The 54,030-nt window shown below is 72.6% G+C and carries 60 protein-coding genes (2 of these 60 running past the window's edge); 32 read left to right on the plus strand and 28 right to left on the minus strand.

Annotated elements, in window-relative coordinates; genetic code table 11:
• Positions 1-1,479, minus strand: the 5' portion of a protein-coding gene (locus tag ABZS69_RS47030; RefSeq protein ID WP_355385143.1) for an FAD-dependent oxidoreductase. It extends 276 nt beyond the left edge of the window; only the first 1,479 of its 1,755 coding nucleotides appear in the window; the start codon lies at positions 1,477-1,479; the stop codon falls past the left edge of the window.
• A gap of 222 nt (positions 1,480-1,701) precedes the next feature.
• On the opposite strand from ABZS69_RS47030, the gene ABZS69_RS47035 reads away from it, so the two are divergent.
• The gene (locus tag ABZS69_RS47035; RefSeq protein ID WP_355385146.1) at positions 1,702-2,826 is read left to right on the plus strand and encodes a sigma-70 family RNA polymerase sigma factor; all 1,125 of its coding nucleotides are present in this window, start codon (positions 1,702-1,704) and stop codon (positions 2,824-2,826) included.
• Here the strand turns inward: ABZS69_RS47035 and ABZS69_RS47040 are convergent.
• The gene (locus ABZS69_RS47040) at positions 2,805-3,545 is read right to left on the minus strand and encodes an SDR family oxidoreductase (protein ID WP_355385149.1); all 741 of its coding nucleotides are present in this window, start codon (positions 3,543-3,545) and stop codon (positions 2,805-2,807) included. The genes ABZS69_RS47035 and ABZS69_RS47040 overlap by 22 nt on opposite strands.
• Positions 3,546-3,649: 104 nt before the next feature.
• Here ABZS69_RS47040 and ABZS69_RS47045 point away from each other — a divergent pair, with 104 nt between their 5' ends.
• From ABZS69_RS47045 to ABZS69_RS47060, 4 genes are all read left to right on the plus strand, one after another.
• Positions 3,650-4,021: a helix-turn-helix domain-containing protein gene (locus ABZS69_RS47045; protein WP_355385151.1), complete on the plus strand. Its 372-nt coding sequence runs from the start codon at positions 3,650-3,652 to the stop codon at positions 4,019-4,021.
• 69 nt (positions 4,022-4,090) lie between these two features.
• Positions 4,091-5,644, plus strand: coding sequence for a hypothetical protein (locus tag ABZS69_RS47050; RefSeq protein WP_355385154.1), 1,554 nt, complete (start codon positions 4,091-4,093; stop codon positions 5,642-5,644).
• Between the two features lie 18 nt (positions 5,645-5,662).
• Positions 5,663-6,994 carry a serine hydrolase domain-containing protein gene (locus ABZS69_RS47055; RefSeq protein WP_355385157.1) on the plus strand — a complete coding sequence of 444 codons (1,332 nt, stop codon included), beginning with the start codon at positions 5,663-5,665 and terminating at the stop codon, positions 6,992-6,994.
• Between the two features lie 53 nt (positions 6,995-7,047).
• Complete coding sequence (locus ABZS69_RS47060; protein ID WP_355385160.1) at positions 7,048-7,476, plus strand: SRPBCC family protein; 429 nt, start codon at positions 7,048-7,050, stop codon at positions 7,474-7,476.
• Between the two features lie 8 nt (positions 7,477-7,484).
• Here the strand turns inward: ABZS69_RS47060 and ABZS69_RS47065 are convergent, their stop codons facing one another.
• A complete protein-coding gene (locus ABZS69_RS47065) occupies positions 7,485-8,174 on the minus strand; it encodes a gamma-glutamyl-gamma-aminobutyrate hydrolase family protein (protein WP_355385163.1) in 690 nt (229 codons plus the stop codon).
• A gap of 71 nt (positions 8,175-8,245) precedes the next feature.
• Here ABZS69_RS47065 and ABZS69_RS47070 point away from each other — a divergent pair, with 71 nt between their 5' ends.
• Positions 8,246-9,151, plus strand: a complete 906-nt coding sequence (locus ABZS69_RS47070) for a LysR family transcriptional regulator (RefSeq protein WP_355385166.1) — start codon at positions 8,246-8,248, stop codon at positions 9,149-9,151.
• Positions 9,152-9,183: 32 nt separating this feature from the next.
• Here ABZS69_RS47070 and ABZS69_RS47075 read toward each other — a convergent pair whose 3' ends face one another.
• Positions 9,184-10,299 carry an SWIM zinc finger family protein gene (locus ABZS69_RS47075; protein WP_355385169.1) on the minus strand — a complete coding sequence of 372 codons (1,116 nt, stop codon included), beginning with the start codon at positions 10,297-10,299 and terminating at the stop codon, positions 9,184-9,186.
• Complete coding sequence (locus ABZS69_RS47080) at positions 10,296-13,025, minus strand: DEAD/DEAH box helicase (protein ID WP_355385172.1); 2,730 nt, start codon at positions 13,023-13,025, stop codon at positions 10,296-10,298. Before ABZS69_RS47080 ends, ABZS69_RS47075 begins: the two co-directional genes overlap by 4 nt.
• A gap of 101 nt (positions 13,026-13,126) precedes the next feature.
• Here ABZS69_RS47080 and ABZS69_RS47085 point away from each other — a divergent pair, with 101 nt between their 5' ends.
• From ABZS69_RS47085 to ABZS69_RS47105, 5 genes are all read left to right on the plus strand, one after another.
• Positions 13,127-13,744, plus strand: coding sequence for a DedA family protein (locus ABZS69_RS47085; protein WP_355385175.1), 618 nt, complete (start codon positions 13,127-13,129; stop codon positions 13,742-13,744).
• Positions 13,728-14,813 (plus strand): histidine kinase, encoded by a 1,086-nt coding sequence (locus tag ABZS69_RS47090; RefSeq protein WP_355385178.1) that lies wholly within the window; start codon positions 13,728-13,730, stop codon positions 14,811-14,813. Before ABZS69_RS47085 ends, ABZS69_RS47090 begins: the two co-directional genes overlap by 17 nt.
• Positions 14,804-15,448 (plus strand): response regulator transcription factor, encoded by a 645-nt coding sequence (locus ABZS69_RS47095; protein ID WP_355385181.1) that lies wholly within the window; start codon positions 14,804-14,806, stop codon positions 15,446-15,448. The genes ABZS69_RS47090 and ABZS69_RS47095 overlap by 10 nt, the downstream gene beginning before the upstream one ends.
• Before the next feature lie 32 nt (positions 15,449-15,480).
• Positions 15,481-15,876 carry a hypothetical protein gene (locus ABZS69_RS47100; protein ID WP_355385184.1) on the plus strand — a complete coding sequence of 132 codons (396 nt, stop codon included), beginning with the start codon at positions 15,481-15,483 and terminating at the stop codon, positions 15,874-15,876.
• A 167-nt stretch (positions 15,877-16,043) separates the two neighbouring features.
• Positions 16,044-16,355: a hypothetical protein gene (locus tag ABZS69_RS47105; RefSeq protein WP_355385187.1), complete on the plus strand. Its 312-nt coding sequence runs from the start codon at positions 16,044-16,046 to the stop codon at positions 16,353-16,355.
• 8 nt (positions 16,356-16,363) lie between these two features.
• Here ABZS69_RS47105 and ABZS69_RS47110 read toward each other — a convergent pair whose 3' ends face one another.
• Positions 16,364-16,924, minus strand: coding sequence for a TetR/AcrR family transcriptional regulator (locus tag ABZS69_RS47110; protein WP_355385190.1), 561 nt, complete (start codon positions 16,922-16,924; stop codon positions 16,364-16,366).
• Between ABZS69_RS47110 and ABZS69_RS47115 the strand changes: the two genes are divergently transcribed.
• The 6 genes from ABZS69_RS47115 to ABZS69_RS47140 all read left to right on the plus strand — a co-directional run bounded on the left by ABZS69_RS47115 (position 16,887) and on the right by ABZS69_RS47140 (position 22,177).
• Positions 16,887-17,264, plus strand: coding sequence for a hypothetical protein (locus ABZS69_RS47115; RefSeq protein WP_355385193.1), 378 nt, complete (start codon positions 16,887-16,889; stop codon positions 17,262-17,264). The two genes, ABZS69_RS47110 and ABZS69_RS47115, sit on opposite strands and share 38 nt — an antisense overlap.
• Positions 17,265-17,398: 134 nt before the next feature.
• On the plus strand, positions 17,399-18,604 hold the full coding sequence (locus ABZS69_RS47120) for a serine hydrolase domain-containing protein (RefSeq protein WP_355385196.1): 1,206 nt from the start codon (positions 17,399-17,401) through the stop codon (positions 18,602-18,604).
• Entirely contained in the window at positions 18,601-18,993 is a 393-nt protein-coding gene (locus tag ABZS69_RS47125) for a cupin (RefSeq protein WP_355385199.1), read from the plus strand. The genes ABZS69_RS47120 and ABZS69_RS47125 overlap by 4 nt, the downstream gene beginning before the upstream one ends.
• A gap of 79 nt (positions 18,994-19,072) precedes the next feature.
• The gene (locus ABZS69_RS47130; RefSeq protein WP_355385202.1) at positions 19,073-19,777 is read left to right on the plus strand and encodes a sigma factor-like helix-turn-helix DNA-binding protein; all 705 of its coding nucleotides are present in this window, start codon (positions 19,073-19,075) and stop codon (positions 19,775-19,777) included.
• A gap of 93 nt (positions 19,778-19,870) precedes the next feature.
• The gene (locus ABZS69_RS47135) at positions 19,871-21,142 is read left to right on the plus strand and encodes an FAD-dependent oxidoreductase (protein WP_355385205.1); all 1,272 of its coding nucleotides are present in this window, start codon (positions 19,871-19,873) and stop codon (positions 21,140-21,142) included.
• Positions 21,143-21,253: 111 nt separating this feature from the next.
• Positions 21,254-22,177 (plus strand): RNA polymerase sigma-70 factor, encoded by a 924-nt coding sequence (locus ABZS69_RS47140; protein ID WP_355385208.1) that lies wholly within the window; start codon positions 21,254-21,256, stop codon positions 22,175-22,177.
• A gap of 22 nt (positions 22,178-22,199) precedes the next feature.
• Here ABZS69_RS47140 and ABZS69_RS47145 read toward each other — a convergent pair whose 3' ends face one another.
• Positions 22,200-22,529 (minus strand): hypothetical protein, encoded by a 330-nt coding sequence (locus ABZS69_RS47145; protein WP_355385210.1) that lies wholly within the window; start codon positions 22,527-22,529, stop codon positions 22,200-22,202.
• 190 nt (positions 22,530-22,719) lie between these two features.
• Here ABZS69_RS47145 and ABZS69_RS47150 point away from each other — a divergent pair, with 190 nt between their 5' ends.
• Together ABZS69_RS47150 and mltG are read left to right on the plus strand one after the other, a co-directional pair.
• Positions 22,720-23,232: a SigE family RNA polymerase sigma factor gene (locus tag ABZS69_RS47150; protein ID WP_355385213.1), complete on the plus strand. Its 513-nt coding sequence runs from the start codon at positions 22,720-22,722 to the stop codon at positions 23,230-23,232.
• Positions 23,229-24,137: an endolytic transglycosylase MltG gene (mltG, locus tag ABZS69_RS47155; RefSeq protein WP_355385216.1), complete on the plus strand. Its 909-nt coding sequence runs from the start codon at positions 23,229-23,231 to the stop codon at positions 24,135-24,137. Before ABZS69_RS47150 ends, mltG begins: the two co-directional genes overlap by 4 nt.
• Positions 24,138-24,197: 60 nt before the next feature.
• Here mltG and ABZS69_RS47160 read toward each other — a convergent pair whose 3' ends face one another.
• Positions 24,198-24,662 (minus strand): ATP-binding protein, encoded by a 465-nt coding sequence (locus tag ABZS69_RS47160; protein WP_355385219.1) that lies wholly within the window; start codon positions 24,660-24,662, stop codon positions 24,198-24,200.
• Positions 24,663-24,831: 169 nt separating this feature from the next.
• On the opposite strand from ABZS69_RS47160, the gene ABZS69_RS47165 reads away from it, so the two are divergent.
• The 3 genes from ABZS69_RS47165 (at position 24,832) to ABZS69_RS47175 (ending at position 28,730) form a co-directional block, all read left to right on the plus strand.
• Positions 24,832-25,302, plus strand: coding sequence for an SRPBCC family protein (locus tag ABZS69_RS47165; protein ID WP_355385222.1), 471 nt, complete (start codon positions 24,832-24,834; stop codon positions 25,300-25,302).
• A gap of 82 nt (positions 25,303-25,384) precedes the next feature.
• A complete protein-coding gene (locus tag ABZS69_RS47170; protein WP_355385225.1) occupies positions 25,385-27,718 on the plus strand; it encodes a tetratricopeptide repeat protein in 2,334 nt (777 codons plus the stop codon).
• A gap of 67 nt (positions 27,719-27,785) precedes the next feature.
• Positions 27,786-28,730: a serine hydrolase domain-containing protein gene (locus ABZS69_RS47175; RefSeq protein ID WP_355385228.1), complete on the plus strand. Its 945-nt coding sequence runs from the start codon at positions 27,786-27,788 to the stop codon at positions 28,728-28,730.
• A 40-nt stretch (positions 28,731-28,770) separates the two neighbouring features.
• On the opposite strand, the gene ABZS69_RS47180 is transcribed toward ABZS69_RS47175, so the two are convergent.
• Positions 28,771-29,658, minus strand: coding sequence for an MFS transporter (locus ABZS69_RS47180; RefSeq protein WP_355385424.1), 888 nt, complete (start codon positions 29,656-29,658; stop codon positions 28,771-28,773).
• A 161-nt stretch (positions 29,659-29,819) separates the two neighbouring features.
• On the opposite strand from ABZS69_RS47180, the gene ABZS69_RS47185 reads away from it, so the two are divergent.
• Positions 29,820-30,266: a helix-turn-helix transcriptional regulator gene (locus ABZS69_RS47185; RefSeq protein WP_355385231.1), complete on the plus strand. Its 447-nt coding sequence runs from the start codon at positions 29,820-29,822 to the stop codon at positions 30,264-30,266.
• Between the two features lie 2 nt (positions 30,267-30,268).
• Here the strand turns inward: ABZS69_RS47185 and ABZS69_RS47190 are convergent, their stop codons facing one another.
• Positions 30,269-31,327: a hypothetical protein gene (locus ABZS69_RS47190; RefSeq protein ID WP_355385234.1), complete on the minus strand. Its 1,059-nt coding sequence runs from the start codon at positions 31,325-31,327 to the stop codon at positions 30,269-30,271.
• A gap of 90 nt (positions 31,328-31,417) precedes the next feature.
• Between ABZS69_RS47190 and ABZS69_RS47195 the strand changes: the two genes are divergently transcribed.
• From ABZS69_RS47195 to ABZS69_RS47205, 3 genes are all read left to right on the plus strand, one after another.
• Positions 31,418-32,029, plus strand: a complete 612-nt coding sequence (locus ABZS69_RS47195) for an alpha-ketoglutarate-dependent dioxygenase AlkB (protein ID WP_355385237.1) — start codon at positions 31,418-31,420, stop codon at positions 32,027-32,029.
• 166 nt (positions 32,030-32,195) lie between these two features.
• On the plus strand, positions 32,196-32,888 hold the full coding sequence (locus ABZS69_RS47200) for a type 1 glutamine amidotransferase domain-containing protein (protein ID WP_355385240.1): 693 nt from the start codon (positions 32,196-32,198) through the stop codon (positions 32,886-32,888).
• Between the two features lie 31 nt (positions 32,889-32,919).
• Entirely contained in the window at positions 32,920-33,225 is a 306-nt protein-coding gene (locus ABZS69_RS47205) for a hypothetical protein (protein WP_355385243.1), read from the plus strand.
• Positions 33,226-33,227: 2 nt separating this feature from the next.
• On the opposite strand, the gene ABZS69_RS47210 is transcribed toward ABZS69_RS47205, so the two are convergent.
• From ABZS69_RS47210 to ABZS69_RS47225, 4 genes are all read right to left on the minus strand, one after another.
• Positions 33,228-34,088 carry an ABC transporter permease gene (locus ABZS69_RS47210; protein ID WP_355385246.1) on the minus strand — a complete coding sequence of 287 codons (861 nt, stop codon included), beginning with the start codon at positions 34,086-34,088 and terminating at the stop codon, positions 33,228-33,230.
• Positions 34,048-34,887: an ATP-binding cassette domain-containing protein gene (locus ABZS69_RS47215; protein WP_355385249.1), complete on the minus strand. Its 840-nt coding sequence runs from the start codon at positions 34,885-34,887 to the stop codon at positions 34,048-34,050. Before ABZS69_RS47215 ends, ABZS69_RS47210 begins: the two co-directional genes overlap by 41 nt.
• Positions 34,884-35,339: a MarR family transcriptional regulator gene (locus ABZS69_RS47220; RefSeq protein WP_355385252.1), complete on the minus strand. Its 456-nt coding sequence runs from the start codon at positions 35,337-35,339 to the stop codon at positions 34,884-34,886. The genes ABZS69_RS47215 and ABZS69_RS47220 overlap by 4 nt, the downstream gene beginning before the upstream one ends.
• Positions 35,340-35,420: 81 nt before the next feature.
• The gene (locus ABZS69_RS47225; RefSeq protein ID WP_355385256.1) at positions 35,421-36,059 is read right to left on the minus strand and encodes an SDR family oxidoreductase; all 639 of its coding nucleotides are present in this window, start codon (positions 36,057-36,059) and stop codon (positions 35,421-35,423) included.
• 299 nt (positions 36,060-36,358) lie between these two features.
• Between ABZS69_RS47225 and ABZS69_RS47230 the strand changes: the two genes are divergently transcribed.
• Complete coding sequence (locus tag ABZS69_RS47230) at positions 36,359-37,579, plus strand: riboflavin synthase (protein ID WP_355385259.1); 1,221 nt, start codon at positions 36,359-36,361, stop codon at positions 37,577-37,579.
• 6 nt (positions 37,580-37,585) lie between these two features.
• Here ABZS69_RS47230 and ABZS69_RS47235 read toward each other — a convergent pair whose 3' ends face one another.
• From ABZS69_RS47235 to thrC, 9 genes are all read right to left on the minus strand, one after another.
• Entirely contained in the window at positions 37,586-37,984 is a 399-nt protein-coding gene (locus ABZS69_RS47235; RefSeq protein WP_355385262.1) for a VOC family protein, read from the minus strand.
• Complete coding sequence (locus tag ABZS69_RS47240; RefSeq protein WP_355385265.1) at positions 37,984-38,604, minus strand: SRPBCC family protein; 621 nt, start codon at positions 38,602-38,604, stop codon at positions 37,984-37,986. Before ABZS69_RS47240 ends, ABZS69_RS47235 begins: the two co-directional genes overlap by 1 nt.
• A complete protein-coding gene (locus ABZS69_RS47245; protein ID WP_355385268.1) occupies positions 38,604-38,948 on the minus strand; it encodes a metalloregulator ArsR/SmtB family transcription factor in 345 nt (114 codons plus the stop codon). Before ABZS69_RS47245 ends, ABZS69_RS47240 begins: the two co-directional genes overlap by 1 nt.
• A gap of 52 nt (positions 38,949-39,000) precedes the next feature.
• A complete protein-coding gene (locus tag ABZS69_RS47250) occupies positions 39,001-39,606 on the minus strand; it encodes an energy-coupling factor transporter transmembrane protein EcfT (protein ID WP_355385272.1) in 606 nt (201 codons plus the stop codon).
• Positions 39,603-40,277 (minus strand): ABC transporter ATP-binding protein, encoded by a 675-nt coding sequence (locus ABZS69_RS47255; protein ID WP_355385275.1) that lies wholly within the window; start codon positions 40,275-40,277, stop codon positions 39,603-39,605. Before ABZS69_RS47255 ends, ABZS69_RS47250 begins: the two co-directional genes overlap by 4 nt.
• Entirely contained in the window at positions 40,274-41,476 is a 1,203-nt protein-coding gene (locus tag ABZS69_RS47260) for a thiolase family protein (protein WP_355385278.1), read from the minus strand. Before ABZS69_RS47260 ends, ABZS69_RS47255 begins: the two co-directional genes overlap by 4 nt.
• 1 nt (position 41,477) lies before the next feature.
• Positions 41,478-42,851 carry a class I adenylate-forming enzyme family protein gene (locus ABZS69_RS47265; protein ID WP_355385281.1) on the minus strand — a complete coding sequence of 458 codons (1,374 nt, stop codon included), beginning with the start codon at positions 42,849-42,851 and terminating at the stop codon, positions 41,478-41,480.
• A gap of 7 nt (positions 42,852-42,858) precedes the next feature.
• On the minus strand, positions 42,859-43,467 hold the full coding sequence (locus ABZS69_RS47270; protein WP_355385284.1) for a biotin transporter BioY: 609 nt from the start codon (positions 43,465-43,467) through the stop codon (positions 42,859-42,861).
• A gap of 103 nt (positions 43,468-43,570) precedes the next feature.
• Positions 43,571-44,635 (minus strand): threonine synthase, encoded by a 1,065-nt coding sequence (gene thrC / locus ABZS69_RS47275; protein WP_355385287.1) that lies wholly within the window; start codon positions 44,633-44,635, stop codon positions 43,571-43,573.
• Positions 44,636-44,698: 63 nt separating this feature from the next.
• Here thrC and ABZS69_RS47280 point away from each other — a divergent pair, with 63 nt between their 5' ends.
• Positions 44,699-45,547 carry a MurR/RpiR family transcriptional regulator gene (locus ABZS69_RS47280; protein WP_355385290.1) on the plus strand — a complete coding sequence of 283 codons (849 nt, stop codon included), beginning with the start codon at positions 44,699-44,701 and terminating at the stop codon, positions 45,545-45,547.
• A 134-nt stretch (positions 45,548-45,681) separates the two neighbouring features.
• Here ABZS69_RS47280 and ABZS69_RS47285 read toward each other — a convergent pair whose 3' ends face one another.
• From ABZS69_RS47285 to ABZS69_RS47300, 4 genes are read right to left on the minus strand one after another with little or no spacing between them, the layout of a single operon-like run.
• A complete protein-coding gene (locus ABZS69_RS47285; protein WP_355385293.1) occupies positions 45,682-46,209 on the minus strand; it encodes a GNAT family N-acetyltransferase in 528 nt (175 codons plus the stop codon).
• A 44-nt stretch (positions 46,210-46,253) separates the two neighbouring features.
• Positions 46,254-46,811 carry a helix-turn-helix domain-containing protein gene (locus ABZS69_RS47290; RefSeq protein WP_355385427.1) on the minus strand — a complete coding sequence of 186 codons (558 nt, stop codon included), beginning with the start codon at positions 46,809-46,811 and terminating at the stop codon, positions 46,254-46,256.
• A gap of 36 nt (positions 46,812-46,847) precedes the next feature.
• Entirely contained in the window at positions 46,848-47,141 is a 294-nt protein-coding gene (locus tag ABZS69_RS47295) for a DUF6204 family protein (RefSeq protein WP_355385296.1), read from the minus strand.
• Positions 47,138-47,776 (minus strand): TetR/AcrR family transcriptional regulator, encoded by a 639-nt coding sequence (locus ABZS69_RS47300; protein ID WP_355385299.1) that lies wholly within the window; start codon positions 47,774-47,776, stop codon positions 47,138-47,140. The genes ABZS69_RS47295 and ABZS69_RS47300 overlap by 4 nt, the downstream gene beginning before the upstream one ends.
• A gap of 118 nt (positions 47,777-47,894) precedes the next feature.
• On the opposite strand from ABZS69_RS47300, the gene ABZS69_RS47305 reads away from it, so the two are divergent.
• Positions 47,895-48,878 (plus strand): DUF1838 family protein, encoded by a 984-nt coding sequence (locus tag ABZS69_RS47305; protein ID WP_355385302.1) that lies wholly within the window; start codon positions 47,895-47,897, stop codon positions 48,876-48,878.
• Positions 48,875-49,885, plus strand: coding sequence for a nitrilase-related carbon-nitrogen hydrolase (locus tag ABZS69_RS47310; RefSeq protein WP_355385305.1), 1,011 nt, complete (start codon positions 48,875-48,877; stop codon positions 49,883-49,885). The genes ABZS69_RS47305 and ABZS69_RS47310 overlap by 4 nt, the downstream gene beginning before the upstream one ends.
• Here ABZS69_RS47310 and ABZS69_RS47315 read toward each other — a convergent pair.
• Complete coding sequence (locus ABZS69_RS47315) at positions 49,882-50,874, minus strand: ABC transporter substrate-binding protein (protein WP_355385308.1); 993 nt, start codon at positions 50,872-50,874, stop codon at positions 49,882-49,884. The genes ABZS69_RS47310 and ABZS69_RS47315 overlap by 4 nt on opposite strands.
• Positions 50,875-51,281: 407 nt before the next feature.
• On the opposite strand from ABZS69_RS47315, the gene ABZS69_RS47320 reads away from it, so the two are divergent.
• Positions 51,282-53,918: a nitrate- and nitrite sensing domain-containing protein gene (locus ABZS69_RS47320; RefSeq protein ID WP_355385311.1), complete on the plus strand. Its 2,637-nt coding sequence runs from the start codon at positions 51,282-51,284 to the stop codon at positions 53,916-53,918.
• On the plus strand, positions 53,915-54,030 hold the beginning of the coding sequence (locus tag ABZS69_RS47325; RefSeq protein ID WP_355385314.1) for a roadblock/LC7 domain-containing protein. 283 nt of this gene lie beyond the right edge of the window; only the first 116 of its 399 coding nucleotides appear in the window; the start codon lies at positions 53,915-53,917; the stop codon falls past the right edge of the window. The genes ABZS69_RS47320 and ABZS69_RS47325 overlap by 4 nt, the downstream gene beginning before the upstream one ends.

Consider the following 54,030-nt stretch of genomic DNA (forward strand, 5'->3'; position numbering starts at 1 on the left):
CACGCCGACCTCGGCCATGCGGGCCTCCACGGCGTCGAGTTCGGCCAGGCCCTTGCGCAGGCCGCTCTCCTCGCGTACCACGCCGGCATGCTCGGTCATGAGGTCGCGCAGGGCCCGCTGCAGGGCACGCACGTTCTCGGGGCCATCGGCCGCCAGCAGCTCGTCCACCTCGGCCCGCGCCGCATCGAGCGCCTCGGCCGAGCGGCGCTGGGCCTCCAGGCCGGCCGAATGCTCGGCCGCCGCCTGGCCGACGATGCGGCCGAAGACGAGCAGCTCGATGAGCGAGTTGCCGCCCAGGCGGTTGGCGCCGTGCAGGCCGCTGGCCGCCTCGCCGATCGCGTACAGGCCCTCGACGCCCGTGCCGTGGTCCTCGGGCCGCACCCAGACGCCGCCCATCGAGTAGTGCGCGGTCGGCGCGATCTCGATCGGCTTCTGGGTGATGTCGAGCATCTGCAGCTCCAGCAGCGTCTGGTAGACGCGCGGCAACCGCTTCATGATCGTCTCGCGGGGCAGGTGCGACACATCCAGCCACACGCCGCCGTCCGGGGTCCCCCGGCCTTCCTTGATCTCGGTGTAGGCGGCCAGCGCGACGCGGTCGCGGGTGGACAGCTCCATCCGCTCCGGGTCGTAGCGGGACATGAAGCGTTCGCCGAGCTGGTTGCGCAGGATCCCGCCCTCGCCCCGGGCCGCCTCGGAGACCAGGGTGCCGGCCGCGTTCTCGGGAGAGATGAGGCCGGAGGGGTGGAACTGCACCAGTTCGGGGTCGCGGATGCGGCAACCGGCCAGGACGGCCAGGCGGAAGGAGTCGCCGGTGTTCTCGTCCCGGCGCGAGGAGGTACGCCGCCAGATCCGGGTGTGACCGCCGGCGGCCAGGATCACCGCGTCGGCATGGATGACATAGCGGGTGCCGTCGGACAGGTCGAACCCGTACGCGCCGAAGACCGCGTTGTCGCGGACGAGCAGGCGCGTGATGTAGACGGTGTCGAGGATGGGGACCTCGAGCTGCGCCGCGCGGTTGATCAGGGTGCGCTGGATCTCCAGCCCGGTGTAGTCGCCGGCGAAGGCGGTGCGCCGGTAGGTGTGGGCGCCGAAGAAGCGCTGGGAGATGCGGCCGTCCTGCTCGCGGGCGAACGGCATGCCCCAGCGTTCGAGGTCCTCGATGCCCCGCGCCGCCCCTTGGGTGACGATCCGCACCGTCTCGGGGTTGGCGAGCAGGTAGCTCTCTTTGAGGGTGTCGGCGGCGTGCTGCTGCCAGGTGTCCTCGGCGTCCATCGTGGCCAGCGCCGCGTTGATGCCGCCGGCCGCGAGCGAGGTGTGGGCGTCCGCCTTCGGCCGTTTGCCCACGGCCAGGACGCCGACCCCGCGCTCGGCGAGCTCGATGGCGGCCCGCAGCCCGGCTCCGCCGGTGCCGATGACCAGGACGGACGTGGCGATCCGATTCTCTGGCCGACTTTCTGGCCGTTTCTCTGGCGCGTGCATGGTGCTCCTTTGGCCGCATTGAGGAAAAGCCGTTACGGGAGCAAGACCGGATAGCGGCGCGATTTGTGACATCCATGGCAGGGCGGCCCTCTGTACGAGGCCGGGGAGCGCGGGCCCGCCCGCGCCGCCGCTCCTGGCGGGAAATCTTCCTGGCCTGTACCTCGCCGCCGGCCTGTCCCCGCTGCTCAACGGGTAGCTGGGAGACCTCCGGAGCGGGGGGCGATGGCATTGGCCGATCCTGGATCAGGCTGTCCGGGCGATCTCGACCAGGCGGTGGCGGTGTTCACCGGCGTGCGGCCGCGCCTGTTCGGGATCGCGTACCAGATGCTGGGCAGCACCGCCGAAGCCGAGGACCTGGTGCAGGACGTGTGGATGCGCTGGCAGGCCTACGACCGCGCCACGGTGGACAGCCCCGCCAGGTTTCTGGCGACGGTGACCACGCGGCTGGCGATCAACGTCACCAAGTGCGCACGCGTCCGCCGCGAGACCTGCGCGGGCCCGCGGCTGCCCGAACCCGCCGACACCGGCGCGGACCCCTACCTGGGCGCCGAGCGCGGCGAGGCCCTGGAACTGGCCGTGCTGCTGCTCCTGGAGCGGCTCTCACCCGCCGAACGGGCCGCGTACGTGCTGCGGGAGGCGTTCGACTACCCCTACCGGCAGATCGCCGGCATCGTCCGGCTCAGCGAGGCGGCGGTGCGCCAGTTGGTCTGCAGGGCCCGCAAACGCGTGCTCGTCGAACGCCGCACGCCCGTGACCAGAGCCGAACAGCGCCGGCTGCTGGCGGCCTTCGTCGTCGCCGCCCGCCTGGGCGACATGGCCGCGCTGGAGGAGCTGTTCGCCGCGGACGTGACCGGCCACCGCGAAGACGGCGTGCGCACCCCTGCGGCGGGCGCGTCGCGGGTGGCGACGTACGCCAAGGCGTTCGCCGGTCACCTCTGGGCCGGAGCCGAGGCGTGCTGGACCCGTACGAACGGCCGGACCGCCACGCTGCTCACGGCGCCGGATCCGTTACCGGGCCGCCGGTTCCACGACTCGCCGGAGCAGGCGACCTGCGGGCTCTGGCGACGCACTGCATCACGCCCTCCGGCCGCGGTCATGATCGGGACGGCGGCCGGCACGACACAGACCACCGTAGATGCCGCGCCCGCTGTCCATTTGAAGATCGGGAGCTGTGCGCATCACAGCAGGTCGCGAACGACCCGGGTGCCGGCGATCCGGTCGTGCAGCATGCGAGCCGCCAGGTCCGTTTTTCGCGACACCCTAGCGGCACGGCCGCACCCGCTCGTCGGACACTGCGCCGCCGCGGGGAGCGGCCCGAGCCGGGCCTATGTGGGCAGCACGCGATGACCGGCGTCCACCGGGAGGTGCGCCCCCGTCACCGCGCCGAACCCGCCGTCCACGAGCGAGCCGATCACGGCGGCCACGTCCTCGGGTTCGAGCATGCGGCCCAGGACGGAACGCCGCGCCAGCGCCCGCTCCACCTCGGGGGTGCGCATCGCCGCGGTCGCCTCGGTGCGCACGGCGCCGGGCGCCACGACGTTGACCGCGATCCCCGCGGGGCCCGCCTCCATGGCGACGTGCCGGGCGAAGGCGTCCAGGGCGGCCTTCGCGCTGGCGTGCGCGATCGCCCCGGGACGGGTCAGGCCGGCGCTGAGGCTGGAGACGTACACGATCCGGCCCCCGCGCCCCTGCTCGCCCATGAGGGCCAGGACCCGGCGTGTGACGTGGTAGACGGCGGCGAGCTCGCCGGTGACCTTGCCGGCGAAGTCCTCCCAGGACATCCCCGCCAGCGGGCCGAACGGCGGGCGGATGTTGGCGTTGCAGACCAGCACGTCCAGCCGGGGGCAGCCGTCGACCAGCGCCGCGGCCTCGGCCGGATCGCAGACGTCCGCCCGCACGGCCCGCCCCGTGCCCCCGGCGGCCTCGATCCGCTTGAGCACCGAGGTGGCCGCCGCCGCGTCGGAGCGGTAGTTGACGATCACCCGGTAGCCGCGCCCGCCCAGATCCAGCGCCGTCGCCGCGCCGATGCCGCGGCCCGCGCCGGTGATGAGTGCGATCCGTTCCATGCCGCCGACCATAAAGGCTGGGCTTTCCATTGGTAAGGGCATACCTGATGGTAAGCTCCGCACCGGCAGGTCGGCGCTCAGGTCGCGGAAGGGCGGCGGGACGGATGGGTGACGCGTTTCACAGGGACTGCCCGGCGCGCATGGTGCTCGACCACGTCGCCGGCCGGTGGGCGGTGCTCGTGCTCACGGCCCTTCGGGACGGGCCGCTGCGCTTCCACCAGCTCCGTACGAAGATCGAGGGCGTCAGCGAGAAGATGTTGTCCCAGACCCTGCGCACCCTCGTGCGCGACGGCTTCGTCCGCCGGACGGTCACACCGTCCACGCCGCCGCAGGTCAGCTACGCCCTGACCGGGCTCGGCGAAGGGGTCACCGAGTCGCTGCGATCACTGTTCGACTGGGTGCGCGACCACGCGGGCGACATCCTGGCCGCCCAGGACTCCTACGACCGGGAGCTCCCGACGGCCGGCGCAGGCTAACGTCGCGGCGCCTGGGCCCGATAACGCACCAGCGGCCCTTGCCGACCAGCCGCGCCCAGGAGAGCGCTCATGAGCGACGATGTACGCGTCACGATCGAGGCGGTCCCCCGCGCGGGCCTGACCGCACAGCAGCTGCGCCAAGCCGTCGCCGAGCACCCCGACGCGCTGGCCGCGCTCGAGGTCGCCGACCCCGGCAGGCTCGCCGTGGCCTTCGCGCCCGGCCTCGGCCACGACCCCGGCGAGAACGCCCCGTTCCAGGCCACCGTGTTCGACCCGGTGGGCAACCGCGCCGTCGAGCTGCGCGGCACCCTCGACCGGCCCGAACGCGCCGAGCTGCGCCCCAGCGCCCACCGGCCGCCGCCCAGCCGCGCGGAGCTGGCCGCCGCCGCCGAGATCCTGCGCGCCGACGCGCGCTTCCCGGCCGGCCAGGACGTGGTCGTCTACCGGCCCATGCCGCCGCTGGCCGACCTGGAGAACCCCGACGGCACCACCGTGCGCCGCCCTGCCCTCGGCCTCTACACCCCCGGCGAACCCACCGGGCTGCGCCACCGCATCGTCGCCGTCGACCTGGTCAACCGCGCCGTCGACTGGACCCCGTCCGGGATCAACGTCCGCATGCACCACGACTGCGAGCACACCGTCCCCGAGGGCGTCGACGCGCTGGCCGACCGCGGCGGCCCCGACCAGGTACGGGTACGCGTGCACCGCGGCGAGACCGAGCTGTGGAACCTGCTGGTGGTGCGCCCGCGCGCCTCGGCCCCGCAGAACCCCGGCGTGGGCGGCGGCGTCGAGCTGCGCGACGTGCGCTACCGCGGCCGGCTCGTGCTGCGCCAGGCCCACGTGCCCGTCCTGAACGTCGAATACGAGGAGGGCACGACCTTCCGCGACGACGCCAGTTTCGAGACCCGCTTCAGCGCGGCCGGCACCGACCCGGTCGGGTGGGGGTGGCGGCTGTGCGACAGCCCGCCCCGTACCATCCTGGAACGCCCCTCCACCGACGCCGGCGACTTCCAGGGCGTGGCCTTCCACCACGACGGCGAGGAGCTGCGGATCGTCAGCGAACTGGCCGCCGGCTGGTACCGCTACGCCAGCGACTGGCGCCTGGCCGACAACGGCGACATCAGCCCCCGCTTCGGGTTCGCCGCCACCGCCAACCCGATGACGTGCATGGTGCACCGCCACCACGCCTACTGGCGACTCGACTTCGACATCGAGGGCGCCGGCAACGACGTGGTCGAGCAGATCGACGACACCGGCTCGATCATCCCCGAACCCGTGCCGATCATCCGCGAGACCTCCCGCAAACGCCGCCACCCCGCCCTGTACTGGCAGGTGCGCGACAAGTCCTCGGGCCGCGGCTACCAGATCCACCCCGGCGACTTCGACGGCACCGCCGACGCCTACGGAGTGTCGGACCTGTGGTTCCTGCGCCACCACCCCCGCGAGCTCGACGACGGCAACCCCGGCCCGCGCGACCGCGCCGCGATCAACCGCTTCCTCAACGGCGAGAGCCTGGACGGCACCAACGTCGTGGTCTGGTACGCCGGCCACTACTACCACGACCAGGCCCATCCGCAGCCGCACCAGGGCGAGCTGATAGGCCCGCGGCTGGTGCTCGTCTAACGGCTAATGTTGTCGCTCATGAGCCAGGTGGGACACGCGACGGCGCGCGCTCTGCTGCGCAGACTGGCCGTCGAACAGGCCGAATGCAGGGTGCCGTCGCTGGCGGCGGCGATCGTGCGTGACGGGAGAGCGGCGTGGTTCGGCGGGCGCGGCCGGGTGGACGGCGCGCCGCCGACCCAGGCCACCCAGTACCGGATCGGCTCGATCACCAAGAGCATGATCGCCGTCGTGGTCATGCGGCTGCGCGACGAGGGCGCGCTGCGGCTGTCCGACCCGCTGCAGGAGCACCTGCCGGGCACGTCGCTGGGCCACCTGAGCATCGCCCAGCTGCTGTCGCACACCGCCGGCCTGACCGCCGAGCCGCCCACCGCCTGGTGGGAGCGCACCCCCGGCCTGCCCGTCGCCGACCTGCTGGAACGCCTCGGGCCCGAGGAGCTCAAGCACCGGCCGGGGCGCCGCTTCCACTACTCCAACGTCGGCTTCGCCCTGCTGGGCGAGCTGGTGGCCAGGCTGCGCGGCACCACCTGGCTCAAGGCGCTGCAGTCGGAGGTGCTCGACCCGCTCGGCATGAACGACACCACCGCCCGGCCGCGCGCCCCGCACGCCACCGGATACGCCGTCCACCCCTACGCCGACGTGGTGCTGGCCGAGCCGGAGCACGACGCCGAGGCGATGGGCCCGGCCGGGCAGCTGTGGTCCACGCCGCACGACCTGGCCCGGTGGGCGGCCTTCCTGGGCGGCGACACCGCCGGGGTGCTGTGCGGCGACACGCTGGCCGAGATGCGCGAGCCGGTCGGGGTGGACGACGGCGACGCCTGGACCGGCGGGTTCGGGCTGGGCCTGCAGCTGTCCCGCACCGGCGGGCGGCGCCTGGCGGGGCACTCGGGGTCGATGCCGGGGTTCGTGTCCACGGTGTGGGCCGACCCGGCCGACGGGGTGGGGGTGCTGTTCATGGCCAACACCACCTCGGGGATGACCGGCTCGCTGCTGACCGACCTGCTGGACATCCTGGAGGAGTACGAGCCGCGCCTGCCGGACGAATGGCAGCCGGTCGCCGCCGACCCCGCCCTGCTGGCGCTGACCGGGCTGTGGCATTGGGGGCCCAAGCCGTACACGCTGCGGCTGCTGCCCGAGCGCGCCCTGTGGCTGGAGCCGGTCGCGGGCGGCGGGCGGGCCTCACGGTTCGTGCCGCAGGCCGACGGGACGTGGCTCGGACTCGACGGCTACTACGCCGGGGAGACGCTGCGGGTGGCCGCCGACCACCTCGACCTCAACACCTTCATCTTCACCCGCACCCCCTACGACCCGCAGGCGCCGGTGCCGGGCGGGGCCGGCGACTGGCACGCTTGAAAGCCCGCCGCCCGCCACGCCCGCGGGCGCGCCGTCGAGCGGGCCCACGACCGATGACGTACGTGTACGCGGGCGCCGCCGTCCACCTCCAGGCACCGCCGGAGCAGGTGTTCGCGCTGATCACCGACTGGCGCCGGCACCGGGAGTGGATGTTCATGACCGACGCCCGCCAGGTCGGCGAACACACCGTCGAGGCCTACACCGGAGTGCGGCCGTTCGGATTCCTCGACACCATGACGATCACGACCTGGCAGCCCCCGTCCCTGGTGCGGGTCACCCACACGGGCCGGCTCGTCCGCGGCCACGGCGCCATCCGGATCCGGGCCCAGGACGGCGGCAGCCGCGTCATCTGGGCCGAGCGCCTGCGACTGCCGTTCGGGCCGCTGGGCCGGGCCCTGTGGCCGTTCGCCCGCCCGGTCGCCGTCGCGCTCCTGCGCCACTCGTTGCGCAACCTGTCCGGCCTGCTGAACCCCCGAACCTAGACGGCGGGTCAGCCCGTGCGCACCGCCTGGCGGGCGACCGCGGCGGCGAAGGCCGAGATCACCGGGTGCGGGCGCCGCCCGTCCCCGTACAGCTCCGGCTGGAACAACGTGGCCAGGAAGAACGGGTGACCGGGCAGCTCGGCCACCCGCACCGTCCCGTCGTCGGCGTGCCCGGAGAACACCAGCCCGTGCCCGGTCAGCGCCCGGGTGTAGGTCTCGTTCAGGCCGTAGGAGCAGATGTAGGACTCCATCGTGGCGGGCACGCCCATGATCTGCTCCATCAGCGTGCCGGGCGTGATCCGCACCCGCCCCTCGTGCCCGGCCAGCGAGCACGCCATCGGCGTCAGCAGGAAGTCACGCGCGTCCGGCTCGTTCTCGGCGTGCGCCACGTCCAGCCCGCACACGTGCCGCGCGAACTCCAGCAGCATGTGCTGGAACCCCGCGCACGTGCCCAGGAACGGGATCCCGTGCTCCCGGGCGACCCGCGCCGCCTCCACCGCGCCCGCCTCGTCCCGGTACGGGCTCCCGGGCACGACCCAGATGCCGTCGAAACCCTCCAGACCGGACACGTCGGTGGTGGAGATCCAGTACGGGTCGAGCGCGATGCCGTCCCGCTCCCGCAACGTCTCGACGACCAGCGGAATCCGGGCATGCGAACGAACACTGGGGGACCGATCCCCCACAAGGGCGATTCTCATGCCCCTCATCCTGACCGCCGCCCCGGGTTAAGCGCCAACGATGATTCCTGCACCTGCTATAAGCATCACTGATGGACCCTCACTTGCTGACCACGTTCGTGACCGTCGCCCGGCACGGCTCCTTCTCCGCGGCCGCCGCCGAGCTCGGCTACACCCAGTCGGCCGTCTCCCAGCAGATCGCCGCCCTGGAGACCGACCTCGGCCTGCCCCTGCTGCTGCGCCGCCCGGTCGAGCCCACCGAGGCCGGCCGGCGGCTGCTGGAGCACGCCGGGCCGCTGCTGCTGCGCCTGCGCGCGGCCCGAGCCGACGTGCTGCGCGCCGCAGCCCGGCCCGGGCACCGGCTGCGGCTGGCCGCCACCCCGCTGGCCGTCAACCCCGTCGTGGCCGCCCGGCTGGCGCGGGCGCGCGCCGGCAACGCCCGCCTGGAGGTGAGCCTGCACACCTGCGGAGGCGACCAGGTCGTCGCGATGGTCGCCGAAGGGCGGGCCGAGCTGGGCCTGGCCGACGGCCTGGCCGCCCCGTCCGACCCGCTGCGCCTGCCGGACGCCGGGCCGATGACGACCGTCGGGGTGAGCGAGGAGGAGCTGGTCGTGGCCCTGCCCGCCGGCCATCCCCTGGCCGGGCGGGCGGCGCTGGGACTGGCCGACCTGGTGGACGCGCGCTGGCTGCAGACCCCGCTGTGCCCGCTGGCCCGGCTGCGCGACCTGGTGGGCGATGGGTTCCCCGTCGGGCTGGACTACCACGGGGACAACGTGCACACCGTGCTCAACCTGGTGGCCGCCGACCACGGCCTGACCCTCCTGCCCGCCTCCACCCTGCCCAGCGCGGCCCTGCCCGGGGATGCGGCGGCCGGGGACGCGGCGGCCGCGTGCGGGGTGCCGCTGGCCGCGCCCCGGCTGGTGCACCGCGTCGAGCTGCTGCACGGCGCCCTTCCCCCAGGCCCGGCCGCCGACCTGGCCGCCGTCCTGTCAGGGTGACAGCGCCGCCTATCGCCGCCGCGCCTGACGGCTCACGCGCTGACCAGCGCCGCCGGGTCGCGTTCCGGCGGGCCGGCGGGCCACCACTCGCCCTCCACCCGGGTGAAGGGATACCAGCGGCCGTCGCGGCCGTAACGCAGCTGCAGGGGGCCGAGGGTCCAGCGGTTGCGCCAGGACTCCACCGCCGGCGGGTGCTCGCCCTCCCACCCGGCCGCCAGCAGGGCCTGCGCCCTGGCCAGGTCCTGGCGGGGCGGCGTCCAGGCGTGCTCCAGCACCTCCAGGCCGTCCGCGCCGCCGTACCGCCACGCCCGCACTGCCGCCTCCAGCCCGAGGTCCAGGTCGTGCTCGGCGGCCAGGCGCACCCGGTCCTGATATTCCGACAGCTCCGGCAGCCGCCCGTGCAGCAGCAGCTGACGCGCCCGCCAGGCGGCCGAGGCCGTCAGCACCGCCAGGGCGGCCACGTCCACACCCGGCGCCGGGTCCAGCACGGGCGGGGCGAAGGCGACGTCGAGCGGCGGGGGCTCGGGCAGCGCGGGCACGCCCGCCGCGAACGCCTCCACCGCCAGCATCCCCACGGCCACGCCCGGCGGGGCCGGGGCCTGGCGCCCTTGCAGGGCCTCCAGCAGCTCCCGCTCGCCGCGCCCGCGCATCAGCAGCAGCACGAACGGGTCCGCGTCCAGCAGCCACGACGCCTGGTAGCACAGGGCGGCCGCGTGCTTGCACGGATGCCCCCAATCCGGGCACGAGCACTCCGGCTCCAGGTCGCCGACGGCCGGCAGCAGCGGCACGGCGGCGTCCTCGGCGGCCTCCACCAGGTCGTGCGGCATGTCCCGGTCGAGCAGGGCCGCGATGTGCCCGCTCTTGGCGGCCACCTGGTCGAGGAAACGTTCCCAGGCGGCGTCGCCGAGCTGCTCGACGCGCACGACGGTGTCGTACTCGCTCTCGGTCACGGCGGCGATGCGGCCGGGGCTGACGGTGATGGGGCCGACCTGGCCGGTCTTGGCGTACGCGCGGCCCTTGCGCAGCAGCACCTGGTCCAGTGAGGTGTCCTCCATGGCCTTGACCCAGGCCCGCCCCCACCAGGAGGTGGCGAAACGGGCGCCGGCGCGCTGGGGAGGGAAGGCGGCGAAGCCGCGGGCATCGGTCATCTGAGCTCCACGAGGGCGGCGAGTTCGGCGTCGGTCAGCTCGGTCAGGGCGGCTTCCCCGGAGGCCAGCACGGCCTCGGCCAGCGCGCGTTTGGCGCCGAGCATCTCGGCGATGCGGTCCTCGATCGTGCCTTCGGCGATCAGCCGGTGGACCTGGACGGGCCGGGTCTGGCCGATGCGGTAGGCGCGGTCGGTGGCCTGGTCCTCGACGGCGGGGTTCCACCAGCGGTCGTAGTGGATGACGTGGTCGGCGCGGGTGAGGTTCAGGCCGGTGCCGGCGGCTTTCAGCGACAGCAGGAACACCGGCGCCCGGCCGTCCTGGAAGCGCTCGACCATCTCCTCGCGGCGGGCGACCGGGGTGCCGCCGTGCAGGAGCTGGCTGGCCACGCCCCTGGCGGTCAGGTGGCGTTCCAGCAGGCGGGCCATGGTGACGTACTGGGTGAACACCAGCACCGCGCCGTCCTCGGCCACGATGGTGTCGATCAGCTCGTCCAGCAGCTCCAGCTTGCCCGAGCGGCCGGGCAGGCGCGGCGCGGCCTCGCGCAGGTACTGGGCGGGGTGGTTGCAGATCTGCTTGAGCCCCGTCAGCAGCTTGACGATCAGGCCGCGCCTGGCCATGCCGCGGGCGTCGGCGATCTGGGCCATGCTCTCGCGTACGACGGCCTCGTACAGACCGGCCTGCTCGGTGGTGAGCGCGACCGGGCGGTCGGTCTCGGTCTTGGGCGGCAGCTCGGGCGCGATGCCGGGATCGCTCTTACGGCGCCGCAGCAGGAACGGCCCCACCAGCCGCGACAGGCGCTCGGCCGCCTGGCTGTCGCCCGACTCGACGGGTTTGGCCCACCGCGCCCTGAACCTGCCCAGCGGGCCCAGCAGCCCCGGCGTGGTCCAGTCGAGGATGGCCCACAGCTCCGACAGGTTGTTCTCCACGGGGGTGCCGGTCAGCGCGACGCGGGCCGCGGCCGGGATCTCGCGCAGGGCCTTGGCGGTGCCGGAGACGGGGTTCTTGACGTGCTGGGCCTCGTCGGCCACCACCAGCCCCCACGGGTGCGCGGCCAGGCGGGCCGCGTCCAGGCGCATGGTGCCGTACGTGGTCAGCGCGAACCCCTCATCGGGCAGCGTGCGCTGCGCCCCGTGGAAGCGGCGCACCGGCACGCCCGGCGCGAACCTGCCGATCTCCCGCTCCCAGTTGCCCAGCAGCGAGGCCGGGCAGACCACGAGCGTGGGCCCGGCCCCTTCACCGGCACCGGCCCGGTGCAGGTGCAGGGCGATCAGCGTGATCGTCTTGCCCAGGCCCATGTCGTCGGCCAGGCAGCCGCCCAGCCCGAGCGAGGTCATCTGGGCCAGCCAGCGCAGCCCGGCCAGCTGGTAGTCGCGCAAGGTGGCCGCCAGCCCTTCCGGAGAGGCGGCGTCGGCGGGCTGGGCCAGGCGTTCGCGCAGCTCGCGCAGCCAGGCGGTGGGCTCCACGGCGACCTGCTCGCCCTCGACCTCGACCGAGCCGGTCAGCGCGGCGCCCAGCGCCTCGATGCCGGTCAGGGGTTTGAGGTCGCGCTGGCGGGCCTTGCGGGCCAGGTCGGGGTCGATGAGCACCCACTGGTCGCGCAGGCGCACCACCGGGCGGTGGGCCTCGGCCAGCCGGTCCATCTCGGCCGCGCTCAGGCGCTCGCCGCCGAGCGCGAGCTGCCAGTTGAAGCTGGCCAGGTGCTGCCCGCCGAGGAACGACGGCAGGTCGGACGGCTTGTCGTCGCGCTCGCCGACGACGGCGCGCGCGCTCAGGCCGCGTACCAGGGCCTTGGGCCAGTGCACCTCGACGCCGGCGGCGGCAAGGCGTTCGGCGGCGCCGGCGAGCAGCTGCTCGACGTCGCCGTCGGTGAGGGTGAGCTCGTCGGGGACGGGGCTGTCGAGCAGCCGTTCCAGGCGTGGCCAGGTGCGGGCGGCCCGGCGCACGGCCAGCGTGGCCTCGATCCTGGCGCGCGGGCCGAAGCCCTCCTCGCGGCCCTGCCACAGGTCGGCCGCGTCGACGATGAGCGAGGGGTCGGCCAGGCTGTGCAGCTGGACGACCGCGCGGAACTCGGCGGCGGCCAGATCGTCGGCCTCCAGGCGCAGCGACAGCCGCACGCCCGAGTCGAGGCCGGCCGCGACCTCCTCGGCCCAGGGGCGCAGGTGCGCCACCTTGACGGGTCCGGCGGCGGCGAAGGCGGTGGTGCCGGTGGCCCGTACGGCGCCGGGCGAGCGCGGCATCGCGTCGGCGACCGCGTCGAGGAACGCGCGCACGAGCGGCTCGGCCTCCGGCAGCTTCGGCATTGGGCCCGGTTGGAGGGGGATGGCGCGGGCCGCGGCGGGCATGGCGGCGGCCAGCTCGCGTACCCGCTGGATGTCGGCGGCGTCCAGCGGGCCCGCGCGCCACGAGTCGTGCTCGCCCGCCGACACGCCCGGCAGGATGCGGCCCCGGGTGACAAGTTGGAGCGCCACCAGCGCGGCCGCGCCCCAGAAGCGGGTCGCCGGGTGGGCCCGCGGGTCCATGCGCGCCCTGGCCAGCGCCGCCACCGCTTCCCCCACCGGGACGAGGGTGGCCGCGACCTCGCGCGTGCGCACCGCGCCGTCGTGCTCCTCGGCCACCGTCACGACCGAGGGCCCGTCCGGGTCGAGGAAGGTCACCTGGCCGGACCTGGGTGGGTCGCCGGGTTGGAAGACTGCCGCGTGCTGGGCCAGATCCGTCGAGAAGCTCACGGCCGTACAGTGTACGGTACGTAGGGGTGAGGTTTACCGCACCTCGCGGCCGGAAGTCCGCCTCATTCCGGGCATATCTGATCTTCCCTACCCTTGAGCCCATGACTGATTGGCTGGTTGGACTGATGGAGGCGCTCGGCGCGCCCGGGGCCGGGCTCGCGATCGCGCTGGAGAACCTCTTCCCTCCCCTGCCCAGCGAGGTGATCCTGCCGCTGGCGGGCTTCACCGCGGCCAGGGGCGAGATGGACCTGCTGGACGTGCTGGTGTGGACGACGCTCGGCTCGGTGATCGGGGCGCTGGCGCTGTACTGGGTGGGGGCGCTGCTGGGCCGCGAGCGCACGCTGGCCATCGCCGCCAAGCTGCCGCTGGTCAAGACGTCCGACATCGAGAAGACCGAGGCGTGGTTCCTCAAGCACGGCCGCAAGACGGTGTTCTTCGGGCGGATGATCCCCATCTTCCGCAGCCTCATCTCCGTGCCGGCGGGTGTCGAACGGATGCCGATGGTGCCGTTCACCCTGCTGACGGCCACCGGCAGCCTGATCTGGAACACCATCTTCGTGATGGCCGGCTACCTGCTGGGCGACAACTGGTCGGTGGTGGAGGCGTACGTGGGCGTCGGCACCAACGTGGTGATCGCGCTGGTGGTGCTGGCGCTGGTGGTGTTCGTCGGGGTGCGGCTGGCCGAGCGGCGCAAGGGCAGGCATGCGAGTCGCCGCTGAGGGGCTGCGGCTGCTGGGCGCGGTGGCGCTGGGCGCCGTCACCGCGCCGGCCGAGCTGATCTTCCTGGTGCTGACGCTCCCCCTGCTGGGCAACCCGAACGTGGCCGCCGCGGCCCGCCGGCTGGCCCGCCTGGAGGCCCGCCGCCTGCGCCTGGACCCCGCTGCCCTCCAGGACGGCAGACCCGTGCCCTACCTGGCCGCCCGCGTCCCGGTCGGGGTGCTGGGCGGGCTGGTGATCACCTTGCTCGTGTACGGGATCTGGACCGGCGTCCTCCTGCTCACCGCCTGGGCGCGCGGCGAGCGCTTCGACGGGATGGCGCCCTCGCTCCCGCTGGTCGCCTACCTGGCGGTCGGCGGGATCGTCCTGCTGTTCCTGGACCTGTCGGGCGTGGTGGGCGTGCACGCGCTGGAACGGCGGCTGGCGCTGCGCATGCTCGGCCCCGACCCCACCCGGGCCCTCGAACGCAGGATCGCCGAGCTGTCCGAGAGCCGCGCCGGCATCGTGGCCGCCGTGGACTCCGAACGCCGCCGGATCGAACGCGACCTGCACGACGGCCTGCAGCAGCGCCTGGTGGCGCTGTCGATGCTGGTCGGGCGGGCCAAGCGGGGCCGGGCCGAACTGCTGGAGCAGGCCCACCAGGAGGCGCAGCAGGCGCTGGCCGAGCTGCGCGAGGTGGCCTGGCGGGTCTATCCCAGCGGCCTGGACACCCTGGGCCTGGGTGAGGCGCTGGCGGGGGTGGCCGAACGGTCCGGCGTCCCGGTCAAGGTAACCTGCGACCTGCGGCGTCGGCCGCCGATGGCGGTGGAGACGGCGGCGTACTTCGTGGTGTGCGAGGCCGTCACCAACGCCGCCAAGCACTCCGGCGCCACGCTCATCATGGTCGAGGTGCACGAGGAGGACGCCGCGGTGCTCGTACGGGTGCGAGACGACGGCGAGGGCGGCGCCCAGGCCACGGGCGGCGGACTGTCGGGGCTGGCCAGGCGGGTGGCGGCGCTGGACGGCGGCTTCGAGGTGCACAGCCCGGCCGGCGGGCCGACCACGATCACGGCGGTGCTGCCGTGCGGGTGATCCTGGCCGAGGACTCCACGCTGCTGCGCGAGGGCCTGGTGCGGCTGCTGCTGGAGGAGGGCCACAAGGTGCCGGCCGCCGTCAGCGACGGCGACGCGCTGGTCGCCGCGGTGGCCGAGCACCGGCCGGACATCGTGGTAGTGGACGTGCGCATGCCGCCGACCCACACCGACGAGGGCCTGCGGGCGGCGCTGGAGATCAGGCGGCGCTGGCCCGCGGTGAGGGTGCTGGTGCTGTCGCAGTACGTGGAGAAAAGGTACGCCACCGAGCTGATGAGCGCGGACGTCGAGGGCGTCGGCTACCTGCTCAAGGACCGGGTGGCGCAGGTCGGCGACTTCCTGGACGCGCTGGAGCGCGTCGGCGCGGGCGGAGCGGCGTTCGACCCCGAGGTGGTGCGGCAACTGCTGGCCCGCACCAGCCAGGTGGACCCGCTGGCCCGGCTGACGGCGCGGGAGCGGGAGGTGCTGGAACGCATGGCGCAGGGGCTGACCAACGCCTCGATCGCCCAGGCGCTGCACGTGTCGCAGAGCGCGGTGGAGAAGCACGTGAACTCGCTGTTCGACAAGCTGCGGCTGTCGCACACGACCGGCTACAGCCGCCGCGTACTGGCTGTGCTGCACTTCCTGGAGTCCTGACCCCATTCCACCGACAAGGAGTCGAACCCGTCATGACGAAGACCGCCGCGGCCAAGCTGCTCATCAAACCGGAGTCCCGGGTGTGGATCTCCGACGCCGCCCACCTGCCGCTCCTCGGGCCGCTGCCCGAGGGCGCCGCACACGTCGCGGACCTCAAGGAGGCGGACGTGGCGCTCGTCTTCGCCGCCGACGCCGCTTCGGTGCGGCGGCTCCTGGACCGCCATCGCGACCAGGTGACCGAACCGCCGGTGCTGTGGATCGCCTATCCCAAGGGGAACAAGGCCGACATCAACCGCGACACGCTCTGGCCCATCGTGGGCGAGTACGGGCTGCGGCCCAACGGGCAGGTGGCGGTGGACGAGGTGTGGTCGGCCCTGCGCTTCCGCGCCCTCAAGGAGGGCGAGCCCCCGTTCACGGGCGGCCGCTGAGCCCTCCTTCAGGCGTTCGGTGGCGTGATGTCGGCGCCGTGGACGGTGGCTCCCGGTCGAGCGGCACGGGGCGAGTCGGCGGCTCAGGCCGGTCTTCATGATTACGCCGTAGTCGACCTCCTCCACCACGGCGCCGCTTTCGTCCACCGCCCCTCTACGTCCTGCCCGTGTCCCACACCTGGACCCACGTCCCCGGGGTGACGCTCCTGGGCGACGCCGCCCACCTGATGCCCCCATTGGGGGTGGGCGCGAACCTCGCGATGCTGGAGGGCGCCGAACTCGCCGAGACCATCTCTGCCGACCCTGGAGATCTGGACGAGGCCGTCCGCGCCTTCGAGGAACAGATGTGGGCACGGGCCGGCAGGTGGGCGGAGATCACGACGGCCGGTCTGGAACGCCTCGTGAGCCCGGACCCCGCCGAAGCCCTCGCCCACTTCGCCCGACGTCCTGCTCATCTGCTCGGCCGCCACCACCGGTGAGGACCTGGTCAGCGGGCCTCGTGGGCCCAGCGGTCGGTGAAGAGCCGGTCGGTGGGCGGGTCGCCGGGCAGCGGGTTCGGGTGGCAGGTGCGCAGGCCGTCCACGGCGATGGCGAGAACGCGCTTGTGCGCGTCGGCGGCGGCTTGGACGAGGTCGTCGCGCCCCTGCTTGCGCAACTGGTCCAGGGCGGGTGATCTGCCGTACTGCTCGATCAGCAGCGAGATGTCGACGGCGGTGACGTCCGGCCTGAGCACACCGGCCTGGTGGGCACGCTCGACGAGCGCGGCCAGCAACGCGTCGGAGCGGTTGGATTTGGCCTGCATCTCTTCGGTGACCTCGATGGTGCCGGCGATCGGGGCGAGCGATCCTTGGCCGAACTCGGCGCAGGTGACGATGAACCCGGCCAGCCCTTCCCATGGATCGTCCTCGGCGAGACCTCGTTCCGCGGCCTGGTTCCAGCTGTCGAGGGACAGCTCGGCCAACCGCTGGAAGAGCTCCTCCTTCGTGCGGTAGCGGCGGTAGAGGCTGCCGATGCCGACCCCGGCGGCCGCCGCGATGGCCGCGGCCACCGCGGGCACCCTCCCGTTCGCCTTCGCCACCGCCGACACCGACCCGTTCCTGCTGGGCGCGGCGCTACTGGTGCGCGGGATCGGGTTCGGCGTCGCCGGCCTGCCCGTCAGCGTCGCCGTCTACCGCACCCTGCACCCGGCCGCCATCCCGCACGCCACCAGCGCCAGCACCATCGTGCAACGCGTCGGCGCCGCCACCGGCACCGCGCTGATGGCCGTCATCCTCCAGAGCGGCGGCTTCGCCTCAGCCCTGACGTGGATGTTCATCCTCACCGCGACCGGCCTGGCCATGGCCGTCTTCCTGCCCGGCCGTGTACGACCGTCAACCGCCACGCCGTAAGGGACCAATTCATGATCAACGTGGGAACTACTCCCGGTGTCGTAGTCCGGCCGGTCGTTGATCCCGGTGCGGTAGCGGCAGATGACTTCCCTTGAGGGACGCCCCTGAGCAGCGGCTGGACGACGATTACGGTCATGAGAACCCCAGCCGGACACGACCCGGCCGCTACCGAGATGTCGCAGCGGCACCACACCGAACCGAGCCCGTCGACCGGCTTCGATCCTGCGGAGCTGCAGTCCGCCCTGGACGGGGTCCACCGTGCCGGGGTGCCGGGTGTGTTCGCCGAGGTACGCGACGAGGGCCGGGTATGGCGCGGCGCCTCCGGGGTCGCCGATCTCGAGACCAGCCGCCCCATGCGGCCCGACCTGCGACATCGCGTCGGCAGCACCACCAAGACCTTCACCGCCGCCGCGATCATGCAGCAGGTCGAGAACGACCGGATCGCGCTCGACGCCCCGATCGGCCGGCAGCTTCCGCACCTGGTGCCGGGCGAACGCGGCGAGCAGATCACGGTGCGGATGCTGCTCAACCACACCAGCGGCATCGCCGAGTACCTTTTGGCCGCGTTCCCGTCCCTCCGGAAGTTCCCTTCCCTGCCGGAGATGTCGCCCGAGAGCCTGGACGGCAACCGGTTCAGGCGGTTCCGTCCGGCCGAGCTGATCGGGATGGGGCTCGCGGCCGGCGCCGTCGGCGAGCCCGGAGGCCCCACGGGCGTGTACTCCAACACCAATTACCTGATCCTCGTCCAGCTCCTGGAGCACGTGACCGGCACCACGGCAGAGCAGTACATCACCCGGAACGTCATCGAGCGCGCCGGGCTCCGCAACACCGCGTTCCCGGACGGGCCGCGCATCGAGGAGCCGCACCCGCGGATGTACGAGGCGTTCCACGGCCTGGTCGACCCGCCGCGCGACTACAGCGTCTATGACATGTCCTGGGTCAGGGGGACCGCCTCCCTGGTGTCGACCGTGGAGGATCTCAACCGCTTCTACCGCCGCCTGCTCGCCGGCGAGATCGTCCAGCCGTCGTCGCTGGCGCAGATGCGGCGCACCCTGCCGGTCCGCTCGCATGCAGGGGAGCGGATCGACTACGGCCTCGGCCTGCAGCGCAAGGACACAGACCGCGGCACCTTCTGGGGCCACGAGGGCACGGTCTGGGGAGCCGGAACGGCCTGCTGGACCAGCGCCGACGGCAGGCGGCAGATGTCCCTCGCGATGAACCTCCAAAGATGGACCAGACCCGACGCCTCGGGCCGGCCGCGGCCCCACCCCATCGACGACGCGCTGTCGGCCTTCTACCAGTACGCGCTGTGCGGCCACAGGAAGGTGGTCTCGGCATGACCCTCACCCCGATCGATCTCTTCGCCTCCTCCATCCGCCTCCACCAGGGCGGCAGGATCCACACCGGCAACAGGACCACGGACGCCGACCAGGACGGCTGGCAGCTGACGGCCTTCCACGCGAAGACCGACGCCGACGTCCACGCCGGCCACTGGGAGGTCCACCCCGAGGCCGAGGAGATCGTGTCCTGCCTCATCGGGAAGATACGCCTCTACCTGCGTCCGGAGCGGCCCGGACAGCAGGAGGAGGAGATCCGGCTGGTGGCCGGCACCGCCGCCATCGTCCCGCGCGGGCGATGGCATCGCATCGAGCTGGACATCCCCAGCAACATCATGGCCGTCACCCTGCCGCGCGGCAGCCGGTTGGAGAAGCGGACCGAAGCCTCCTGACCCCGTCGCGCTGACGAAGGTCCTCACCAACCTGTGTCTCAACCAGCTCACCTCCGCGCGGGCGCGCCGCGAGACCTACGTGGGCCGATGGCTGCCCGAGCCGCTGCTCGCCGGTGACCCGATGCTCGGCCCGGCCGACACCGCCGAGCAGCGCGAATCGGTCTCGTACGCGGTCCTCACCCTCATGGAGCGCCTGTCCCCCAACGAGCGGGCCGTGTACGTGCTGCGGGAGGCCTTCGACTACCCGCACCGGGAGATCGCCGAAATCCTCGACATCACCGAGGCCGCCAGCCAGCAGATCTTCCACCGCGCCAAGAAGCACGTCGCCGACGGCAAAGCCCGCACCGAGATCGACGAGGCCGCCGCCCGGCGCATCGTCGAGGAGTTCCTCGCGGCCGCCACCAGCGGCCAGACCGACGAGCTCGTACGCCTGCTCACCAAGGACGCCATCTCCGTCGGCGACGGCGGAGGGAAGATCCCGGCCCGCGTCAAGCCGTTCGAGGGCGCCGTCGCGGTCGCGACGTTCCTGTGGGGCCTGTTCAAACCCGGCCAGGCCAAGCAGGCCCTGGTCGGCGGCAAGCCCGAGGTCCACGCCTGGACCGCCAACGGCGACCCCGCCGTCGTGGCCGTCCTGGACGGCCGGGTCGTCGGCGTCATGTGCCTGGAGGTCACCGCCGAGGGCATCGCCGCGTTCCGCAACCAGATCAACCCCGACAAGCTCGAACGCGCGACCGCGCGGTGGGCGGCCGCCGACCACGGGGAGCCGCTGTTCAACGCCTTCTAGCCGTTGTGTGAGGTGTTTCACACCACATTCCTGTCAGGAAACGCCGGGCCGCCCGGTTCAAGGGGCAAACCCGCGCCAGACAGGAGCAAGGAAATGCGGCACCGCATCATCGTCCTGGGAGCCGGCTACACCGGCGCCATCGCCGCCGGCCGCCTCGCCAAGCGGCTACGCCGCGAGGACGTCGCCATCACCCTCGTCAACGCCGAGCCCGACTTCGTGGAACGCGTCCGCATGCACCAGCTGGCGACCGGCCAGGACCTCAAGCCGCGGCCGTTCAGCGAGATGCTCGCGGGCACCGGCGTGGAGCTGAGGCTCGCGAAGGTCGTCGGCGTCGACGTCGACCACAAGACCGTCACCATCACGAACGACAGCGCCCCGACCACGCCCGAGCCCAGCACGGGCTTGACCGCGCCCGAGCCCGGCACCAGCTTGACCGCGCCCGAGCCCGGCGCAGAAGAACTCCCCTACGACACCCTCGTCTACGCCCTCGGCAGCGGCTGGAACGCCCAAGGCGTCCCCGGGACCGCCCAGCACGCCTACGAGATCGCCGGCCGCCCCGGAGCGCTCCGGCTGCGCGAGCGCCTGGCCGGCCTCGACGCCGGGCAGAGCGTGGTCGTCGTCGGCGGCGGCCTCACCGGCCTGGAGGCCGCGACCGAGATCGCCGAGGCCCGCCCGGACCTCGACGTCGCCCTCGCCGCCGGCGGCGGCCTCGGCGACTGGCTCTCCCCCAAGGGCCGCGAACACCTGCGGAAGGTCTTCGGCAAGCTCGGCATCACCGCATACGAGCACGCCACCGTCACCGGCGTCGAAGCCGACCGCGTCACCACCGCCGACGGCAACGCCATCCCGGCCGCGGTCACCGTGTGGACCGCCGGCTTCGCCGTCCACCCGATCGCGCAGGCGAGCGCCCTGGAGGTCACCGCCGCCGGCCAGATCGTGGTCGACGGGACCATGCGCTCGGTCTCACACCCGGACGTGTACGCCATCGGCGACGCGGCCATGGCGATGGGCCCCGGGAACAAGCCGCTGCGGATGTCGTGCGCCTCGGGAACCCCGGCCGCCTGGCAGGCCGCCGACGCGATCGCGGCGCGCCTGACCGGCGGCAAGCTCCCGAACATGCCGATCCGCTACTTCAACCAGTGCATCTCACTGGGCCGCAAGGAGGGGCTGATCCAGTACGTCACCGCCGACGACCGCGCCGTGCAGGCGATCCTGACCGGCCGGCTCGCCGCCGTCTACAAGGAACTGATCTGCAAGGGCGCCGCCTGGGGCGTCGCCAACCCGACACTCGGGCTGCCCACCCGCCGCCGCCCCCTCACCCGGGAGCAGACCCCGGCGGACTCGTCGGCCAAAGCGCCGGCGTAGAGCACGAAACGGAACCAGGCTCAGGAGCCGTCGCCAGGCCGGAGCCGAACGCGAGCCCGGCGGGGAGCTGCGCTAGCCTTCCGGCGGCAGGGCTTCAAGGACGGGGCTGGGATGACGCGAGAGACGGATTTCGAGGAACTGCGACCGCTGCTGTTCTCGATCGCTTATCGGATCCTGGGCAGCGTGACCGAGGCCGAGGACGCCGTCCAGGAGAGCTGGCTGCGCTTCGAGGCCTCCCCCACCCAGCCCACCTCGACCAAGGCCTTCCTCTCCGCGACGGTCACCAGGATCTCGATCGACGTGCTGGGCTCGGCCCGGGTTCGCCGGGAGAGGTACGTCGGGCCGTGGTTCCCCGAGCCGCTGCTCGCCGACCCCTATGAGGATCCGGCACGCTCGGCGGAGTTGGCCGACTCGGTGTCGATCGCGGCCCTGTTGCTGCTGGAACGGCTCAGCCCGCTCGAACGGGCGGTTTTCGTGCTGCGGGAGGTGTTCGACTTCGGCTTTCCCGAGGTCGCGTCCGCGGTGGGGCGCTCGGAGGCGGCGTGCCGGCAGCTCGCGGTGCGGGCGCGGCGCCACATGGCCGCGGGCCGGCCCCGCTTCGCGGCGAACCGCAAAGAGCGGGAGGAGCTGGCGTCGCGGTTCTTCGACGCCCTCCGCGAAGGCGACGTCGCCGGCCTGCAGAAGCTGCTCGCCGCCGAGGTGTCGATGGTCGGCGACGGCGGCGGCAAGGCCCCGCAGCTGGCCAGAGCCATCGCCGGCGCCGAGAACGTGGCCCGGCTGCTCGCCTCCGTCATCCCCCGGATGGCCCAGGTCGAGATCACGTTCGAGCCGCACGAGCTCAACGGCCAGCCGGGCGCGATCTTCCGCGACCGGGACGGCAAGGTGCTCCACACCCTGGCGCTCGACGTACTCGACGGGCAGGTCCAGACGATCCACATGGTGATCAACCCCGAGAAGCTCGGGCACCTGGGCCCGGTGGCGGACGCCTGGGCGCTCGACCGCGAGGTGAGGCAGGCCCGCCGGTCCGCGGAATGAGGTAGGACGCGCCGCCCGGACGTCACACCGGCTTCCGGTCCGCCCGATCCCGCCGAGCCCGCTCCCGTGCGCGGGCCAGCGCCGTCTCCCGTGCGAGCGCTTCCTTGGCCGCCTCGATCTCCTCCTCAGCCGGCCCGCTCGCCGTCTCGGGCTCGGTCGCCCAACGGACCTGCTCCAGGTCCCGCGCCGCTTCCTCGTCGGCGCGTTCCCCCCGCCAGCCCGCGTCCGGCCGCCACTCGCGGCGCCGCCTGCCGGCCTCCTGCCCGCGCTCCACCATGGCCCGGGCCGCCTTCGGCGACGCCAGGGCCAGCCACTCGCGGGCCAGTGCCGCCCACGCGTTCGCATCCGTCACGATGCCCACCCCATCCGCCGATCCGTACCCGGTGAACATCCAACCATCGACCACCCTGACCGCTGGGCGTGGAGGCGAGGTTCACTCGGGTCGGCCGACCCGGACACGCCGGCGGCTGACATTTTGCGGCATCCGGCATAGTTCCGTGGCACCCGCTCGTCCTTGGTGGGTGACATCAAGAGGAGGACGGGTGGATCCAGGCTTTGAGGCGGCTCTGCGGCAGTTCGTCATCGACAGGTCGGGCGCGCTGTTCCGCACGGCGTACCTGCTGACCGGCGACCGGCACGCCGCCGAGGACCTCGTCCAGTCGGCCCTGGCGAAGACGGCCGCGCGGTGGCGCGGTCTGCGCGACCCCGAGGCCATCGAGGGATACGTCCGCCGCACCATGTACCACGAGCAGGTGAGCTGGTGGCGCCGCCGGTCGCGGGTCGTGGAGGTGAGCACGGACGAGCGGCTCGACCGGGCCGGCGACGGGCATGCCGAGGCGGCGGACCTGCGAGTGACGATGCGGGCGGCGCTGTCCCGGCTGACGCCCCGGCAGCGGACCATGCTCGTCCTGCGCTACTTCGAGGACAAGTCGGAGACCGAGATCGCACGCCTGCTGGGCGTGCGGGTGGGCTCGGTCCGCAGCCAGATCTACCGATCGCTGGAGCGGCTGAAGAAGTCCGCCCCCGAACTGAGCACTGTGAGGGAGCTCCGTTGAACGTCGAGAACCTGCTGCGTGAGACCCTCGCCGACATGGCGGACGAGCAGGTGCCGCCGCCCCCGGCCCGCTTCCTCCCGCCGCACCGCCCTGCCCACCGGAGGGGCGCCGCCCTGGCGGCCGCGGTCACCGTCGTCGCCCTGGCCGTGGGCGGCACGATCGCCGTCAGGACCCTCTCGCCCGAGGCGGGCCGGCCGCAGGCACCCGTGGCCGCGCGTCCCGAGCCGGAGCGGACGCGCAAGGTGACCATCAATGAGGGATGGCGGGTCTCCCTCCTGTTCGACAACCTCTCCCGCGTGACCGGCGAGCCCGCGGAGTCGTTCGCGCGGGCCGCCGAGGACGGCCGGGCGCTGGGCCTGCCTCCGTACGCCAAGGGCAGGTTGGAGGGCTTCGCCCACCCCGGGACGTACAGGTTCGCCGACTCCGCCACCCCCGCCGAGATCCTGACCGCGATGGTGGCCCGGTTCCGCGAGACGGCGGACGAGCTCGGTCTGGCCTCCCGGCGCGCCCCCTTGGACGTCGTCATCATCGCCAGCCTCGTCCAGGCCGAGTCGCCCACCGAGGCCGACATGCCGAAGGTGGCCCGCGTCATCCACAACCGCCTGGCCCGCGGCATGCTGCTGCACCTCGACAGCACCGTCCTCTACGGCCTCGGCGAGTACCGCGGCAACGTCACGGTCGAGGACACCAAGCTGCGTTCGCCGTACAACACCTACCGCCATCGCGGGCTGCCTCCGGGGCCCATCTCCAACCCCGGTGAGGCCGCGCTCAAGGCCGCCCTCCACCCGGCCGCGGGATCCTGGCTCTATTTCGTGGCCACCGACCCGAAGCGCGGCACCCTGGAGTTCGCCACGTCCGGGAAGGAGTACGCCGAGCTCGTCGAACGCGCGCGGCAGTCCGGTTAGCGCGTCACGCGCACGAGCTGCTCGTGCAGCGGCGCGCGCAGGCGACTCTCCGTGCGGGCCTCAACTCTTGACGGCCTCTGCGATCCGCTGGGCGGTCTGGGCGGGCGTGAGGTGCGTGGTGTCGACGACCTCGGCCTCGCCGTGCAGCCACGTGCGGGCCGCCTCGGCGTAGGGCTCGAGGTATTCGAGGCGGAATGAGGAGGGCCCAAGAACGGTGTCCCCCTCGATGCGCCCGCGCAGGGTGTCCTGGTCAGCGTGGAGGACGAAGTGCCGTACCGGAATGGAATGGTGGGCGAGGCCCGTGCTGATCTCGCGCCAGTACTGCTCGACCAGGACCGTCATGGGCATCACCAGCGTGCCGCCGGTGTAGTCGAGTACGCGGCGGGCGGTCTCGACGACGAGTGACCGCCACGGCGGCCAGTGCTGGAAGTTGTCCGTCGCGGGCAGCCCTGGCGTGATGTCCATGAGCGTCTCGCCGACCTTCTCGGCGTCGAACACCCGTGAATCCGGGATCAGTCGCTGCACGAGCCGACTGGTCGTCGTCTTTCCTGCGCCATGGGTACCGTTGAGCCATACGATCATGGGACCCGAGGCTAGCGTTTTGCGGGCCGCGGGAACGGGCACGGCAGGAATCCGACGAGGAGCGCCTGCACGGACATCATGCCTCTTCCAGGACACTCGATAGCATTCGGCGATGTCCCGTTTCGAGGTGACCACCCTCGTCCTCGCACCTCCGCCGGTCGTCTTCGACGCCTCGTTGTCGGTGGACGTCCACACCTCCTCCATGCGCCACTCCAACGAGCAAGCAGTCGCAGGCACCACCTCCGGGCAACTCGCTCTGGGCGACCAGGTCACCTGGCGCGCCCGGCACTTCGGCATCACCTGGCACCTGACCTCGACCATCAGCGCCTACATCCGCCCGACATACTTCGTCGACGAACAAGTGACAGGCCCGTTCCGGCGCTGGCACCACGCACACACCTTCGAAGCCACCCGCCACAACGACAGCGAAGCCACCCTCATGAAAGACGTCGTCGACTTCACCGCCCCCGCCGCCCCGCTGGGCACCGTCGCCGAGGTCCTCGTCCTCAAGCGCTACATGACCAAGCTCATCCTCCATCGCAATGCCCACATCAAGGCGACCACCGAAAACCCCCTGCGATGAAGCCATCTCAGCCGTCGGCATGGCGGAACATTGTGATGTCATGGCAAGTGCCCATCGTCGGCACCTAGATCGGGGAAGTGTCATGTCTGCTGGGACAGGAGACGCCGGTGAGGAGGGCCGGAGCCTGGGAACGCTGCTTCGGGCCTGGCGGAACCGGGCGTTGCTGACCCAGGACCAGCTCGCCGATCGGGCAGGCATCAACGTCCGCACCATTCGCCGGCTCGAAGGCGATGCCGTCGAGCGGCCACGGAGCGCGTCCCTCCGGATGCTGGCCGAGGCCCTTGAGCTGGACCCGCGGGAACAGGAAGCGCTCGCCGCCGCGGCCCGGGCAGAGCTCGGGCCGCCGACGGAGGGTTCCACGGGCCGGGAGCCTGAGCCGGCGGCATCCGAGCCGACTGCTACGCCGCAGCAGTTGCCGGTCGGCGTGTCCGGGTTCGCGGGGCGTGCGGATTCGTTGGCGGAGCTGGACCGTCAGCTCGACCCGGGCGCGGAAGGGACGAGGATCTGCATCGTCTCCGGTACGGCCGGCGTCGGCAAGACATCCCTGGCGCTGCACTGGGCCCACCGGGCACGCGGTCGATTCGAGGACGGCGAGCTCTATCTGAACCTGCAGGGTTTCGGGCCGGCCCGCGACGCAGTCGAGCCGCGCGACGCGCTGACGGCTTTTCTCGAGGCCATGGGCGTGCCACCGCAGCGGATCCCCGAGGATCTGCCGGTCAGGGCCGCGCTGTACCGGACGACGCTGGCGGACAAGCGCGTCCTTGTCGTGCTCGACAACGCCCGTGACGTCGAGCAGGTGCGCTGGCTGCTTCCCGGCGGCCCCCACTGCACCGTCATCGTCACCAGCCGCCGCCAGTTGAGCGGCCTGATCGCCGAAGAGGGAGCCGGGCTGATCACGCTGGACGTGCTCCCGCAGGCGGAGTCCCGCGAACTGCTCGCCCGCCGCCTCGGCCGGCAGCGGGTCGAAGCCGACCCGGAGGCCACCGACGAGATCATCACCGCGTGTGCGCGGCTCCCCCTGGCCCTGGCGATCGCGGCGGGACGGGCGGTCACGAGCCCGGCCGTTCCGCTGAGCGCCCTGGCCGCGGACCTGCGCCGGGCCGGCGGTGATCTGGGCGGGCTGGCCACCGCGGACTCGGCCACCAGCCTGCGGGTGGTGTTGGCCCGCTCCTACGACGTACTGCCCGAGGACGTGGCCCGCCTGTTCCGGCTGCTCGCCGTACATCCTGGACCGGACCTCACCGCGGCGGCGGCCGCCAGCCTGGCCGGCGTCGACCCGGCGCGGGTCAGGCAGCTCCTGGACGCTCTGCTCGACGCGCACCTGGTCACGGAGGTCACGCACGGCCGGTACGCCTGCCACGACCTGCTCCGGGCCTTCGCACGCGAGCTCGTCGACGAGACGGAGCAGTCGGCGCAGCGACGTGCCGCGGCGCGCCGAGTGGTCGAACACTACCTGCACACCACGTACGAGGCGGCGTTACGGCTGTACGTACCGGCCGAGTGGCTGGAGCCCCTCGACCCGGCCCCGCCCGGCGTGCGAGCCGAGCGCCTGGCCGAACACCGGCAGGCGCTGGCCTGGTTCCAGGCCGAGCACGCGGTCCTGACGGCCGTCCTCCGCCAGGCCATGAGCGACGGCCTGTACGCCCAGGTCGTCCGGCTGGTGTCGACCTTCCAGTTCTGGCTGCTCCGGCAGGGGCACCGGCAGGAACACCTCGATTGCCTGCATGTCGCGCTGGAAGCGGCCGGCCGTACGGGCGATCGGCGGGCGCAGGCGGCCGCGCACCGATGGCTCGTCCCGGTGGCCGCCGAACGCGGCGATCTCGAGCAGGCGTACTCCCACTTCCGCCAGGCCGCCGCGTTCGCGCGCGAGGCGGGCGATCTGACCGAGGAAGGGTTCGCCCTCTTCGACATCGCCCTGGCCTGCGCCCAGGCCGGACGCATGGAGGAGGCGTTGCGGCACGCGCGGGCGGCCCTCGACGTTGTTCGCTCAGCCCGCCTGGCCGCCACCGAAGCCTACGTCCTGAACCTGATCAGCTGGTGCCGGTGCGCGCTCGGCGATTACGGGCGAGCACTCGAGTCCGGAGAGAAGGCGCTGGCCATCGCCACCGAACTGGGCGACAAATCCGGCCAAGGCCACACCTTGGACACGCTGGGCAACATCCATCACCACCGGGGCGATGTTGAGGACGCGATCGCGCACTACCGGCGCGCGCTCACCTCGTGCCGCGATCTCGGTCACCGCTACGACGAGGCCGAGATCCTGCTCCGGCTCGGTGACTCGCTCCACGCCGCCGGCCGGCCCACCGAGGCGGTGCACTCGTGGCACCTCTCCCTCACCATCCTGGACGAACTGGGGCACCAATCCGCCGATGAGCTGCGGGCAAGGCTCCGCGACCACGGTCCCGCGCCCATCTGATCACGTCGGCCGGCAGAGTGACCCGGCGAAGGCGCCGAAGCACTGGGATGATCATTTCGTGTCCCGAATGACAGCTCTCCTCTCCGGAGCCGGCTACCGCGGTGACGAGCCGATCGTGGTCGGGATGCGGCGACGCGGCACGCCACCCGTCCTCCTGGCCCAAGGGCTGACCGCCACGACGATTGCCTACGCCGCGTCACTGTCGAAGCAGATGACCGCGGCCTGCGCGGCGCTGCTCGTCCGCAATGGCGCGCTGGACATGGAATCGCCCCTGTCACGCTGGTTGCCCCAGTTGCCGTCGTGGGCCGGCGCCGTCCGGCTCCGGCACCTTGTCCATCACACGGCGGCCCTTCCCGCCGACGCCGAGGTCGATGCCCTCATCGACGGCGAAACCGACCGGACCACGCCAGGCATCCTCCGAGCGCTCACCCGGTTCCCGGCCCTGGATCGCCGGCCGGGCACCGAGCACGTCTATTCCAACGCCGGATACGTGTGCCTGGCCGCGGCGGTGGAGCGGGCCGCGGACCTGCCGCTGCCCGACTTCGCCCGGCGCCACCTCTTCGGTCCGCTGGAGATGGCGGACACCCGCTTCTGGCCCGGGCCCGACCCCGCGCCCCCGGGTGCGGCGCCGCTGGTCCGTCCTCGTCCGGCCCCGCTGTCCCTGGGTGACGGAGGGGTTTGGACGACTCTCAGCGATCTGCTGCGCTGGGGCCAGGCGCTCAACGCCGACGAACTCGGCGTATCGGAGCTCATGCAGACTCCCGGACGCCTCGATGACGGTACGCCGATCGACTACGCCTGGGGCATCGGCGTCCGGTCACACGCGGGGCACCGCGTCTATCGGCACGGAGGCGGCTGGACAGGTCTGCGTGCGATCCACGCCCGTGTACCCGACCTGGACCTGACCGTGGCTCTCATCGCGATCGACGACCACACCGAACGCCGGGTGCCGCTCCTCGACAGCCTGCTCGATGCGGTCTCGCGGCCCTGGGTCGAGGGGCGTGCGGGGTGACGGCGCTCGACGCGCCGTTCCACGAAGCAGCACCGCACTGTCACGTGAGCTCGACGGCCGCCTCGCGCGGGACCAGCCAGAACGTGATCAGCGCCGACAGCAGCGTCACCGCGCAGGCGGTGTTGAGCGCCACCGGCAGGCCGGCGATCTCGCTCAGCGCCGGCCCGGCCAGCGCCCCCGCCAGCGTCACGGCGGCCTCGACGGTCAGGAAGGCCGCGCTCACCCGTCCGAGCAGGTCCTCGGGTGTGTCGCGCTGTAACCACGTCTGTACGGCGACCACCACGCTCACGCCCGGCACCCCCAGCAGCACGGCCGCGACCGGCAGCGACGACGCGTTGAACATGAGCGCGAACGCCGCCGCGACCAGCACCTGCCCGCCGGCCACCGCCGTCCTGACGCCGAACCGGTCCGCCCACCGCTTGCTGAGCGGAGCCCCGACGAGAAACCCCAGGCCCAGCGCGGACAGCAGGTAGCCGACCTGGAGGCTCCCGCCGAGCCGGGTCACGCCGAAGGGCACGAGCAGGGCGGTCAGCGCCGCGTTCGCCAGCAGGTAGACGCCGTTGGTGACCAGCAGCCCGCGCGCGACCGCCGTCCGCCGCAGGTGGTCCAGCCCGTCACGCAGGTCGGCCAGCACGTGCTGCGGCCGGCCCCGTTCGCGGACGCGGACCGACATGCGTACGATGCAGGCCGCCGACACCAGGCTCGCCCCCACGGCGGCGCCCGCGACCGCCTCGATGCCGAACAGCCCGAACACCAGCCCGCCCACCGGCGGCGCGGCCAGCGTGACCACGCCGGCGGTGCTCGCGTTGAGGGTGTTCGCGCTGGTCAGGGCTGGGCCGCTGCCGACGGCGGCGCGCGTGTGAGCCTGCGCCGCGGGCCTGAACAGCACCCCGGCCGTGCCCTGCCCGAGCACGGCCACGTAGATCAGCCAGGACGATCAGCAGGCCCGTGCCGAAGGTGGCGACCGCCCGCGCCGTCCACAGCAGCCGGAAGTCGCGCACCCGCAGTGCTTCCATCACGACATGTCCCCCTCGAATTATTCTCACAAGATAGGAGCATGGATCAAATTATTCTGTCAAGATAGACTCCATGGATCACGTCGAACTCGGGCAGCGGCTGCGGGCCCGCCGGGCCGCGCTCGGCCGTACTGTCGCCTCGGTCGCCACCGAGGCCGGGCTGTCGGTGCCCTATGTGGCCAACCTGGAGAACGGCCGGGGCAACCCCACCGTCGACGCGCTCGACCGGCTCGCCGGCGCGCTCGGGACCCGGCTGACCCTCACCCTCGCCGACCCGAACGCCGTCGGCAGGGAGGCCCCGACGCCGCCGTCGCTGCTGGAGTTCGCCAAAGGCGGCAGGTTCGGGCGGGAGTGCGCCGCCCTGGCCGCCGCGCTGAACGAGGAGGAGCAGGCGGTCCGGACGACCCTGTTGGCCACCATGACCGCCGTCGGCGGCACGCTACGGCGCGATCTCGGCGAGGCCGACTGGCAGCGGCTGCTCGACGCGCTGGTGCTGATCCTCGCTCACCCGGCGGACTGACGTCAGCCGCTGACGTAGATGAGGGCAGTGCGTTCCGGGCCGACCAGGAGGAGGCAGGAATCCCCTTCGCCGCTCAGAACCTCGTCGAGGGGGAGCTTCTTGGCGAAGGCGAGCAGGGTTCCGGAGGCGCCGGTGACCTCGGTGACGAGCGTCCGGTAGAGGTCGCGGGCCAGCCAGGAGACGAGTTCGTCGCCGGGGATCTCGGGGGTCGTGTCGTCGAACTCCCAGAGCACGCTCGCGGCCCGGGCCGCCTGGACCATGTTCCGTTCCGAGTCGATCAGCGCGGCCCTCAAGGAGGCCGGGTCCAGCGGCCAGAGGACGTCGTCGTCGCCCTCCTCGGCGATCAGCCAGTGCCCGTCTCCGGTCCAGCCTGCCCGGAAGGCGTCGTGGGGATCGGGGACGTCGAGATCGACCTCGTGGGCTCCGAAGCTCACCTCGAACGTCACCTCGTCGGTGTTGTTGATCCTCAGGAAATCGCCCAGAAGTGCCGTGACGCAGGCGATCCGGTACTCGGCCTCAACGGGGGCATCGGGGACGGCCGGGGCGGAGGTCAGGGACAGCCGCCGTGTGGTGTTCCAATCGCGCGCCAGAAGGTGCAGCTCGTCGTCGAGTACGGGGCCGCCCGGCTCGGCCGCGACGGCGATCCGCAGCAGGTCTGTGGCATCCGCGGCGAGGTAGCCGGCGGCGTATCCGGCCAGCGCCCGGCCTCGCCTGCTCAGGCTGCCGCCGGATTCCAGCGCTCCGATGACGAACTCGTACGCCTGTTCCGCACCCTCGGTGGGCATCCCCCAGGACGCGCATTGCGGGCTGTCGGACGTCTCGTCCGGGTCATCGATGTCGAACAGGTCGACGACCAGCGGGTGGCGCTGCCCATCGGGGCCGTCGAACGTTTCCGGGAACGCCCCGAACTCCGTCACCTCGGCCGGGGAAGGCGCCGAGGTCCACTCCTCCTCGGGGGCCTCGCCTCCGTGGAGCGCCAGCCGCCATTCCGGCAGCCACAGCCCGAACAGGCACTCCACGGCTTCGAACGGGCCGACCCGGCGAGGTTCTGCAGCCGTCAACGCTCATCTCCGAGGTTCGGGTTCGGGGGCGAGATCAACGATAGACGTACGACGAGCGCGCTTGAGAGTTTGTGCCGATACCGTTTGATCATGTCCGCCTCCTTCGATCAGCTGCCGTCGGCGCCTCACCATGAAGCGGTGCCGGGATTGCGCTACATCCCCGGCTGGCTGAGTTCTGACGCCTGCGCGAGGCTGCTCTCCTCCATCGACGCCGCCCCGTGGTCAGCCGAACTGCGACGGCGAGTGCAGCACTACGGCCACCGCTATGACTACGGCCGCCGAAGCGTGGCGAGAGACTCCCAGACCCCGGCACCGCCGATTCCGGCCTGGGCCGAGCAGCACGCCACCGGCCTGGTCGGCGAAGGACACATGGAGACGGAAGCGGACCAGGTGATCGTCAACGAATACCAGCCGGGGCAGGGCATCAGCGCGCACGTCGACTGCGTGCCCTGCTTCGGCCCGGTCGTCGCCGCGATCTCCTTGGGCTCCGCCTGCGTCATGGACTTCACACACCCTGAGAACGGCACCAGGGTGGCGGTCCAGTTGGCCCCCGGCAGCCTGTGCGTGATGACGGGACCCGCCCGATACACCTGGCGTCACAGCATCGCCGCACGAAAGAGCGACCCCACCGCCGCGGGCCGCGTACCACGCGGACGGCGGGTCTCCGTGACCTTCCGCACCATCATCGACCCCATGCGATGAGCGGCGCAGCTGACGACCTCTGGAAGGTCGGATCCATGATGATCCGCGGGCCGGGCGCCGCAGCGGACGACACACCGCCTGCCGTGTGGCCTCGGTCACCCAGGACATAAAATGCCTGGTAGAAGACCTGTCCAAACCGCATCAGAGGTAGACGGGCGGTTGCCCGATGGCGAAGCTACTTTTCGTGATGACCGGAGCGGCCTACTGGACGCTCAAGGACGGCACCAGGCATGCGACGGGTTACTGGGCCGAGGAGTTCGTGGCCCCGTACAAGGCGCTCACCGAGGCCGGTCACCAGATCGTGGTCGCCACCCCCAACGGGGTGGTTCCGACCGTGGACATGATGAGCCTGCGCCCCGAGATGGCCGGCAGCGAGCAGATCGCCCTCGATCTGGAGGCGGTCATCCGCGCTGCGGAGGAGATGCGGCGGCCGATCCGGCTCTCGGACGCCCGGCTGGAGGATTACGACGCCGTCTACTGTCCGGGGGGCCACGGCCCGATGGAGGATCTCTACGTCGACGCGGATGCGGGCCGGTTGCTGACCGCGGCGCTCGCCTCCGGCAAGCCTCTCGCGATCGTCTGCCACGCCCCGGCCGCCATGCTGGCGACCAGGATCCGCGGCGTGTCGCCGTTCGCCGGCTACCGGGTCACCGCGTTCACCAACGAGGAGGAGAACGCGGTCGGGCTCGGCCCGAGGGCCCGCTGGCTGCTGGAGGACGAACTCATCGAGCTGGGCGTCGACTTCACCAAAGGTGAGGCGTGGAAGCCCTACACGGTGGTCGATCGCAACCTGTTCACCGGGCAGAACCCCGCCTCAGCGGCACTCCTGGCCGAGCGGCTGCTCAAGATCCTGCCGTAGCGCTGTGGATGGCTCGGCGACTCGGCTCAGCGTGAACCTGGCCGCAGCCGACCTGATCCCCAGCACCTCGGCCGGCTCGATCATCGGCACCGTGCTCGCCACCGGCCAGGACCCCGCCGGGCTGGCCGTACCGCCGCCGGCTGCCCCGGCCACCGCGCCCGCACCGCAACCCGACCCGGGGCTCATCACCCTGTTCGCCCGCGACGTGCTGACCTACGAGACCTCGATCGCCGATCCGCAGACCGTCGTGACCATCAGCCCTGACACTCAGGCGATCGACGCCTTCGGCCCCAACCTTTACGACCGGGCAGCCTGGCAACCTGCGTATCAAGGGTGATGTCACCGCGCCAGCCGCCCCAGCAGCCCGGACGCCGCCGTGATGCCGATCGCCGTGGCCGCGAACAGCACCGCGAAGTCCAGCGGCAGGTGCGCGGGGATGCCGAGCAGCAGCCCGCGCAGCGCGTCGACCTGGTAGCTGAGCGGATTGACCGCGCTGATGTACCGCAGCCAGTCCGGCATGGCCGCGGTCGGATAGAGGGCGTTGGACGCGAAGAACAGCGGCATGGTGATCGCCTGCCCGATGCCCATCAGCCGATCGCGGGTCAGGACGATCCCGGCGATCGTCACCGACAGGCAGGAGAAGAACGCCGAGCCGAGGAGCACGGCCACGATCACGCCGACCAGGCGCACCGGGTCCCAGGTCATGCTCACACCCAGGAGCGCGGCGATGACCATCACGACCACCGCCTGGATCATCGCCTTCACCCCGGCGGCGAACGCCTTGCCGGTGACCAGTGCGGCTCGCGGGGTCGGCGTGACCAGGAGCTTGGTCAAGACCCCCGAGTCGCGTTCCCAGATGATCTGGATGCCGTAGAAGATGGCGATGAACATCGTGGACTGGGCGATGATCCCCGGGGCCAGGTAGTCCAGGTACGGGATGCCGTCGCTCGGGATCAGCCTGATGCGGGTGAACGTCTCACCGAAGATCAGCAGCCACAGGGCGGGCTGGATCGCGCGGGTGTAGAGCTCGGTGCGATCGTGGCGCAGCTTCTGCAGCTCCACCACGCACATCGCGGTGATCCGGGCGGGCAGCACGCGCCACCCCGTACGGGCGCGCGGCGGCACGAGCAGCAGGTCGAGGCCGCCCGTCCCGGTGCCGTCAGCCGACACGGGAGGCGGTGTTGCGGGTACGGCGGACATCGCGGAACTCTCCTCCTCCTTCGTCGAGCCCACTGCCGGCGACGTCGCGGAAGACGTCCTCCAGCGTGGGGGTCGAGCCGTCGGCGCGGCGGTCGCGCAGGTCGGCGATGAGCCGCTCCGGCGTGCCGAGAGCCCGTACGCGCCCCTGGTGCATCAGCGCGACCCGGTCGCAGTACTGCTCGGCCTCGTCCATGTAGTGGGTGGTGACCAGGACGGTCATCCCGGTGGCGGCGCGCACCGTCATGATGTGCTCCCACACACTGGTACGGGCGATGGGGTCCAGCCCGATCGTCGGCTCGTCCAGCATGAGCAGGCGTGGCGCGCTGACCAGGGCCTGGGCGAGTTCGAGGCGGCGTACCATGCCGCCGGAGTAGGTGCCGGCCATCCGGTCGGCGGCCTCGGCGAGCCCGACCGCCTCCAGCGCCTGGCCGACCCGGTCCGCACGCTCGCGCCGTGGGACGTCGAACACGCGGGCGAACAGGGAGACGTTCTCGCGGCCGGTGAGGCTCGCGTCCGCCGACAGTTGCTGGGGCACGTAGCCGAGCAGGCGGCGCACCGCCATCTTCTCGGTGGCCGCGTCGTGCCCGAAGACCCGCACCATCCCGGACGGGACGGGCAGCAACGTGGTCACGCACCGGATGGCGGTGGTCTTGCCCGCCCCGTTGGGGCCGAGCAGCCCGAACACCTCTCCGGCGGCGACCGTCAGATCGACGCCGTCGACGGCCCTGGTCTGGCCGAACGAGTAGCGCAGGCCCGAGCAGGTGACCGCGTCACCCGTCGTCGGCAGGTCGTCCCTCATACCGTCCCCACCTCCTCCTGCAGGCCCTCGGCGAGCCTGCGCAGCGCCGGGAGCGCGGCGGTCAGCGCGGCCCGGTCCTCCTCGCTGAGCCGCGCCACCTGCTCGCGGACGAGTGCCACGCGCCGCTCCTCCCAGGCGCGCAGCCGCGCCTCGGCCTCCGGCGTGGGCAGCAACCGGGCGGAACGGCGGTCGTCGTCGCTGGTCTCGCGGCGCAGCAGCCCGGCGGTCGTGAGCTGGTTGACCAGCGTGGACACCGAGTTTCCCGCCAGGTAAAGCTCCTTGGCCGCCGCCGAGACCCCGATGCCGGGGTGGGCGGCGACCAGCCGCAGCAGCTCGACCTGGGCACCGCGCAGCCGCGGCCCGGTCAGCCCCCGGCGCAGCCTGCGCCGGACGAGCCGCTGGATACCGGTCAGGACGCCCACGAGGGCGTCGGGGAGTTCTGTCGCACCCATATCCAAAACATTAGCTCTGTTCACGAGCTAATGTGAAGCGCCCAGCTCAGCATGTATGGGAAAAAGCGGACCTACGCGGGTTTATGAGGCGAGCGAGACGACGTGGCCGATCGACGACGGGTCGTCGATCAGGTCGAGCATGCAGTGGGCCACGTCGGCGCGGGTGGTGCTCAGCCCCCTCCTGACGTTGAGGTCCCGGGCGGTGCGGTAGTGGCCGGGGCTCTCGGCGTCGACCAGGCGGGAGGGGCGCACGATCGTCCAGTCCAGGTCGCCGGCACGCAGCATCTCCTCGGCCCGGGCCAGGTCGGCGTAGGAGTGGCGGAGCAGGGGCTGCACGAAGAGCGGCTTGAGCACGTACCGGAGGAGGAAGCCGTCGCCCGCGTCGGCGACCAGGCCGCTGGCGCTGACCAGCAGCATGCGGCGGACCCGCGCCCGGGTCATGGCCTGGATGATCGAGCCGGTGCTGGCGGTGTGGACCGTGGTGGGGCCGCGGTCGCGCGCGCCCAGCGCGGACAGCACGGCCTCACAGTCCTTGACCACCGGGAGGATGGCGTCGGGGGCCATCACGTCGGCCTCGACGACGTCCAGCCGCCCGCGCAGCTCGGCGGGCAGCCGGGACGCGTCGCGCACGGCGGCCGTGACCTCGTGGCCGCGATCGAGGCCCTGGCGCAGGAGCTGCAGGCCGATGCCGCCGGTCGCGCCGAAAACCGCGAGTTTCATCAGTCTCGCCTCTCTAGGTTGGTAAGTGTTCACTCACCCTACCTCGCAAGGCGAACACGCGGAGAAGCACGCCTCCTCAGCCGAGAACGTTTGATCTGCTGGGCCGCCGGATGGTAGAAGGTTGATTGGTGCGATTCCAAGGTGCGGCGGTGACAGCCCGCCGGTTCCGCCGGTCTCGGCGGGACGACTCGGTGCGATTCCGGGCCACGCGGTGACACCCCGCCACCTCTCGGGCCGGCCCGGCCCCTGGTTCTTCACGCGGTGAGGCTCGGCCTGCCGCTGTCGAGAGGTGGTGTCGCATGTTCACCGGGAACATCCAGGAGATCGGCACGGTGGTGGCCGTCGACGAGTCGCGCATCGCGGTCGGCGCGCCCGGGGCCGCCGCCGGCGCGCCGGGTTCGATCAGCCTGAACGGCGTGGGCCTGACCGTCCTGCGGACCGCCCGCGAGACGCACGTGCTGGAGGCCGGGCTGTCGGCCGAGACCCGGCGCAGGTCGACCCTCGACCAGATCCGGCCGGGCACGCGGGTCAACGTGGAGACCCCGCTGGCGCTGGGTGACCCGCTCGCCGGCCACCTGGTCCAGGGCAACGTGGACGCCGTGGGCAAGATCGTGCGGATCGACGACGAGGGCGCGGCCCGGCGCCTGTGGATCAAGCCGCCCGAGCGCTTCCTCCCGCTGATCGTCGCGAAAGGGCAGATCGCGGTCGACGGCGTCAGCCTGACCGTCGCCGAGGTGTCCCGCGACCGGTTCGCGGTGGCGCTGATCCCGCTGACGCTGCAGGCCACCACGCTGTCGGAGCTGTCCGTCGGCGACCGGGTGAACCTGGAGCCCGACCTGGTCATCCGGCTCGTCCGCCGCCGCCTGCCCGACCTGGCGCGGGCCGTGACCGACGTGGTCGCGGCGCTCCCCTGGGCCGGACGGCTCTCGGGCGGGCGCGGCGTGCAGCAGGCGCTCACACAGCTCGCCGCCGGAGGAGGCGTGGTCATCTGGGACCCCGATCGGGAAGGCGAGGGCGACGTCGTGTTCGCGGGGGCCCGCCTGCGCCCGGAGGCGTTCACGTTCCTGCTCACCCAGGTGTGCGGCCACCCGACCGTGCCGTGCGCCCCCGAGGTCCTCGACCGGCTGGAGCTCGATCCCGTCCCCGGCCCCGGCGACCGGCACGGCACCCGCCCGCACATCCCCGTCGACCTGACCGCCGGGACCGGCACCGGAGTGTCGGCCGCCGAACGCGCCGCGACCGTGCGCCGCCTGGCCCACCCGGACGCCGCCCCCGGCGACTTCCTGCGGCCGGGACACGTCTTCCCGCTCGCCGCCCGCCCCGGCGGGCTGTCCGAACGCGCCGGGCACACCGAGGCCACCGTCGCCATGTGCGTGGCGGCCGGGCTGGCGCCGGTCGGGGTGTGCTGCGAGGTCATGAACCCCGACGGCACCATGGCCAAGGCCGCCGACCTGGAGATCGCCGCCCTGCACTGGGGCCTGCCCCTGCTTGACGTGGCCGACCTCACGAAGCATCTGTGAAGGGGGTCAGGGCAGGTTGATCTGCCAGGACACGCCGAACCGGTCGTTGACCCAGCCGAACTTCCTGCTGAACTCGTACGAGCCCAGCGGCATCAGCGGATGACCGCCCTCCACCAGCGCCCCGTACAGGCGGTCGAGCTCCTCTTCGGTGTCACACACGACGAACAGCGACATCGACGGCGTGAACGTGAAGTCGTGCATGGGAGGGCTGTCCATGCACATGTACTCCCGGCCCGCCAGCGCGAACGTCGCGAGCTTGATCTTGCCCTCCTCCCCCGCCTCGCCGGGCCCGAAGCGCGTGAGGGAGACCACCTTGGCGTCGTCGAACAGCGACACGTAGAACGTCATCGCCTCCTCCGCGTCGCCCTTCTGGAACATGAGGAACGTGTCGATCTGCGGAGCCATCAGGAGTCCTGTCCGGGAGCGTAGAAGGCGGTGGTGGCGGCGACGGTGGCGGCGACCAGGTCGGGCGGGCCGCCCGCCGCCAGGTGGGCCTCGCCCCAGGCGCGGCCGCTCTCGATGATGTAGCGCCGGCCCTCGGGGGTCTCGTGGAAGGTCGCCTCCTCGATCCCCGGGTCGCCGCCGGTCGTCAGGTGCAGGCCCAGGCCCAGCAGCGCCAGGTCCCAGCCCACACCGGTCGCGCCCGGCCCGAACTGCCCCCAGAACTCGGGCGGCACCTCGGCGCTGTGGTGCAGCTCGAACAGGGTGCCGCCGTCCTGGGCGGACAGGCGGACCTCGACCTCGGAGAAGCCGGGGTTCTCGCCGAACAGCCAGCTGACCTTCAGCAGGCTGGGCGGCTCGCAGCGCAGGATCTCGCCGCCCGCGTTGCCCTGGAGCTGGTACGTGCCCCCGACCCGGAGATCCCCGCTCACGGGCAGGAACCACCGCGACAGGCGCTTGGCGTCGGTGCAGGCGTCCCAGACGTCCTCGACCTCGGCGTCGTAGTGCCGTCGCAGCGTTATGGTCTTGACGTCGCCGTCTTTCAGCTCACGTTGAGCCTTGAGCAGCTCGTCCACGAAATCCATCAGGTTTCCTTTTCGTTCATGCGGCGCTCGCGCTTGCCGCGGGCCAGCTCCGTCGCCAGCGCGTCCAGTCGTTGACTCCAGAAGCCACGGAATCGCTCCAGCCAGAGATCGACCTCCCGCAGCGGCCCGGGCTCGACGGCGTACAGCCGCCGGGTGCCCTGGGCTCGTACGCTGGCGAAGCCGTTGTCGCGCAGCACCCGCAGGTGCTGGGAGACGGCCGGTTGGGAGATGCCGAACTCGCGCTGGATGACGCCGGTGAGCTCTCCCGAGCTCTGCTCGCCGGCGGCGAGCAGCTCCAGGATCCGCCGCCGGACCGGATCGCCGAGGACGTCGAATGCGTGCACGACCTCATTGTTTCAGGGCTAGCTTATATAAGTCAAACCTGGGATAAGGAGATCAGTCGTCCAGGCCCCGTGCGCTCAGGGCCTCGCCCAGGGCGTCGGCGTGCCGGAGCGAGCCGACCACCAGCGGCACGGCGAAGGCCCGGAAACTGCGCTCGACGCCCCTGGCCCGCTGCGCCTCCCGGACGCGGGTGGCCAGCGCGGCCACGACGGGCACGCTGCGCACCGTCAGCGACAGCAGCAGCGACAGCCGGAACGGGTCCAGCCCCACGAACCTGGCCGGGGACAGGCCGCGTTCCAGCGCCGCCATCATGGCGGAGGTGCGGGTGGTGAGCGTGACCAGCCCGGCCAGCGCGACCGCCAGCACCACGCGCAGCGTCGTGGACGCCGCCCCCGGCAGGTCCACGAGCACCCACTGCATCCCGAACAGCCCCACCGCGAACCACCGCACCGGCCTGACCTGCGCCCAGGCCGCCGCCGCGCCGACCCCGGACAGCGCGTACAGGCCCACCGCCACGACCGCCGCACCGGCCAGCGCCAGTGGCGAACTCAGCAGCACCAGAGCCGTGCACGCCAGAGCCAGCCCGCCCAGCTTGACCCCGGCGGGGAGCCGGTGCAGCGGCGAGGATCCGGGGACGTAGGCGCCGGTGAGGCCGTTCACGACATGATCTTCCGGTAGTGGGCGATGGCCTCGTCCGGCGTGCCGTCGGCGACGACGCGGCCCTCGTCGAGCACGAGGACGCGGTCGAAGCCGGCCAGCAGCGGCAGGTCGTGGCTGACCACCAGCACCTGCTGCGGCAGCTCCCGCAGCAGGTCGGCGACCTGGCGGGAGTGGCGCAGGTCGAGCAGCGTGGTGGGCTCGTCCATGACGAGGATGTCCGGTTCGAGCACCATGACCGCGCACAGGGCGAGCAGCTGCTTCTGGCCGCCCGACAGGTGGTGCGCGGGGTGGTCAGCGTGCCCGGCCAGTCCGTACCGGCTCAGCACGTCGTGCACCCGCCGCTCGACCTCCTCGCGCGTCAGGCCCTTGCGGCGCAGGGAGAAGGCCACGTCCTCGGCCACGGTGGGCATGACGATCTGCGCGTCCGGGTCGGTGAACAGGAACCCGACGCCCCGCCTGATCTTGGCCGCGTGGCGGCGGGTGTCGAGGCCGAGCACGGTGACGCTGCCCGAGGTCGGCAGGGCCAGGCCGTTGACCAGGCGGGCGAGCGTGCTCTTGCCCGAGCCGTTGGCGCCGACGACGCCGATCCGCCGCTCGGGCAGGGCGGCGGTGACGCCGTTGAGGACGTCGCGGGCGCCGAGGCGTACGTGCACGTCGGCGAACTCGATCACGCCCGCGCCCCGTCCTGCCGAGAACCGACGTCCCGCCCAGAACCGGCGTCCCGGCCGGGGCCGACCACCTCGAACAGGGCGGCCACGCCGAGCCCGCCGCCCACCGCGGCCGTCGCCAGGCCCAGCGTCCCCGGCGGGGCGCCGCCGCGCACGAGGCGGCCGAACAGCCGGGTCACCACCACGGCGCCGGTCGCGCCCCACGGATGCCCCAGGGCCAGCGCGCCGCCGTCGGCGCACACCCGATCGCCCTCCAGGGCGTCGAGCCCCAGCGCGTCGGTGACCGCCAGCACCTGCGCCGCGAACGCCTCCACGATCTCCACCGCCGCGACCTGCTCCAACTCCACCCCCGCACGCGCCAGCACCCGCCGCACCGCGGGCACCGGGCCCCACCCGGGCAGCTCGGGATCGCACCCGACGACGGACCCGGCCACCAGCCGCATCCCCGGCAGGCCGGCACGCAGCCGCTCGGGCACGAGGGCCACGGCCGCGGCGCCGTCGCTGACCGGGGAGGAATTACCGGCCGTCACTGTACCGTCCGCCACGAACGCCGCGGGCAGCCGGGCCAGCGACGCGGCCCGCAGCGGCCGGGGCCGCTGGTCGTCGCCGCGCCCGCCGATCGGGACGATCTCGTCCCTGAACCGGCCCGCGTCGCGGGCGGCCAGCGCCCTGGCGTGGCTGCGGCAGGCGTAGGCGTCCTGGCGCGCCCGGCTGACGCCGCGCGCCGTCGCCAGCGCCTCGGCAGCAGGCCCCATGTCGGGGTCGGGGTGGCCGTCCGGGGCGAAGGGCGCCCTGGGGTACGGCTCCGTCGCGCCCCGATGGGTACGCCGCGGCGCGGTCGAGGCGCTCTCCGCCCCACCGGCGATCACCAGGTCCATCTCGCCCGCGCGGACGGCCTGGCCGGCCACCAGGATCGCGGCCAGCCCGCTGCCGCACTGCCGGTCCACCGTCAGCCCGGGCACCTCGTGCCCCAGGCCCGCCGCCAGCGCCGACACCCTGGCCACGTTCCCGCCGGGCCCCATGCAGTTGCCCAGCACCACGTCGTCCACCCGCCGCCCGGCCAGCTCGCGCGCCACGGCGGCGATCACGGGCGCGGCCAGCCGATCGACGGTCACGCCCTTGAACGCGTGCCCGGCCGTGCCGATGGGGGTACGCCGGGCCGCGACGACGACGGGCTCGTACCGTGGGTCGAAGTCGCGCATGTCAGATCAGCCGCCGGATGTCGGGGTCGCCGCCCGCCAGCCGGGCCTCGACCAGGGCGCGGGCCGGCTTGCCCGTCTGGGTGCGCGGCAGGTTGGGCACCGCGTACCAGCGGCGCGGCCGCTGCGCCGCGTCCAGGCCGCCCCGGGCCGTCTCCTCCAGCAGCGCCCGCGGCGGCGGCGTGGCGCACTCGGCCTCGATGACCGCCGTGACCACGGCACCGAGCGACGGGTGCGGCGAGCCGACCACGACGATGTCTCCCACCCCGGGCACCTTCCTGAGCACCTCCTCGACGTCCTCGGGCACGACGGTGGCGCCGCCGGTCTGGATCGCGCCGCCTCCCCGGCCGCGTACCCGCAGCACCTCTCCTACCCGGTACGGCTCCGCCACGTCACCCACGCTCACCCAGCCGTCGCCGTCCCGGCGCAGCGGACCCGCGGCATCGCCCAGATACCCGTCGGCCAGCCACGGCGAACGCGCCCACACCTCGCCGAACTCGCCGCCCGCCGGGCCCGCGGGCCTGACCTCGATCTCCACGCCCGGAAAAGGGCGCAATCCGCCCCCGTCGGCGTCCACCGCCACGAACGACAGCTCCGTTGCCCCGTAGTAGGACAGAACCCGGACCCCCGCCCGGACGGCCGCCGCCCGCACGTCCGGGTCGAGGGCCGCGCCGCCGACGACGGCCACGCGCAGCGACCCCGGGCGCTCCAGCACGTCGGGCAGCCGGTGCGGCACCAGGTGCACGACGGTGGCCCGGTCCAGCAGGCCGGCCAGGGTGCGCGAGGGCCAATGGCCGGGAAGGAGGGCCGTCGCCCCGGTGGCCAGGGTGTGGACGGCGGCGAAGGCGTACAGGCTGGACACGAGGGGGCCCGGGATCAGCACGACGTCGTCCGGACCGATCCCGGCCAGGCCGGCGAGGTGCGGAAACGACTCCGTCCACGACGCGCGGGTGCGTACGATGGCGCGCGGCCGGCCGGTGCTGCCGGAGCTGAAGCACGCCCAGGCCCGATCCCCGGGCTTCGGCTCGTGCACCACGGCGGGACCCGCCGGCCAGGGCAGCGGCGCGTCCATGAAGAAGTGGGGCCCGGCCGCGGCGGTGACGCTCGACCACCGCTCCCGGCCCCAGGCGGGGTCGCCCACCAGTGGCGTCGCGCCCGCCAGATCGGCCGCGAGCACGGCGGTGAGCAGCTCGACCGGGTCCGCCAGGCCGATCGCGACCAGCGCGCCCGGGCCGACCCCGCGGCCGAGCAGGTGGCGGGCGGCGCCGTGGATCCGGTCGGCGAGCCGGGCGTAGGTGAGCTCCCCCTGAGGGCCGCACACCGCCGGGTGCCAAGGGCGTTCGGCGGCGTGCCGCATCACGTGTTGTGCTACGGGCATCGAGCGGTCAACGCCCCCCGCCGGAGCGCAGCCGTTCGCGGTGCACGGCCGGGACCGCGTCCGGGTAGGCCCGCTGCGTGCCCCTGGCCACGACGGACGCCAGCACCACCTTGATCAGGTCGCCGGGCAGGAAGACGAGGCTGGACAGCGCCGTCGCCCCCAGGGACACCCCCGTGACGAGCGACTGGACGGGGATGCCGAACAGGTAGATCACGCCGACCCCGCCCACCAGGCACGCCACCATCAGCGGGAAGATCCCCGGGTTGCGGCCCGCGCGCTCGACCAGCCAGCCGGTCACCGCGGCGCCGGGGATCCAGCCGATCAGGTATCCGGCCGACGGCATGGCGAACACGCCCAGCCCGCCGCGCCCGCCCGCCAGCAGCGGCAGGCCGGCGGCGACCAGCACGAGCAGCACCACCACGGCCAGCGCGGCCCGCCACGTGCCGAGAATGGCCCCCGCCAGCATCACGCCGAGCGTCTGGAGCGTGATCGGGACCGCGTTGCCGAAGAGGTTCAGCGAGCCGGGCACGCCCAGCACCGCGATCAGCGCCGCGAACACGGCCACCCGCGCCAGGTCGCCCGTGGGGAACCTGCGCTGCTTCGATGCATCCATCATGGGGACGATCCCACACCAAGACCGCGCACTCCAGGCATGGAGGGATCCCACAACTTTCCGTGCGTTCCTCTGCGAGCGATCGATACCCCTTCCACGACTCCGGTCAGGCCGCCAGGCCCAGGGCCCGGGCCACGTCGGAGGCGGACGAGGAGGTCTCCGTCGAGGTGTAGCCGCCGCGCAGGGAGGCGTCCAGGTCCTTCAGGCCGTTGCCGCTGAGCGTGATCACGATCCGCAGGCCCGGCTCCAGCAGGCCCCGCGCGTGCCGGTCGAGCAGGCCCGCGACCCCGGCCGCCGAGGCGGGCTCGGCGAAGACGCCGTCGCGGCGGGCCAGCAGCCGGTACGCGGCGAAGATCTGCTCGTCGGTCACCGCCTCGATCAGCCCGCCGGACTCGTCGCGGGCGCTCACCGCGCCCTCCCAGGTGGCCGGGTTGCCCACGCTGATCGCGGTGGCCTCCGTCCGCGGCGCCGCCACGGGAGCGCCGTGGACGAGCGGCGCCGCTCCGGCCGCCTGGAAGCCCCACATACGCGGCAGCCGACCGGCCAGCCCGGCGCCGTGGTAGTTGCGGTAGCCGCCCCAGGTGGCGGTGATGTTGCCGCCGTTGCCGACCGGCAGGCAGTGCACGTCGGGCGCGTCGCCGAGGGCGTCCACGATCTCGTAGGCGACCGTGCGCTGCCCGGCCAGGCGCAGCTCGTTGCCGACCGAGTTGACCAGGGCGATGGGGTGGTGGGCGGCCAGCTCGCGGGCCACGCGCAGGCAGTCGTCGAAGTTGCCGTCGACCTCGACGATCTCGGCACCGTAGCGGACGGCCTGGCTGAGCTTGCCGAGCGCGATCCGGCCCTTGGGGACCAGCACGGCGGCCGTCACCCCGGCGCGGGCGGCGTAGGCGGCGGCGGAGGCGCTGGTGTTGCCGGTGGAGGCGCAGATGACGGCCTGCGCCCCGGCCTCGGCCGCCCTGCTGATCGCCACCGTCATCCCGCGGTCCTTGAACGAGCCCGTCGGGTTGGCGCCCTCGACCTTCAACCAGACCTCGCAGCCGGTGAGCTCCGACAGGTGCGCCGAGCGCAGGAGCGGGGTGTTGCCCTCGCTGAGCGAGACGGACGGGGTGTCGGCGGTGACCGGCAGCCAGCGCCGGTAGTCGCTGTCGATCAGACCATGCCAGGTTCTCATGCCACGACCGTAACATTCGTTTCGCGAACAAGAGGAAACTGGGCTGATGTAACATTTGTCATTGTGGAGAACGATCCGGTGGCCGACCGCCTCAGCGCCGCCTATCCCGAGCTGCCGCCCGGGGAGCGGGCGATCGTGCGCGTGCTGCTCGACGACTATCCGTTCGCGGCGCTGGGCTCGCTGCGGGCGCTGGCCGAGCGCGCGGGGGTCAGCCCGCCGACGGCGTCGCGGCTGTTCGATCGGCTGGGGTACGGCGGGTTCGCCGACTTCCAGGCCGCGGTGCGTGACGGGGCACGGGACCGGTCACGGCTGCTGGAGTTCGTCACCCGGTCGCCCGACTCCCCCGACGCCCCTGTCGCCACCGGGAGCCCCGAGCTGCGGCAGGCCGCCGAGGACCTGCGCGCGGGGCTGGACGGCACGCTCGCCGCCGCCACGGACCCGCTGCTCGACGCCGCGGCGGCCCTGCTCGCCGAGGCCAGGACCGTGTGGGCGCTGGGCGGGCCGCTGAGCGAGCTGGCCGCCGAATATCTGATCCGCCAGCTGGCCAGCCTGCGTCCCGGCGCGCACCGGGTGCCCGACTCCACGCAGGCCCGGGCGCGCACGGTGCTCGATCTGAAGGGGGCCGACGTGGTGGTGGCGTACGACTTCCGGCGCTACTCCTCCGGCACCGCCCGCTTCGCCCAAGCCGCGCGCACCCGGGGCGCGCGGCTGGTGCTGGTCACCGACGCGTGGGAGTCGCCGCTGGCCGCCGAGGCGGAGGTGCTGATCAGGCTGCCGCGCGAGGCCGCCGGGCCGATCGCGCCGCTCACCCACGAGATCGCGGTCACCGAGCTGCTGCTCGTCGCCACGGCCGCCCGCCTGTCGCCCGCCGAGCGGCTGGCCGACCTCGACGCGCTCACCCAGACGCTCTGAGGTCGCCCCCCGAGTCGGTGGCGGCGCTCTCCGGGTTGCGGACGTTCTCCGTCACAGCCGCCCCCGCCGACACCGCGAACCCCGTCAGCTCCGTCCCCGCCCGGAGCAGTGCGATCGAAGTGACCGAACCGCGCTCAATCGGAGGCCGTGAGGCGCTTGTAGAAGAAGCTGCAGTCCTGGAGGGTGCCGTCCGGGGAGCCGGCGTAGCCGGGGACGATGCCGTAGCGGGTCCAGCCGCCGGTGAGGTAGACGTGCTCGGCGGTGCTGCCGGTCTCGGTGTCCAGGAGCAGCAGGTCCGCCCCGGCGGCGAGGGCGGCCCGCTCGGCGGCGGCCAGCAGGGCGCGGGACAGGCCCCGGCCCCGGGCGTCGCGGTGGACCATCAGCTTGACGATCTCGGCGCGGTGGCGGGCGTTCGGCTTGCGCGCCATGGCCAGGCCGATGGTGCCGGTGAGGGCGCCGTCGTCGCGGCACACCCACACCATGAGGCTGCCGTCGGCCACCGCCGGAGCCTGGGCCCGCCACCACGCGGCGGCCTCCTCCTGGCCGAACGGCACGACAAATCCCACCGACGCGCCGCCGTCCACGGCGTCGACCAGCAGCCCGGCCAGCGCCTTGACGGCGGCGTCGAAGTCCTCGGCGGTCAGGCGCTCGATGGCGGGCATGGGATTCCTCGTCTCCTTCGGCTGAGGTCCTTCAGGCGCGCGCGTCACGGGAGGACGACCAGGAGGGCGTACCGGACCGGGCCGGGGCCGGGGCAGCGGAAACGGGAGGGCCCCCACAGGCGGAAGCGCAGGCAGTCGCCCGCCTCCACGGTGTGCGCGTGGCCGTTGGCGGTGATCTCCACGGCCCCCTCCAGCACCCAGATGTGCTGTTCGAGCCCGGGCACCGGCGGCTCGTCGTACGAGATGTCCGCCCCGGGCCGCAGCCGGCCCTCCACGACCTCGCCCCGCATGCCGGGCTGCGGCGGCGACACCGAGCGCCGGACGAACCCGGACTCGTCATCCCGGAACACCGCCTGCGCGCCCGCCCGTACGAGCTGCGGCGGCTCGGACTCCACCTCGGCCAGCAGCCGCGACATCGGACGCCCGTATACGGTGCACAGCTTGCCCAGCAGGGCCGCGGTCGGGCTGATCTCCCCCCGCTCCAGCCGCGACAGCGTCGAGCGGCTGACCCCCGACCGGCTCGCCAGCTCCTCCAGCGACCAGCCCCGCTCGACGCGCAACTCCGCGAGCCGCCCGGCGAGCCGGACCTCGACCTCCTCCATCTGTCTCACATGAGGGAATGTATCCCAGATATGGGATCAGCGGCGACGCCGCACCTTGATGTCGCGCATGTCCGTCACCGCGAGCTTCAGGATCTCGTGCGGATGCCCGTGCGCCTCCAGCGCGGCCATCGCCCCCAGCGCCGCCTCGTCCTCGCCGTCGTCCGGATCGGCCGGCACCTGGCAGCGGAAGGTGAACGCCGTGACGCCCGCGTCATGGGTGAAGGTCCCGGCCTCGGTGTACGCGGCGCCGCTCGCGGCCAGCACGGCGGCCCGCCCGGCGTCGTCGAGCTCCTTGAACTTGCCCCTGATCGTCACCCTGAACACGGTCATCCCTTTCGTACGGCATAGGCGAGGACCCGCTCGCCCAGCAGCCCCTCTGCGACATCCATCAGCTCCAGCACGGCGGCGGCGACGGCGACGGGCGGCTCGCCCGAAACCGTCCGCCGGCCGATCTCGGCGTAGACCAGCGCGTGCAGGCACCCGATGTGCCAGGCCACCACGCGCGGCAGTGGATCGCCCTCGGCCGCCCCGGTCTCCTCGGCCAGCACGGCGGCCAGCTCGTCGGTCATCTGACGGCCGAGCTCGTCGAGCCGGGCGGCCAGCGTGGGCGCGGCCCGCATCATCTCCAGCACCCGCCCGAACCCCTCCGTCAGCCCCACCCGGCGCTCGCGCCCGCGCACCTCCTCGCGCAGCCGCTCCAGCACCGCCCCGGCCGCCGAACGGCCGGGCGGGCGCTCCCGCACGATGTCGGCCAGCCGGTGCGGCGAGGCCTCCTCCGGCGGCAGGACGAGGTCCTCCTTGGCCGGGAAGTAGTTGTAGACGGTGTTCACCGACACCTCGGCGGCCGCCGCGACCTCGGCGATCGTGACGTGCTCGAAGCCGCGCTCCACGAACAGGCCGATGGCCACGTCGCTGATGCGCCGCCGGGTCTGCCGCTTCTTCCGCTCCCGGAGCCCCTCCATCATGCTTGGAGTCTACTCCAAATTTGGAGTCCATTGCAGTTTTCTGCCCGCGATGGACAGTGTGGAGCGTGACATGATCACATTGGGCTCGCTCAATCGCCTTCGTGTTCGGAGTGGACCCATGGTCAAGCGCCCTTTCATCCGGGCTTTAGCCCTCGCCGCCCTCTTCTTGAGCGTGACCGCTCCGGGGGCGGCGGCCGACGACAAGAACGCCGATCCGACCTCTCCGGGACCGGTCTACAAGACGGTCACCGATCGCAGCGGCCTGCTCTCGCTCCAGACCTTCGGCCGTCCCGACGGCAAGGACATGGTCTTCCGGATCTCGGGCAGCGTGTACGCCAACATCGAAGGCAACAGCCTCGACCCGGCGATGCGGCACGGCCAGAAACTGTTCAACATCGAGGGCTACAACATCAGGCGCCTGTACCGGGTGCCGGACACGACGCAGCTCTACCAGCTCTCCCGCGAGATCGTCTTCTACACCGACCCCGCCGACCCCACGCGGATCCTGCGGGAATGGACGAACCCCGTCGACCAGAAGACCTATCCGGTCATCCCCATCAACAACGACACCGTGAACTTCGGCCCGTTCAACATCACCCCCTCCTACGTGGGCCCGCCGGTGCGTCAGATGCATGATGAGAACGTGTGGACCAGTGACATCCCCGTGCGCGCGGACTTCGGCACCACCCTCGGCGAGCGGTTCGGCCTGGTGGGCGGCGTGTACGCGGCCCAGGAGATGTTCGACTTCTCCGTGGACGAGCGCGAGGCGGCGGCCAGGACCGAGCCGGGCGACGTCCCCGCCGGGGCCATGAAGACGAAGATCAGCTGGGCGCGTACGAGCCCGTGGGCGCCGTTCATGTGCCTGGCCGAGAGCGACGTACGCGGCCAGCTCACCTACCACGCCCGCAGCTGGTCGCTGAACTCCTACGGCGAGATCGAGCCGTGGCTGCGCGCCGAGGTCGAGGCCAACCACCCGCTCTACAAGGCCGCCCCCACCGCGCCCGGCGCCAGCGAGAACTCCTGGACCTCCTTCTACAACAAGCAGCTCGGCAAGGGTGCCACCACCTGGTCGGCCTGGTGCGCGGCCAACGGACGCTCATGACCGCCTACACGGCCCTGGCACTCCAGCTGGAGACCAGGGCCGTCAACGCCGCCGCCGACCCGAGGGCCGCCATCCGTGCCGCCATCGGGCGGGTCGCCGAGCAGGTCGGCGGCAGCAAGGCGTGGCTCGGCCGCGACCTGCGGCTGGTGGTGCTGCCCGAATACGTCCTGACCGGCTTCCCGATGCGCGAGAGCTTCGCCGAGTGGCGCGACAAGGCCGCGCTCGACCCCGGCGGCCCGGAATACGAGGCGCTGGCCGCGATCGCCGCCCGGCACGAGGTCTACCTGTGCGTGAACGCCTACGAACGTGACGAGCACTTCCCCGAGCTGTACTTCCAGGCGTCGGTCATCTTCTCCCCGCAGGGCGCGCCGGTCCTGCGGTACCGCAGGCTGCACTCGATGTTCACGCCGAGCCCGTACGACGTGTGGGAGCGCTACCTGGAGATCTACGGCATCGACGGGGTGCTGCCGGTGGCCCGCACCGAGATCGGCAACCTGGCGGTGCTGGCCTCGGAGGAGATCCTCATGCCCGAGCTGGCCCGCGCGCTGGCCCTGCGCGGCGCCGAGGTCTTCTGCCACCCCACCTCCGAGGCCTCCTCGCCGGAGCTGACGCCGAAGGCGATCGCCCGCCGCGCCAGGGCCGCCGAGAACCTCGCCTACGTGGTCTCGGCCAACAGCGGCGGCCTGCGGGGCATCCCGATCCCCGGCGACTCCACCAACGGCGGCTCGGAGGTGCTCGACCACCAGGGGCGCGTGCTGGCCCGGTCGGGCGCCGGGGAGTCGCTGGTGGCCGCCGCCGAGCTGGACGTGGGCGCGCTGCGCCGGCTGCGTCGCCGGCCCGGCATGGGCAACCTGCCGAGCCGGGTGAAGACCGGGCTGTGGGCCGAGGAGTACGCCAGGCACGACGGCGAGCGGCCCGGCGGGCTGTCGCAGGGCGCGCGTGATCGCGCCTGGTTCGCCGCCAGGCAGGCCGAGGCGATCGAGCGCCTGTACGGCCCCGGCGACTAACCGGGCTGCGGAACGGGGTCGGCGACGATCATGGAGGCCACGTCCACCTTGGACTTCAGGTAGCCGAACTCGTACATCAGGTCGGCCACCCGCTGGATCCGCCTGGGGTTCAGGGAGGTCGGGAAGGTGCCCATCGCCATGGTCATCACCGCCTGCTTGGGCGTCTGCGTGTAGAGCGGGACGACCTCGGCCAGCTCGGCGCGGTTGGTGGCGGCCAGGCGCTGGGCCTTGGCGACCGCGCGCTGGAAGGCGGCGGTCGTCTTCGGGTGCCTGCTCACCCAGTCCGCCGTGCCGGCCCAGCCGTCGATCGGCAGAGCGTCGGTCGGGCCGGTGTTGGTGTCGAGCAGCAGCCGGGCGCCGGCCTGCTGGGCGGCCGACAGGAACGGCTCCACCATCCAGGCCGCGTCCACCTTCCCGCTCGTCAGCGCGCCCAGCTGCGCCTGGAAATCGATGGCGACGAACTTCACCTGTTTCGGCGTTACTTCATGCGCCTTCAAATGGGCGCTCATGGACATGGTGCCCAGGTTGTTCAGGGAGTTGACCGCGATCGTCTTACCCATGAGGTCTTTGGGGGTCTGCAGCGGGGAGTCCTTGCGTACGACGACGCCGGCGATGCCGGGCGCGCCCTGCAAAGTGTCTGAAAGGATCTTCAATTTGGCCGCGCCGCTGTCCTGGATGTTGATCAGGGAGACGTAGCTGCCCTTGAATATGTCGATGCTGCCGTTGAGGATCTTCGGCATGACCGCCTGCGGGGCCTGGATGATCTCCGTCTTGACGGTCAGGCCCTCGGCCTTGAAGAAGCCCTTGCGGTCGGCGATGAACACCGGAGCCGAGGAGGGAGTGGGGCTGACACCGATGGTCAGCGCGGTCTTCTCCAGGTCGCCCGGCACGCCCGCGTTCGCGGCGGGGCGGCTGCCGCCGCCGCACCCGGCGAGGGCGACGGCGACCAGTAACGCCAGGGTCGCGCGAAAAGCAGAACCGGATTCCATCGAGGGTTTCTCCTTGGCGAGTCCAGGCAACCGAAAGGCCGCCGGTGATCGTACAGCAGGGCTTGCGACAATTGCCATAAAAAGTTATAAGTCATGACTCGACGGATCATTACGGGTTGTCCAAAAGTGTCCTATTTCTGGCAATCTTGGGCAGAGAGGAGGGATTCCAGGTCAATCAACCATTCCAATGGAAGTCACGGTCTTTGTAAGGTTGGCCTACCTCGTCGGTGTGTGCTCAAATTGCTCTTCGTCTCAGGGCGCGCATCACGCGCCTCGCATGCCGGCGTGCGTTCAGGCGACAGAGTGGGGAGCCAGTGACGAAGCAACCGACCGCGCGCGGCCGTCGCCCCCGATTAACCCACCCTCACAGGCGGCAGCAGCGAGGGCTGCGGCTGCGGGACTGGCGGGTGCGGGCCCGCCTCGTGGCCCTGATCCTCATCCCCACCGGGGTGGGCGTCGTGCTCGGCGCCCAGCAGGTGATCACCTCGTGGGCCGCGGCGAGCCAGTACCAGCGGGTCCTGGAGAAGGCCGAGCTCGGTGACGCCGTCGTCGAGCTGACCCACCAGCTCGCCCGCGAGCGCGACCTCGCGGTCTACTTCGTGGCCGCCGGCCGTTCGGCCGCGCGCGCGGAGCCGCTGCGCCGCCAGTTCGGCCCCGTGGACGAGGCGGTCGCCGCCGTCCGCGCGAAGGCCCAGGTGATCGGTTCCGACCACGGCGAGATCGCCTGGACCATCACCCAGCAGATGATCAGCCGCCTGCCGGAGATCCCCGCCACCCGCGGCATCGTGCAGTCGACCCAGCTGCTCGCGCTGCCCGCGCTGACCAAGTACTCCCAGATCATCAGCGCCTTCCAGCAGTTCCACGACCAGATCGCCCAGGGCGGCGACCAGGAGGCCCTGGGCAACAGCGTCCGCGCGCTGGCGGCCCTGTCCAAGGCGCACGACGCCGCCTCGCAGCAGCGCGGCCTGCTCGCCGCGGTGGCCTCCGCGGGCCGGTTCCAGAGCGGCGAGCTCGAACGCTTCATGGCCGCGCGCGCCCAGCAGGAGAGCGAGATCGCCGTGTTCAGGTCGGTGGCCACGCTGGACCAGCTGCAGACCTACGACGACACCGTCACCGGCACCCTGGTCGACCGCGCCGAGGTGATCAGGCTGCGCGCGCTGGCCCAGGTCACCGAGGGCCGCCGGATCGATCTCGACCCGGAGCGCGGGGACGACGCCGAGCGCTGGTTCGAGGCGATCAGCGGCACCGTGGACGGCATGTGGACCGTCCAGCGGCGGCTCGGCGAGTCGATCAACGTGCAGAGCCGCACGCTGCAGGACTCCGCGCGCCGCGACGCCCTGCTGGCCGCCACCTACAGCCTCCTGCTGCTGCTCGCGGTGCTGATGGTCACCGCCATCATGGCCCAGTCGCTGGTCAGGCCGCTGCGCCGGCTGCGCACCGAGGCCCTACACATCGCCGGGGTACGCCTGCCCCGAACCGTGCGCTCGCTGCGCGACACCGGCGACGAGGTCACCATGGCCATCCCGCCCATCGGGGTCGACTCCCTGGACGAGGTCGGCGAGGTCGCGCGGGCCTTCGACGAGGTCCACCGCGAGGCCGTCCGGCTGGCCGGCGAGGAGTCCAGGCTGCGTACCAACGTCAACGCCATGTTCGTCAGCCTGTCCAGGCGGAGCCAGACCCTGGTGCAGCGGCAGATCAAGCTCATCGACGGGCTGGAGCGGGGCGAACAGGACGAGCAGCGGCTGTCCAGCCTGTTCACGCTCGACCACCTGGCCACGCGCATGCGGCGCAACAACGAGAACCTGCTGCTCCTGGCCGGCCAGGAGCCTCCCAGACGCTGGAACAAGCCGGTCAGCGTGGCCGACGTCGTACGCGCCTGCCTGTCGGAGGTGGAGAACTACGAGCGGGTCACCCCCCGGGTCGCCACCCGCAGCGCCGTCTCCGGGCAGGCGGTCAACGACATCATCCACCTGCTGGCCGAACTGGTGGAGAACGCGCTGTCGTTCTCGCCGCAGACCACGTCCGTCGTCGTCACGGCCGCCGCCATCGAGGGCGGCGGCGCCGTGCTGTCCATCTCCGACAGCGGCATCGGCATGGTCCCCGACGAGCTCGCGCAGGCCAACGAGCGCCTGTCCCGCGTGCCCACGGTGGACGTGTCGGTCTCGCGCCGCATGGGGCTGTTCGTGGTCGCCCGCCTGGCCCACCGCCACGGCATCCGGGTGCAGCTGCACCTCAACGACTCCAAGGGCCTGACCGCGACGGTGTTCCTGCCGGAGGCGCTGCTGCAGGAGCCCGCCCAGCCGACGGCTGGGGTGGCGGCCTCCTTCGGGCGGCCCTTCGAGATCTCCGACTCCTGGGCCACCAATCCCCCGCCCGTGGTCCCGCCGCCGCGGCCGTACTCGCCGGCCCTGGAGCCGAGCATGGAGCCGAGCGCGGCCAACTGGCCGTCGTTCGCCACCGATCCCGCGACCGACGAGCCCTCGAACGGCCGGTCGGCGCCCTCCATCTGGCCGGGCCTGTTCGACACGCCCGGGGCCAGGGCGCGCTTCGATCTCCTGCGCGGCGGACCCGGCCCGGTCCCGGGGAACCCGGCCTTCGGCGGCGCGGCTGCCCCAGCCGATCCCCTGTCGATGGGGGTGAGCGTCGATCCCACGCCCGACGGCTACCTGCCGATCTTCGCGGCGGTGGAGTCGGCCTGGTTCAACCACGACACTGCCGACGGCGCCTGGAGCTCTCTCCAGGCCGACGCCGGGTGGAGCGCGGCCGAGGCCGCCGCCAGCCCCGCCAACGACGGCACCACCGCCTCCGGCCTGCCCAAACGCGTGCCCAAGGCCAACCTGGTGCCCGGCAGCGCCGAGAGCCCCTCGGTGCCCAAGGGCGTCGCCCCCATCCCGCAGATCTCGCCCGAGCAGGTCCGCGACCGCATGGCCAGCTACCAGCAGGGGTTCCGAACGGCCCGCGACGACATCTGCATGCGCAGCATCCCTCCTTTCGCTACCCCTCCCTTCGATGCAGGGAGCACGACCCGCGAGGAAGGCCCATGAACCGCACCGGCAATCTCGACTGGCTGATCACCGACTTCGCCCGGTCCGTGCCCGGCGTCGCCCACGCCGCGGTCGTCTCCTCCGACGGACTGCCCCTCGCCGTCTCGGCCGG

The organism is Nonomuraea sp. NPDC005650, from assembly GCF_040605375.1.
Classification (GTDB): Bacteria; Actinomycetota; Actinomycetes; order Streptosporangiales; family Streptosporangiaceae; genus Nonomuraea.

Bases quoted from the DNA above. Each gene is read 5' to 3' on its own strand.
- ABZS69_RS47035 (WP_355385146.1), top strand. From the start codon at position 1,702: ATGGCATTGGCCGATCCTGGATCAGGCTGTCCGGGCGATCTCGACCAG.
- ABZS69_RS47040 (WP_355385149.1), bottom strand. From the start codon at position 3,545: ATGGAACGGATCGCACTCATCACCGGCGCGGGCCGCGGCATCGGCGCG.
- ABZS69_RS47045 (WP_355385151.1), top strand. From the start codon at position 3,650: ATGGGTGACGCGTTTCACAGGGACTGCCCGGCGCGCATGGTGCTCGAC.
- ABZS69_RS47050 (WP_355385154.1), top strand. From the start codon at position 4,091: ATGAGCGACGATGTACGCGTCACGATCGAGGCGGTCCCCCGCGCGGGC.
- ABZS69_RS47055 (WP_355385157.1), top strand. From the start codon at position 5,663: ATGAGCCAGGTGGGACACGCGACGGCGCGCGCTCTGCTGCGCAGACTG.
- ABZS69_RS47060 (WP_355385160.1), top strand. From the start codon at position 7,048: ATGACGTACGTGTACGCGGGCGCCGCCGTCCACCTCCAGGCACCGCCG.
- ABZS69_RS47065 (WP_355385163.1), bottom strand. From the start codon at position 8,174: ATGAGAATCGCCCTTGTGGGGGATCGGTCCCCCAGTGTTCGTTCGCAT.
- ABZS69_RS47070 (WP_355385166.1), top strand. From the start codon at position 8,246: ATGGACCCTCACTTGCTGACCACGTTCGTGACCGTCGCCCGGCACGGC.
- ABZS69_RS47075 (WP_355385169.1), bottom strand. From the start codon at position 10,299: ATGACCGATGCCCGCGGCTTCGCCGCCTTCCCTCCCCAGCGCGCCGGC.
- ABZS69_RS47085 (WP_355385175.1), top strand. From the start codon at position 13,127: ATGACTGATTGGCTGGTTGGACTGATGGAGGCGCTCGGCGCGCCCGGG.
- ABZS69_RS47090 (WP_355385178.1), top strand. From the start codon at position 13,728: ATGCGAGTCGCCGCTGAGGGGCTGCGGCTGCTGGGCGCGGTGGCGCTG.
- ABZS69_RS47100 (WP_355385184.1), top strand. From the start codon at position 15,481: ATGACGAAGACCGCCGCGGCCAAGCTGCTCATCAAACCGGAGTCCCGG.
- ABZS69_RS47115 (WP_355385193.1), top strand. From the start codon at position 16,887: ATGCCGACCCCGGCGGCCGCCGCGATGGCCGCGGCCACCGCGGGCACC.
- ABZS69_RS47120 (WP_355385196.1), top strand. From the start codon at position 17,399: ATGAGAACCCCAGCCGGACACGACCCGGCCGCTACCGAGATGTCGCAG.
- ABZS69_RS47125 (WP_355385199.1), top strand. From the start codon at position 18,601: ATGACCCTCACCCCGATCGATCTCTTCGCCTCCTCCATCCGCCTCCAC.
- ABZS69_RS47135 (WP_355385205.1), top strand. From the start codon at position 19,871: ATGCGGCACCGCATCATCGTCCTGGGAGCCGGCTACACCGGCGCCATC.
- ABZS69_RS47140 (WP_355385208.1), top strand. From the start codon at position 21,254: ATGACGCGAGAGACGGATTTCGAGGAACTGCGACCGCTGCTGTTCTCG.
- ABZS69_RS47165 (WP_355385222.1), top strand. From the start codon at position 24,832: ATGTCCCGTTTCGAGGTGACCACCCTCGTCCTCGCACCTCCGCCGGTC.
- ABZS69_RS47170 (WP_355385225.1), top strand. From the start codon at position 25,385: ATGTCTGCTGGGACAGGAGACGCCGGTGAGGAGGGCCGGAGCCTGGGA.
- ABZS69_RS47175 (WP_355385228.1), top strand. From the start codon at position 27,786: ATGACAGCTCTCCTCTCCGGAGCCGGCTACCGCGGTGACGAGCCGATC.
- ABZS69_RS47185 (WP_355385231.1), top strand. From the start codon at position 29,820: ATGGATCACGTCGAACTCGGGCAGCGGCTGCGGGCCCGCCGGGCCGCG.
- ABZS69_RS47195 (WP_355385237.1), top strand. From the start codon at position 31,418: ATGTCCGCCTCCTTCGATCAGCTGCCGTCGGCGCCTCACCATGAAGCG.
- ABZS69_RS47200 (WP_355385240.1), top strand. From the start codon at position 32,196: ATGGCGAAGCTACTTTTCGTGATGACCGGAGCGGCCTACTGGACGCTC.
- ABZS69_RS47210 (WP_355385246.1), bottom strand. From the start codon at position 34,088: ATGTCCGCCGTACCCGCAACACCGCCTCCCGTGTCGGCTGACGGCACC.
- ABZS69_RS47215 (WP_355385249.1), bottom strand. From the start codon at position 34,887: ATGAGGGACGACCTGCCGACGACGGGTGACGCGGTCACCTGCTCGGGC.
- ABZS69_RS47220 (WP_355385252.1), bottom strand. From the start codon at position 35,339: ATGGGTGCGACAGAACTCCCCGACGCCCTCGTGGGCGTCCTGACCGGT.
- ABZS69_RS47225 (WP_355385256.1), bottom strand. From the start codon at position 36,059: ATGAAACTCGCGGTTTTCGGCGCGACCGGCGGCATCGGCCTGCAGCTC.
- ABZS69_RS47230 (WP_355385259.1), top strand. From the start codon at position 36,359: ATGTTCACCGGGAACATCCAGGAGATCGGCACGGTGGTGGCCGTCGAC.
- ABZS69_RS47235 (WP_355385262.1), bottom strand. From the start codon at position 37,984: ATGGCTCCGCAGATCGACACGTTCCTCATGTTCCAGAAGGGCGACGCG.
- ABZS69_RS47240 (WP_355385265.1), bottom strand. From the start codon at position 38,604: ATGGATTTCGTGGACGAGCTGCTCAAGGCTCAACGTGAGCTGAAAGAC.
- ABZS69_RS47260 (WP_355385278.1), bottom strand. From the start codon at position 41,476: ATGCGCGACTTCGACCCACGGTACGAGCCCGTCGTCGTCGCGGCCCGG.
- ABZS69_RS47265 (WP_355385281.1), bottom strand. From the start codon at position 42,851: ATGCCCGTAGCACAACACGTGATGCGGCACGCCGCCGAACGCCCTTGG.
- ABZS69_RS47270 (WP_355385284.1), bottom strand. From the start codon at position 43,467: ATGATGGATGCATCGAAGCAGCGCAGGTTCCCCACGGGCGACCTGGCG.
- thrC (WP_355385287.1), bottom strand. From the start codon at position 44,635: ATGAGAACCTGGCATGGTCTGATCGACAGCGACTACCGGCGCTGGCTG.
- ABZS69_RS47285 (WP_355385293.1), bottom strand. From the start codon at position 46,209: ATGCCCGCCATCGAGCGCCTGACCGCCGAGGACTTCGACGCCGCCGTC.
- ABZS69_RS47290 (WP_355385427.1), bottom strand. From the start codon at position 46,811: ATGGAGGAGGTCGAGGTCCGGCTCGCCGGGCGGCTCGCGGAGTTGCGC.
- ABZS69_RS47295 (WP_355385296.1), bottom strand. From the start codon at position 47,141: ATGACCGTGTTCAGGGTGACGATCAGGGGCAAGTTCAAGGAGCTCGAC.
- ABZS69_RS47300 (WP_355385299.1), bottom strand. From the start codon at position 47,776: ATGATGGAGGGGCTCCGGGAGCGGAAGAAGCGGCAGACCCGGCGGCGC.
- ABZS69_RS47305 (WP_355385302.1), top strand. From the start codon at position 47,895: ATGGTCAAGCGCCCTTTCATCCGGGCTTTAGCCCTCGCCGCCCTCTTC.
- ABZS69_RS47310 (WP_355385305.1), top strand. From the start codon at position 48,875: ATGACCGCCTACACGGCCCTGGCACTCCAGCTGGAGACCAGGGCCGTC.
- ABZS69_RS47315 (WP_355385308.1), bottom strand. From the start codon at position 50,874: ATGGAATCCGGTTCTGCTTTTCGCGCGACCCTGGCGTTACTGGTCGCC.